The 54068-nt window shown below is 32.5% G+C and carries 82 protein-coding genes, 1 tRNA gene and 8 pseudogenes (1 of these 91 running past the window's edge); 77 read left to right on the top strand and 14 right to left on the bottom strand.

Annotation, left to right across the window (positions count from 1 at the left end):
• The 3 genes and pseudogenes from JCM13188_RS10710 to JCM13188_RS10705 all read left to right on the top strand — a co-directional run.
• Positions 1 to 180 (top strand): annotated as a pseudogene (locus tag JCM13188_RS10710) (FMN-binding negative transcriptional regulator) (it extends 459 nt beyond the left edge of the window).
• Positions 181 to 225: 45 nt separating this feature from the next.
• Positions 226 to 402, top strand: coding sequence for a hypothetical protein (locus JCM13188_RS19070; protein ID WP_279401721.1), 177 nt, complete (start codon positions 226 to 228; stop codon positions 400 to 402).
• Positions 403 to 493: 91 nt separating this feature from the next.
• Positions 494 to 781: a lysozyme inhibitor LprI family protein gene (locus tag JCM13188_RS10705; RefSeq protein ID WP_369404960.1), complete on the top strand. Its 288-nt coding sequence runs from the start codon at positions 494 to 496 to the stop codon at positions 779 to 781.
• 210 nt (positions 782 to 991) lie between these two features.
• On the opposite strand, the gene JCM13188_RS10700 is transcribed toward JCM13188_RS10705, so the two are convergent.
• On the bottom strand, positions 992 to 1375 hold the full coding sequence (locus JCM13188_RS10700) for a hypothetical protein (protein WP_054754018.1): 384 nt from the start codon (positions 1373 to 1375) through the stop codon (positions 992 to 994).
• An 11-nt stretch (positions 1376 to 1386) separates the two neighbouring features.
• Positions 1387 to 1593, bottom strand: coding sequence for a helix-turn-helix transcriptional regulator (locus JCM13188_RS10695; protein ID WP_054754016.1), 207 nt, complete (start codon positions 1591 to 1593; stop codon positions 1387 to 1389).
• Between the two features lie 361 nt (positions 1594 to 1954).
• On the opposite strand from JCM13188_RS10695, the gene JCM13188_RS19065 reads away from it, so the two are divergent.
• Positions 1955 to 2263: a hypothetical protein gene (locus JCM13188_RS19065; RefSeq protein WP_279401720.1), complete on the top strand. Its 309-nt coding sequence runs from the start codon at positions 1955 to 1957 to the stop codon at positions 2261 to 2263.
• Positions 2264 to 2490: 227 nt separating this feature from the next.
• Here JCM13188_RS19065 and JCM13188_RS10685 read toward each other — a convergent pair whose 3' ends face one another.
• Positions 2491 to 2946 carry a DinB family protein gene (locus JCM13188_RS10685; protein WP_054754013.1) on the bottom strand — a complete coding sequence of 152 codons (456 nt, stop codon included), beginning with the start codon at positions 2944 to 2946 and terminating at the stop codon, positions 2491 to 2493.
• 134 nt (positions 2947 to 3080) lie between these two features.
• Between JCM13188_RS10685 and JCM13188_RS10680 the strand changes: the two genes are divergently transcribed.
• The 4 genes from JCM13188_RS10680 to JCM13188_RS21940 all read left to right on the top strand — a co-directional run bounded on the left by JCM13188_RS10680 (position 3081) and on the right by JCM13188_RS21940 (position 5190).
• Positions 3081 to 3464 carry a DoxX family protein gene (locus JCM13188_RS10680; protein ID WP_054754011.1) on the top strand — a complete coding sequence of 128 codons (384 nt, stop codon included), beginning with the start codon at positions 3081 to 3083 and terminating at the stop codon, positions 3462 to 3464.
• A 47-nt stretch (positions 3465 to 3511) separates the two neighbouring features.
• Positions 3512 to 4381, top strand: a complete 870-nt coding sequence (gene sigJ / locus JCM13188_RS10675; RefSeq protein WP_054754009.1) for an RNA polymerase sigma factor SigJ — start codon at positions 3512 to 3514, stop codon at positions 4379 to 4381.
• A 198-nt stretch (positions 4382 to 4579) separates the two neighbouring features.
• Entirely contained in the window at positions 4580 to 4906 is a 327-nt protein-coding gene (locus tag JCM13188_RS10670; protein ID WP_279401719.1) for a hypothetical protein, read from the top strand.
• A gap of 122 nt (positions 4907 to 5028) precedes the next feature.
• The gene (locus tag JCM13188_RS21940; protein WP_500796496.1) at positions 5029 to 5190 is read left to right on the top strand and encodes an SHOCT domain-containing protein; all 162 of its coding nucleotides are present in this window, start codon (positions 5029 to 5031) and stop codon (positions 5188 to 5190) included.
• Positions 5191 to 5223: 33 nt separating this feature from the next.
• Here the strand turns inward: JCM13188_RS21940 and JCM13188_RS10665 are convergent, their stop codons facing one another.
• Positions 5224 to 5643, bottom strand: coding sequence for a hypothetical protein (locus JCM13188_RS10665; protein WP_054754005.1), 420 nt, complete (start codon positions 5641 to 5643; stop codon positions 5224 to 5226).
• A gap of 309 nt (positions 5644 to 5952) precedes the next feature.
• On the opposite strand from JCM13188_RS10665, the gene JCM13188_RS10660 reads away from it, so the two are divergent.
• From JCM13188_RS10660 to JCM13188_RS10595, 22 genes and pseudogenes are all read left to right on the top strand, one after another.
• Positions 5953 to 6594 (top strand): nitrite reductase, encoded by a 642-nt coding sequence (locus tag JCM13188_RS10660; protein ID WP_279401718.1) that lies wholly within the window; start codon positions 5953 to 5955, stop codon positions 6592 to 6594.
• Positions 6595 to 6755: 161 nt separating this feature from the next.
• The gene (locus JCM13188_RS10655; protein ID WP_279401717.1) at positions 6756 to 7445 is read left to right on the top strand and encodes a PIG-L deacetylase family protein; all 690 of its coding nucleotides are present in this window, start codon (positions 6756 to 6758) and stop codon (positions 7443 to 7445) included.
• A 38-nt stretch (positions 7446 to 7483) separates the two neighbouring features.
• Positions 7484 to 7717 carry a hypothetical protein gene (locus JCM13188_RS10650; protein ID WP_054754001.1) on the top strand — a complete coding sequence of 78 codons (234 nt, stop codon included), beginning with the start codon at positions 7484 to 7486 and terminating at the stop codon, positions 7715 to 7717.
• Complete coding sequence (locus JCM13188_RS10645) at positions 7699 to 9174, top strand: ABC transporter substrate-binding protein (protein WP_054753999.1); 1476 nt, start codon at positions 7699 to 7701, stop codon at positions 9172 to 9174. The genes JCM13188_RS10650 and JCM13188_RS10645 overlap by 19 nt, the downstream gene beginning before the upstream one ends.
• Positions 9129 to 9302 (top strand): LPXTG cell wall anchor domain-containing protein, encoded by a 174-nt coding sequence (locus tag JCM13188_RS19060; protein WP_279401716.1) that lies wholly within the window; start codon positions 9129 to 9131, stop codon positions 9300 to 9302. Before JCM13188_RS10645 ends, JCM13188_RS19060 begins: the two co-directional genes overlap by 46 nt.
• Before the next feature lie 151 nt (positions 9303 to 9453).
• Entirely contained in the window at positions 9454 to 9804 is a 351-nt protein-coding gene (locus JCM13188_RS19055) for an ABC transporter permease family protein (RefSeq protein WP_279401715.1), read from the top strand.
• 26 nt (positions 9805 to 9830) lie between these two features.
• The gene (locus tag JCM13188_RS19050; protein ID WP_279401714.1) at positions 9831 to 10355 is read left to right on the top strand and encodes an ABC transporter permease; all 525 of its coding nucleotides are present in this window, start codon (positions 9831 to 9833) and stop codon (positions 10353 to 10355) included.
• Positions 10356 to 10444: 89 nt separating this feature from the next.
• Positions 10445 to 10744 carry an ABC transporter permease gene (locus JCM13188_RS19045; RefSeq protein ID WP_279401734.1) on the top strand — a complete coding sequence of 100 codons (300 nt, stop codon included), beginning with the start codon at positions 10445 to 10447 and terminating at the stop codon, positions 10742 to 10744.
• Positions 10633 to 11076 (top strand): ABC transporter permease, encoded by a 444-nt coding sequence (locus JCM13188_RS19040; protein WP_279401713.1) that lies wholly within the window; start codon positions 10633 to 10635, stop codon positions 11074 to 11076. The genes JCM13188_RS19045 and JCM13188_RS19040 overlap by 112 nt, the downstream gene beginning before the upstream one ends.
• A gap of 130 nt (positions 11077 to 11206) precedes the next feature.
• Positions 11207 to 12124, top strand: a complete 918-nt coding sequence (locus tag JCM13188_RS10630; RefSeq protein ID WP_279401712.1) for an ABC transporter ATP-binding protein — start codon at positions 11207 to 11209, stop codon at positions 12122 to 12124.
• A gap of 45 nt (positions 12125 to 12169) precedes the next feature.
• The gene (locus tag JCM13188_RS19035) at positions 12170 to 12613 is read left to right on the top strand and encodes an ATP-binding cassette domain-containing protein (protein ID WP_279401711.1); all 444 of its coding nucleotides are present in this window, start codon (positions 12170 to 12172) and stop codon (positions 12611 to 12613) included.
• On the top strand, positions 12580 to 12807 hold the full coding sequence (locus JCM13188_RS19030) for an ATP-binding cassette domain-containing protein (protein WP_279401710.1): 228 nt from the start codon (positions 12580 to 12582) through the stop codon (positions 12805 to 12807). The genes JCM13188_RS19035 and JCM13188_RS19030 overlap by 34 nt, the downstream gene beginning before the upstream one ends.
• Before the next feature lie 2 nt (positions 12808 to 12809).
• Positions 12810 to 13208, top strand: a complete 399-nt coding sequence (locus tag JCM13188_RS19025) for an oligopeptide/dipeptide ABC transporter ATP-binding protein (protein WP_279401709.1) — start codon at positions 12810 to 12812, stop codon at positions 13206 to 13208.
• A 13-nt stretch (positions 13209 to 13221) separates the two neighbouring features.
• A complete protein-coding gene (locus JCM13188_RS19020; protein WP_279401708.1) occupies positions 13222 to 13422 on the top strand; it encodes a hypothetical protein in 201 nt (66 codons plus the stop codon).
• Positions 13335 to 14312: an MATE family efflux transporter gene (locus JCM13188_RS10620; protein WP_369404959.1), complete on the top strand. Its 978-nt coding sequence runs from the start codon at positions 13335 to 13337 to the stop codon at positions 14310 to 14312. Before JCM13188_RS19020 ends, JCM13188_RS10620 begins: the two co-directional genes overlap by 88 nt.
• A gap of 333 nt (positions 14313 to 14645) precedes the next feature.
• Positions 14646 to 14855, top strand: coding sequence for a copper chaperone CopZ (copZ, locus tag JCM13188_RS10615; protein ID WP_054753997.1), 210 nt, complete (start codon positions 14646 to 14648; stop codon positions 14853 to 14855).
• A gap of 197 nt (positions 14856 to 15052) precedes the next feature.
• Positions 15053 to 15356 (top strand): annotated as a pseudogene (locus JCM13188_RS10610) (metal-sensitive transcriptional regulator).
• Between the two features lie 14 nt (positions 15357 to 15370).
• Positions 15371 to 17824, top strand: a pseudogene (locus JCM13188_RS10605) (heavy metal translocating P-type ATPase).
• Positions 17825 to 18137: 313 nt separating this feature from the next.
• Entirely contained in the window at positions 18138 to 18371 is a 234-nt protein-coding gene (locus JCM13188_RS10600; protein ID WP_054753995.1) for a hypothetical protein, read from the top strand.
• Positions 18372 to 19003: 632 nt separating this feature from the next.
• Positions 19004 to 19129, top strand: coding sequence for a hypothetical protein (locus JCM13188_RS19015; RefSeq protein ID WP_279401707.1), 126 nt, complete (start codon positions 19004 to 19006; stop codon positions 19127 to 19129).
• Positions 19130 to 19174: 45 nt separating this feature from the next.
• Positions 19175 to 19333 carry a hypothetical protein gene (locus tag JCM13188_RS19010; protein WP_279401706.1) on the top strand — a complete coding sequence of 53 codons (159 nt, stop codon included), beginning with the start codon at positions 19175 to 19177 and terminating at the stop codon, positions 19331 to 19333.
• Between the two features lie 208 nt (positions 19334 to 19541).
• Positions 19542 to 20117 (top strand): DUF2441 domain-containing protein, encoded by a 576-nt coding sequence (locus JCM13188_RS10595; RefSeq protein ID WP_054753993.1) that lies wholly within the window; start codon positions 19542 to 19544, stop codon positions 20115 to 20117.
• 416 nt (positions 20118 to 20533) lie between these two features.
• Here JCM13188_RS10595 and JCM13188_RS10590 read toward each other — a convergent pair whose 3' ends face one another.
• Positions 20534 to 20761: an HTH-like domain-containing protein gene (locus tag JCM13188_RS10590; protein ID WP_054753991.1), complete on the bottom strand. Its 228-nt coding sequence runs from the start codon at positions 20759 to 20761 to the stop codon at positions 20534 to 20536.
• 407 nt (positions 20762 to 21168) lie between these two features.
• On the opposite strand from JCM13188_RS10590, the gene JCM13188_RS10585 reads away from it, so the two are divergent.
• The 6 genes from JCM13188_RS10585 (at position 21169) to JCM13188_RS10565 (ending at position 25486) form a co-directional block, all read left to right on the top strand.
• Positions 21169 to 21495, top strand: coding sequence for a hypothetical protein (locus JCM13188_RS10585; RefSeq protein ID WP_054753989.1), 327 nt, complete (start codon positions 21169 to 21171; stop codon positions 21493 to 21495).
• A 271-nt stretch (positions 21496 to 21766) separates the two neighbouring features.
• Entirely contained in the window at positions 21767 to 21892 is a 126-nt protein-coding gene (locus JCM13188_RS19005) for a hypothetical protein (protein ID WP_279401705.1), read from the top strand.
• A gap of 407 nt (positions 21893 to 22299) precedes the next feature.
• Positions 22300 to 22983, top strand: a complete 684-nt coding sequence (locus JCM13188_RS10580; RefSeq protein WP_054753987.1) for a hypothetical protein — start codon at positions 22300 to 22302, stop codon at positions 22981 to 22983.
• A gap of 192 nt (positions 22984 to 23175) precedes the next feature.
• The gene (locus JCM13188_RS10575) at positions 23176 to 23532 is read left to right on the top strand and encodes a hypothetical protein (RefSeq protein ID WP_054753986.1); all 357 of its coding nucleotides are present in this window, start codon (positions 23176 to 23178) and stop codon (positions 23530 to 23532) included.
• Positions 23533 to 23807: 275 nt separating this feature from the next.
• Positions 23808 to 24179: a hypothetical protein gene (locus JCM13188_RS10570; protein ID WP_279401704.1), complete on the top strand. Its 372-nt coding sequence runs from the start codon at positions 23808 to 23810 to the stop codon at positions 24177 to 24179.
• Positions 24180 to 25243: 1064 nt separating this feature from the next.
• Positions 25244 to 25486, top strand: coding sequence for a hypothetical protein (locus JCM13188_RS10565; RefSeq protein WP_054753982.1), 243 nt, complete (start codon positions 25244 to 25246; stop codon positions 25484 to 25486).
• A gap of 1406 nt (positions 25487 to 26892) precedes the next feature.
• Here the strand turns inward: JCM13188_RS10565 and JCM13188_RS10555 are convergent.
• Complete coding sequence (locus JCM13188_RS10555; protein WP_279401703.1) at positions 26893 to 27420, bottom strand: crossover junction endodeoxyribonuclease RuvC; 528 nt, start codon at positions 27418 to 27420, stop codon at positions 26893 to 26895.
• A 139-nt stretch (positions 27421 to 27559) separates the two neighbouring features.
• On the opposite strand from JCM13188_RS10555, the gene JCM13188_RS10550 reads away from it, so the two are divergent.
• From JCM13188_RS10550 to JCM13188_RS10540, 3 genes are all read left to right on the top strand, one after another.
• A complete protein-coding gene (locus JCM13188_RS10550) occupies positions 27560 to 27880 on the top strand; it encodes a type II toxin-antitoxin system PemK/MazF family toxin (RefSeq protein ID WP_054753975.1) in 321 nt (106 codons plus the stop codon).
• 237 nt (positions 27881 to 28117) lie between these two features.
• Entirely contained in the window at positions 28118 to 29485 is a 1368-nt protein-coding gene (locus JCM13188_RS10545; RefSeq protein ID WP_054753973.1) for a PIN-like domain-containing protein, read from the top strand.
• 90 nt (positions 29486 to 29575) lie between these two features.
• Positions 29576 to 30370, top strand: a complete 795-nt coding sequence (locus tag JCM13188_RS10540; protein WP_279401702.1) for an HNH endonuclease — start codon at positions 29576 to 29578, stop codon at positions 30368 to 30370.
• Positions 30371 to 30431: 61 nt separating this feature from the next.
• On the opposite strand, the gene JCM13188_RS20940 is transcribed toward JCM13188_RS10540, so the two are convergent.
• The 3 genes from JCM13188_RS20940 to JCM13188_RS10530 are packed head-to-tail and all read right to left on the bottom strand — an operon-like array spanning position 30432 to position 31306.
• Positions 30432 to 30632 carry a site-specific integrase gene (locus JCM13188_RS20940; RefSeq protein WP_439646632.1) on the bottom strand — a complete coding sequence of 67 codons (201 nt, stop codon included), beginning with the start codon at positions 30630 to 30632 and terminating at the stop codon, positions 30432 to 30434.
• A 43-nt stretch (positions 30633 to 30675) separates the two neighbouring features.
• The gene (locus JCM13188_RS20935) at positions 30676 to 31014 is read right to left on the bottom strand and encodes a tyrosine-type recombinase/integrase (RefSeq protein WP_369404957.1); all 339 of its coding nucleotides are present in this window, start codon (positions 31012 to 31014) and stop codon (positions 30676 to 30678) included.
• A 43-nt stretch (positions 31015 to 31057) separates the two neighbouring features.
• Positions 31058 to 31306, bottom strand: coding sequence for a site-specific integrase (locus tag JCM13188_RS10530; RefSeq protein ID WP_054753968.1), 249 nt, complete (start codon positions 31304 to 31306; stop codon positions 31058 to 31060).
• A 253-nt stretch (positions 31307 to 31559) separates the two neighbouring features.
• Between JCM13188_RS10530 and JCM13188_RS10525 the strand changes: the two genes are divergently transcribed.
• The 22 genes and pseudogenes from JCM13188_RS10525 (at position 31560) to JCM13188_RS10445 (ending at position 42780) form a co-directional block, all read left to right on the top strand.
• A complete protein-coding gene (locus tag JCM13188_RS10525; RefSeq protein ID WP_054753966.1) occupies positions 31560 to 31826 on the top strand; it encodes a hypothetical protein in 267 nt (88 codons plus the stop codon).
• Between the two features lie 8 nt (positions 31827 to 31834).
• Complete coding sequence (locus JCM13188_RS10520) at positions 31835 to 32239, top strand: LAGLIDADG family homing endonuclease (RefSeq protein ID WP_279401729.1); 405 nt, start codon at positions 31835 to 31837, stop codon at positions 32237 to 32239.
• A gap of 32 nt (positions 32240 to 32271) precedes the next feature.
• The gene (locus JCM13188_RS10515; RefSeq protein WP_054753962.1) at positions 32272 to 33021 is read left to right on the top strand and encodes an AAA family ATPase; all 750 of its coding nucleotides are present in this window, start codon (positions 32272 to 32274) and stop codon (positions 33019 to 33021) included.
• Positions 33022 to 33070: 49 nt separating this feature from the next.
• Entirely contained in the window at positions 33071 to 33553 is a 483-nt protein-coding gene (locus tag JCM13188_RS10510; protein WP_054753960.1) for a 5-methylcytosine-specific restriction endonuclease subunit McrB, read from the top strand.
• 41 nt (positions 33554 to 33594) lie between these two features.
• Positions 33595 to 34716, top strand: a complete 1122-nt coding sequence (locus JCM13188_RS10505; RefSeq protein ID WP_369404956.1) for an McrC family protein — start codon at positions 33595 to 33597, stop codon at positions 34714 to 34716.
• A gap of 95 nt (positions 34717 to 34811) precedes the next feature.
• Positions 34812 to 35054: a hypothetical protein gene (locus JCM13188_RS19000; protein ID WP_279401701.1), complete on the top strand. Its 243-nt coding sequence runs from the start codon at positions 34812 to 34814 to the stop codon at positions 35052 to 35054.
• Positions 35055 to 35123: 69 nt separating this feature from the next.
• The gene (locus JCM13188_RS18995; protein ID WP_279401700.1) at positions 35124 to 35570 is read left to right on the top strand and encodes a DNA-methyltransferase; all 447 of its coding nucleotides are present in this window, start codon (positions 35124 to 35126) and stop codon (positions 35568 to 35570) included.
• 42 nt (positions 35571 to 35612) lie between these two features.
• Positions 35613 to 35780: a DNA cytosine methyltransferase gene (locus JCM13188_RS18990; RefSeq protein ID WP_279401727.1), complete on the top strand. Its 168-nt coding sequence runs from the start codon at positions 35613 to 35615 to the stop codon at positions 35778 to 35780.
• Positions 35777 to 36654: pseudogene (locus JCM13188_RS10495) on the top strand (DNA cytosine methyltransferase). The gene JCM13188_RS18990 and the pseudogene JCM13188_RS10495 overlap by 4 nt, the downstream one beginning before the upstream one ends.
• A gap of 684 nt (positions 36655 to 37338) precedes the next feature.
• Positions 37339 to 37875, top strand: coding sequence for a hypothetical protein (locus tag JCM13188_RS10490; protein WP_054753956.1), 537 nt, complete (start codon positions 37339 to 37341; stop codon positions 37873 to 37875).
• Positions 37876 to 38038: 163 nt separating this feature from the next.
• On the top strand, positions 38039 to 38491 hold the full coding sequence (locus tag JCM13188_RS10485) for a hypothetical protein (protein ID WP_279401697.1): 453 nt from the start codon (positions 38039 to 38041) through the stop codon (positions 38489 to 38491).
• Between the two features lie 143 nt (positions 38492 to 38634).
• Complete coding sequence (locus tag JCM13188_RS10480; RefSeq protein ID WP_054753953.1) at positions 38635 to 39015, top strand: hypothetical protein; 381 nt, start codon at positions 38635 to 38637, stop codon at positions 39013 to 39015.
• 74 nt (positions 39016 to 39089) lie between these two features.
• Positions 39090 to 39329, top strand: a complete 240-nt coding sequence (locus tag JCM13188_RS10475; RefSeq protein ID WP_054753951.1) for a hypothetical protein — start codon at positions 39090 to 39092, stop codon at positions 39327 to 39329.
• A gap of 307 nt (positions 39330 to 39636) precedes the next feature.
• Complete coding sequence (locus tag JCM13188_RS10470; protein WP_054753949.1) at positions 39637 to 40107, top strand: hypothetical protein; 471 nt, start codon at positions 39637 to 39639, stop codon at positions 40105 to 40107.
• A gap of 58 nt (positions 40108 to 40165) precedes the next feature.
• Positions 40166 to 40516 (top strand): hypothetical protein, encoded by a 351-nt coding sequence (locus tag JCM13188_RS10465; protein WP_054753948.1) that lies wholly within the window; start codon positions 40166 to 40168, stop codon positions 40514 to 40516.
• 76 nt (positions 40517 to 40592) lie between these two features.
• Positions 40593 to 40757, top strand: a complete 165-nt coding sequence (locus tag JCM13188_RS18980) for a hypothetical protein (RefSeq protein WP_279401696.1) — start codon at positions 40593 to 40595, stop codon at positions 40755 to 40757.
• A 59-nt stretch (positions 40758 to 40816) separates the two neighbouring features.
• Positions 40817 to 40972, top strand: a complete 156-nt coding sequence (locus JCM13188_RS18975) for a hypothetical protein (protein WP_279401695.1) — start codon at positions 40817 to 40819, stop codon at positions 40970 to 40972.
• A 30-nt stretch (positions 40973 to 41002) separates the two neighbouring features.
• Entirely contained in the window at positions 41003 to 41269 is a 267-nt protein-coding gene (locus tag JCM13188_RS10460; protein WP_054753946.1) for a hypothetical protein, read from the top strand.
• Positions 41270 to 41345: 76 nt separating this feature from the next.
• Positions 41346 to 41555, top strand: coding sequence for a helix-turn-helix domain-containing protein (locus tag JCM13188_RS10455; RefSeq protein WP_054753944.1), 210 nt, complete (start codon positions 41346 to 41348; stop codon positions 41553 to 41555).
• A 145-nt stretch (positions 41556 to 41700) separates the two neighbouring features.
• Positions 41701 to 41805, top strand: a pseudogene (locus tag JCM13188_RS20930) (Arm DNA-binding domain-containing protein); the annotation flags it as partial.
• 64 nt (positions 41806 to 41869) lie between these two features.
• Positions 41870 to 42367: a tyrosine-type recombinase/integrase gene (locus JCM13188_RS10450; RefSeq protein WP_054753942.1), complete on the top strand. Its 498-nt coding sequence runs from the start codon at positions 41870 to 41872 to the stop codon at positions 42365 to 42367.
• Positions 42368 to 42393: 26 nt separating this feature from the next.
• The gene (locus tag JCM13188_RS10445; RefSeq protein ID WP_054753939.1) at positions 42394 to 42780 is read left to right on the top strand and encodes a tyrosine-type recombinase/integrase; all 387 of its coding nucleotides are present in this window, start codon (positions 42394 to 42396) and stop codon (positions 42778 to 42780) included.
• Positions 42781 to 42910: 130 nt separating this feature from the next.
• On the opposite strand, the gene JCM13188_RS10440 is transcribed toward JCM13188_RS10445, so the two are convergent.
• A tRNA-Val gene (locus tag JCM13188_RS10440) sits at positions 42911 to 42983 on the bottom strand.
• 99 nt (positions 42984 to 43082) lie between these two features.
• Here JCM13188_RS10440 and JCM13188_RS10435 point away from each other — a divergent pair.
• A complete protein-coding gene (locus JCM13188_RS10435) occupies positions 43083 to 43274 on the top strand; it encodes a hypothetical protein (RefSeq protein WP_054753937.1) in 192 nt (63 codons plus the stop codon).
• 59 nt (positions 43275 to 43333) lie between these two features.
• Here the strand turns inward: JCM13188_RS10435 and JCM13188_RS10430 are convergent.
• Positions 43334 to 43685, bottom strand: a pseudogene (locus tag JCM13188_RS10430) (DUF2200 domain-containing protein).
• 144 nt (positions 43686 to 43829) lie between these two features.
• Between JCM13188_RS10430 and JCM13188_RS10425 the strand changes: the two are divergent.
• From JCM13188_RS10425 to JCM13188_RS18960, 4 genes and pseudogenes are all read left to right on the top strand, one after another.
• Positions 43830 to 44281 (top strand): annotated as a pseudogene (locus tag JCM13188_RS10425) (GNAT family N-acetyltransferase).
• A gap of 23 nt (positions 44282 to 44304) precedes the next feature.
• The gene (locus JCM13188_RS18970; RefSeq protein WP_279401694.1) at positions 44305 to 44847 is read left to right on the top strand and encodes a hypothetical protein; all 543 of its coding nucleotides are present in this window, start codon (positions 44305 to 44307) and stop codon (positions 44845 to 44847) included.
• Between the two features lie 51 nt (positions 44848 to 44898).
• Entirely contained in the window at positions 44899 to 45126 is a 228-nt protein-coding gene (locus JCM13188_RS18965; RefSeq protein WP_279401693.1) for a substrate-binding domain-containing protein, read from the top strand.
• Positions 45127 to 45143: 17 nt separating this feature from the next.
• On the top strand, positions 45144 to 45473 hold the full coding sequence (locus tag JCM13188_RS18960; protein WP_279401692.1) for a PstS family phosphate ABC transporter substrate-binding protein: 330 nt from the start codon (positions 45144 to 45146) through the stop codon (positions 45471 to 45473).
• Here JCM13188_RS18960 and JCM13188_RS10415 read toward each other — a convergent pair.
• On the bottom strand, positions 45466 to 45906 hold the full coding sequence (locus JCM13188_RS10415) for a hypothetical protein (protein WP_054753935.1): 441 nt from the start codon (positions 45904 to 45906) through the stop codon (positions 45466 to 45468). The two genes, JCM13188_RS18960 and JCM13188_RS10415, sit on opposite strands and share 8 nt — an antisense overlap.
• Positions 45907 to 45916: 10 nt before the next feature.
• Entirely contained in the window at positions 45917 to 46261 is a 345-nt protein-coding gene (locus tag JCM13188_RS10410; RefSeq protein ID WP_054753933.1) for a DUF6176 family protein, read from the bottom strand.
• Positions 46262 to 46756: 495 nt separating this feature from the next.
• Here JCM13188_RS10410 and JCM13188_RS10405 point away from each other — a divergent pair, with 495 nt between their 5' ends.
• From JCM13188_RS10405 to JCM13188_RS10380, 10 genes and pseudogenes are all read left to right on the top strand, one after another.
• Positions 46757 to 47926 (top strand): cytochrome ubiquinol oxidase subunit I, encoded by a 1170-nt coding sequence (locus tag JCM13188_RS10405; RefSeq protein ID WP_439646631.1) that lies wholly within the window; start codon positions 46757 to 46759, stop codon positions 47924 to 47926.
• Entirely contained in the window at positions 47923 to 48099 is a 177-nt protein-coding gene (locus tag JCM13188_RS21810) for a hypothetical protein (protein WP_439646630.1), read from the top strand. The genes JCM13188_RS10405 and JCM13188_RS21810 overlap by 4 nt, the downstream gene beginning before the upstream one ends.
• Positions 48099 to 49124, top strand: coding sequence for a cytochrome d ubiquinol oxidase subunit II (locus JCM13188_RS10400; protein WP_054753931.1), 1026 nt, complete (start codon positions 48099 to 48101; stop codon positions 49122 to 49124). Before JCM13188_RS21810 ends, JCM13188_RS10400 begins: the two co-directional genes overlap by 1 nt.
• Before the next feature lie 2 nt (positions 49125 to 49126).
• Complete coding sequence (gene cydS, locus JCM13188_RS21805; RefSeq protein WP_377330150.1) at positions 49127 to 49225, top strand: cytochrome bd oxidase small subunit CydS family protein; 99 nt, start codon at positions 49127 to 49129, stop codon at positions 49223 to 49225.
• 137 nt (positions 49226 to 49362) lie between these two features.
• On the top strand, positions 49363 to 49788 hold the full coding sequence (locus JCM13188_RS10395) for a hypothetical protein (protein ID WP_054753929.1): 426 nt from the start codon (positions 49363 to 49365) through the stop codon (positions 49786 to 49788).
• Positions 49716 to 50102 (top strand): CPBP family intramembrane glutamic endopeptidase, encoded by a 387-nt coding sequence (locus JCM13188_RS20925; protein ID WP_369404955.1) that lies wholly within the window; start codon positions 49716 to 49718, stop codon positions 50100 to 50102. The genes JCM13188_RS10395 and JCM13188_RS20925 overlap by 73 nt, the downstream gene beginning before the upstream one ends.
• The gene (locus JCM13188_RS10390; RefSeq protein WP_279401691.1) at positions 50059 to 50697 is read left to right on the top strand and encodes a gamma-glutamylcyclotransferase family protein; all 639 of its coding nucleotides are present in this window, start codon (positions 50059 to 50061) and stop codon (positions 50695 to 50697) included. The genes JCM13188_RS20925 and JCM13188_RS10390 overlap by 44 nt, the downstream gene beginning before the upstream one ends.
• A gap of 53 nt (positions 50698 to 50750) precedes the next feature.
• Positions 50751 to 50903, top strand: coding sequence for a hypothetical protein (locus tag JCM13188_RS18955; protein ID WP_279401690.1), 153 nt, complete (start codon positions 50751 to 50753; stop codon positions 50901 to 50903).
• A gap of 15 nt (positions 50904 to 50918) precedes the next feature.
• Positions 50919 to 51164, top strand: a complete 246-nt coding sequence (locus tag JCM13188_RS10385; RefSeq protein ID WP_279401726.1) for a GIY-YIG nuclease family protein — start codon at positions 50919 to 50921, stop codon at positions 51162 to 51164.
• Positions 51165 to 51310: 146 nt separating this feature from the next.
• Positions 51311 to 52638: pseudogene (locus JCM13188_RS10380) on the top strand (alanine/glycine:cation symporter family protein).
• A gap of 169 nt (positions 52639 to 52807) precedes the next feature.
• Here JCM13188_RS10380 and JCM13188_RS10375 read toward each other — a convergent pair.
• On the bottom strand, positions 52808 to 53137 hold the full coding sequence (locus JCM13188_RS10375) for a winged helix-turn-helix transcriptional regulator (RefSeq protein ID WP_054753925.1): 330 nt from the start codon (positions 53135 to 53137) through the stop codon (positions 52808 to 52810).
• Between the two features lie 138 nt (positions 53138 to 53275).
• Between JCM13188_RS10375 and JCM13188_RS10370 the strand changes: the two genes are divergently transcribed.
• Positions 53276 to 53806, top strand: coding sequence for a YceI family protein (locus JCM13188_RS10370; protein ID WP_054753923.1), 531 nt, complete (start codon positions 53276 to 53278; stop codon positions 53804 to 53806).
• Positions 53807 to 54068: the final 262 nt, after the last annotated feature.

The raw sequence follows: 54068 nt of genomic DNA, 5'->3' as shown, positions 1-54068 counted from the left end.
TTTAAAGTGAAAGTAAATGAGGTTCAAGCCTCGTATAAATTAAGTCAAAATCGAAGTCAAATAGATTACCAGAATATTATTGATGAATTATATAAAGAAGAAAGGATTAACTCAAAACAATTGGCAGATGTGATGGAGAAAAGAAAACAAAATAAGTGCATTGGCAACATCTACCTTTAGTGTATAATGTAGAGTACCTACTGACATCTAAAGGGAGAGTGCGTCATGAAGTACAAAAATTCATTATTAATTTTACTTGGGTTAACCATGCTTTTATTGCCAGCATGTAACAATGAAGCAGCAAATGCGGAGTCAGATAAACAAGATGAAACTGAAGTAAATGTTGAAGATCAGAATAAGAGTAATTCTACTAACGTCCAAACTTCAGGCGAACAAAGGTAGATTCATTTAAAGATCAAAGCATAGCCAATCAGAAAGACAAGTTTATTAAGAAGCTACAACATACAAAAGTGAAGTCGAACAGCTTGAAGTAATCGACTCGTCTACATATGCTTTAAAAGACGTTGAAAATAAAAGATACGACCTGTGGGATGATTTATTAAATGAGATTTATGGCGTACTAGAAAATCAGCTCGCAAAAGAAGAAATGGATCTGCTTAGAGAGGAACAAAGACTTTGGATTACCACTAGGGATGAAACCGCCTTAGAAGCATCATTAAAATATAAAGGTGGAACGCAGGAGCATTTAGAGTATGTTGCGGTGTTAGCAAATTTAACAGAAGAACGTTGTTATGAACTGGTTGAGGAATATTTGTCTTAAAATATAGTCTTCTTTATTAGTTAGACAATAATCCCATTAGAAATGTAACAATGAAAATCGCGAGAAAAAATCCTACTATTTTATAAAAACCTTTCTTAGTTAGCGCATTGTTTTCATCTCGGTCGTTTCTAACCAAAAGTATAGAATTATAGCTGATAATAGCCCAACACCTAAAAATATGTACTGGTCCAATTTAATGACCCCTTTCTATTAATATCTAAATGATAGGATGACGAATGATAGAAACACAGTTGAAATCGTGAGACCTGCTAATATTGTAACGGCTTGTGAAGCACTAATAGTTATAAGTCCAAGATTTAATAATGTCATCATAAGAAGCATATAGCCCGATATAAAAAAATAACTTAAGAACATTCCTCGTTCTTTAATTCGTTTCGTTCTTTCATCGTTTTGTATAAATTGCGGAGCAAGATAAGCATTACAAAACACCATAATCGTCATGGCGATTAAAATGACATCGTGCCCTGCAGGAAACGTTCCAGTTGTAATGGTTGCGATGTTAATGATGGTAGTCATCAATGCAATAACAACTCCCAAAAATATGTACATTTTACGATCATACTGCTTTGACATATTATTTCCTCCTAATTAAGATCTTTATCTTCTAATATAAAGACATCTTCAACTTGAGCATCAAAACAACGAGCGATCTGTATAGCTAAAGGTAATGATGGATTATACCTTTCGCGTTCGATAGATATAATAGTTTGCCTGGAGACACCAAGCATTTGCGCCATTTTATCTTGAGAAATTCCTCTCGTTTTTCTTAATTCCTTCATTCGATTTTTCATGGATGGAACAACACCCTTTCTCTAACATCATAATGTAAAGTTAACTTTACTGTCAAGCACACTTTACATATTAGGTAAAAAACTATAAACGAACACGAATTACCTTTCTTATGTGATGAAGTTATATTATTATGAGTTAAAGGGACAAAATGGAAATTTATGAAAGAAGAGTGGTGATCATTTGAAGGTTAAAATGATATTAATCATCAGCTTGACGTTGATTAGCGGGGGAATATTTTATCTATTTAATATCACAGCTCCTGAACCTGGAATGTCATCAGGCAATGGAAATCCTGCGATACTTTTTCTTTTTATTTTGATTCCCATTGGTATCATACTAATATTTCTTTGGAACTATTTATTGAAAATCATTTCCCCGTATAAGCGTGTATTATTTTCTATATTATTAGTCATTGTTGGTTACTGGGTTTATGGTGTTTATCATTATTTATCATTTCAGGAAAATTACCGCGAGGCTATAAAAGCTGCTTATTTAGAGAAGTCACAACCTGTCGATGAAGAATTTATAACTGATCTATCTTCATCATTTTTATCCATGAGCTCTAACGTAGTTTACTTCAATTTAAATACATTTATTTTGTTTATGTTATCAATTATATTTTTAAGTATAATCTTTTACCTTGTAAACATAAATACAGATGAGAAGTAAGTTTTCATTACTTTGATCGAACTGATTATCAGAAATCTTTAATTGAATATGAACTTACAAAGAAATGGAGAAAGTTGAAACCAGTACTAGGATTTGAGGGTAAAAAAAGAATTTAGAATGCTCTAAGAATTATCAAATAGTCTTACTAGATGCATATGTCAAAGGACTATTTCACATAAAAATAGACCAAGCTCCAACTCTCGGTCTATCTTTAAAATTGAGTTATGTTATATAACTTTTTTCATGCTTGTCATCACACCTAAATGATAGCACTCGTGACTGATTAAGAAAAAGAGCAACTCTTCTACAGTTTTTTCAAATTCAAGTGGTTTAACTAACGGTTCATTTAAACGCTCCTGCCAGTTTTTCTGGAAATCCTTAACCTGCTGATCTAACAGATTAGTAACTTCCGTTATTGTAGGCAAATCATCATGGTTCCAGTCATTTGGACTTGTCCCTGTAGAAAAATAAGAATAGAATTTATCATCTAATTGCTTGCTAGCACCATTAAAGTTATGAAAAGCCTCCTCATAAGTCACTAAAACATGACCTGCATTCCATAGGATATTGTTATTGAATCCTTGAGGTGTCTTATAACCATCATCGTTTGGAATTTCATTTAATAATCCAACAATTAACGAGCGCCAAAATGACATTTGTTTAAATAAATTAGTTGAATCCATATTTACCTCCAAAAATGTTTTGAGTTATAACTTCTATAAACTTTCTGCAATCTCCTTCTAAAATATATTCACTCTACGTCACAAATCAGTTCTCTATATTGTTATATATGTAAACCATAAATGAGGTGAGGAATATGAATCTTGCATTATGGATTGCAACTGGTTTATTAGCTTTAATAGCTTTAGTTGGTGGCATCAGTAAATCTTGTGTTCCAAAAGAGAAACTAGCAGAGCATCCTGCTGGTAGTTGGGTTGGAGATTTCAATGTGAAGTTTCTTAAGTCAATTGGATTTCTAGAACTCTTGGCAGCAGCAGGATTAATTCTACCCGCTGTACTAGATATCGCTCCAATCTTAGTACCTATAACCGCCATTTGTTGGGTGTTATTAATGTTAGGCGCAATCATTGTTCATTATCGACATGGTTATACTAAACCAATTGTGGCGAATATAATCTATCTGACACTCGCATTGTTTATAGCATGGGGGCGTTTAGGGCCAATGCCATTTACAGGTTAAGGGGTGAACCTACGCCATTTAATTTGTCTACCAAGGGAGAGGCAGATATGAAAGATTTTTATAATCAATATAGAAACTTGTTGTTTGCTTTAGCTTACCAATTAACAGGATCAGTAGAAGACGCAGAAGATGCGGTACATGATGTGTTTGTTAAGGCGAGTGACATTCAACTTAATCAATTGGAAGAACCCAAGGCATATCTATGCAAAATGGTAACAAACCGTTGCCTCAACCTTCTTAAGTCTGCACGTAAGAGAAGGGAAGTCTATATTGGACAGTGGCTTCCTGAACCAATTCGGACACAAGATAAAGACTCGACTGAGAAGAAAGTCGTTTATAAAGATTTGTTGTCATACGCTATGATGGTAATGGTTGAGAGGCTTACACCAACTGAGCGAGCAGTTTTTGTACTGCGTGAAGCATTAGACTTTGAATATTCCAAGATTGCTGAAGTTCTAGATAAGCAAGAGGCCAACTGTCGTAAACTGATGAGCCGGGCAAAAAGAAAGTTGGGAATTCTTAGTGATGGGGAAGAAATGATAGATATTGAAGACGTAGGTTCAGATAAGGTGAATGAGTTTCTCAAGGCTTTAGAGGAAGGTAATATTGATCATCTTCTGACCATGCTAGCTGATGACGTCGTTATCGAATCTGATGGTGGCGGAAAAGCTGTTGCAGCGAAGCATCCTATTAAGTTTCCTAATCAAGTAGTAAATTTTCTGCATGGCACGATGAAGGGCATTGAGTCCTATTATGATGGTAATTATAATTTCGAGGTAGCACCTATAAATGGTGGTCGTGGAGTATTGCTTCATACAACAGATGGAACAGTAGCAACTCTATTCTTGCATCAAAGACATGGAAAGATAGCTAAAATCTATGTCATGAGGAATCCAGAGAAGCTTGATTATGTTTAGAGAGTTTTCTATTTAAGGTTTTACAGTATAAAAAAGATACACCTCTCACATATAAAAAAGAGGCGTATCTTTTTTTACTTGGAGGAATTTAACAATTTATGTCGAATTTTATTACTAGGTTTATTTGTGAATTTGGAGGTATTTATATGAACAACATCTAAAGTGAAATATCTATCGTCTACTAACCTTTCTAAAGAAATGTTAGAACGTTTACTTAGAAGTAATTGTATTGATAGAGTTGATGATCAATGGGTTCTTACTGAAAAAGGTATAGAAAAGGGTGGTCAAGTAAAATCAAGAGGTGACCGCCAATGGATAACATGGCCTACTTCGGTGATGGATGATTCAGAACTTAAAGAGAACAACATTAATGAAAAGTATTTATCTACAACTAAATTGGCTGGAGAATTTGAGGTATCGAGATTTAGAATCAATCCTATACTTTCAGAACTAGGTTGGATTGAGAAAGACAGAAAAGGTTGGGTTACAACGAAATTAGGTAAAAGCCTTGTATTCTATTGCTGATTGTTCTTCCACTCCAATAATTTTTTAGATGTATTATTCATAAGAAAACGTATAGTCTCTCTTTCTAGTTTTGTACCAATGATGATTGGTGGCGGACTAATGATATTATTATTTGAGCATTTATCATTGGATTAGGGGTTTACCTATTTAAAAGTATTTCCAAAAATAACAATTCAAAGCCTTCCAATAGTGCGATTGATATACTAATGGAGCGTTTGGCAAAAGGGGAAATAAGCAAAGAAGAGTATAAAGAGCGATTAAGTGATTTGTCTGATCATAATTAATAACTATTATAGTGTTTTTATCAGTATAGGGAATCAATGTCCTTTATGATGAGTTAAAGGCTCATGTTTATTTGAATCTATTGTATCCTTTGGGAACAAATAGAATATTAGTGATACCACAATACAAGATAATATTAAAAATCTGTAGTTTAATTCATAGCTTTTAGCAACAAATAGTATAGTAATTCCACTCAAGAAAGCTAATCCAATCATGATTAAAAAGGTCCCTTCACTAACAGGAAACATAAATAAAAGCATGACTGCCATCATGGAAGCCATCAATCCAGAAAAGAAACCTTCAAGTTGAGAGTGCGGGCCAAATTTAGCCCCAATAATCAGTCCCATAATTGACCCTACTGCAATTGCTGTAAGTGTTGCTATTAATGGCTGGTTATAAAAATGAAACCATATGATAAAACCGATAACTAGTCCAAAACTGGAACATAAACTCATAGTAGAAACCATTGACTCCATTTGATTCTGTGGTTTACGAATTAAAAACTAGCTACCCAAAAATTTAACGTAAGAATAATTAAAGAAAACATAAGAATGTTCATAAGTTTTGCCTCCAAGATTTATTTTAGAACTATAATATTATTAAAATATACTTTCATAATTAATATTATGAAGGTATATTTTTATTTGAAAGTTGAACGCTGGTAATCATAAGTATCTAATTTAAAATTTTCGTTGTATACTCTACAGGGGTATGCTATAATTTTGTGCAATATACATTGATTTTAAATTAGGGGGTATTTAACGTTGAATAAAAAGTACATCCCATTAGCTGTTAACGGTGGTATTGGCTTTGGATCATGGTTAAAACCTAAGCAACTACTTGTGCTAGGAGAGTATTTAGAAGAGGACCAAGAAATAGAATTAACAACTTTACAACAATTAATTGTTAAAGTTCCAGAAGATGAATTGGAAGAAGTAAAAAGAAAATTTGAGGAAGAAGGATTACATTATTATAAAGTAGGTAATTATGTCAAAAGTTTAAGGACGTGCAACTTCTGTAAAGGGGAGGAGGAAGAAGGGATGCCTGTTGCTAAAGAGCTAAACAGGAGAATTTCCGGGAAAGAAGTTCCTTTTACATTAAGACCGGCTTATACAGGGTGTCCAATAGGTTGTGGTGAACCATTAATTAATGATATTGGTGTCATGAAAAAGAAGGAACACTACGAGATTTATATAGGTGGGCAATCAAAGGGACAAAATGCACAAGTTGGAAAATTAATTGCAGATAAACTAGAACCAGATAAATTATACGATATTGTTGACAAAATATTGGATATATACTATCAAAATGGTAGAAAAAGGGAAAAATTTTCCAGATTTATAAATCGTTACGGTTTGAGGATATTAAAAAAGAAATTTTTAATAAAAATTAAAAATACCCCTTGATTTATTGTAGAAACAAGGGTAACATTTTAACAACATACATTAGGGGGGTAACGTAATTTCCCCCTTATATTTTTATTATAAATTTTCGGTATATTTAAAATATTTAAAAAGGGGAATGTTGCAGTGAAAAGCAGAAAGTATTACTCTTAGGTGTTTATGGAATGGAAGTTGTTGAATGTGGTGGTGCACTAGCCAAAAATGCACAAAATGGAGGTGAATCATTTGCCTCAATCATGTTGTCTAAAGAAAATTCAAAACCCCAAATAAGAAAAGCTGCTGATGTTCTTGGTGTAACAGTAAACTTTACTGATTTTGAAATGGGAAATGTTGATGTTAGCTCAGAAGCGAAGGAAAAAATTATAAAGGTAGTTAGAGAAGTTAGACCCGACATTATTATTACACAAGATCCTGAACATTCTTTCCACGATTTGGACCCCGACCGTAGGCAGGCGATGATTACTATATTAGAAGGTATTGCTTTAGCTGGTAGACCGTATGCTTTAGACAAACTACCTGGACTTGACCCTCATCCAATTCCAACAATCTATTATATGACACCCCATCAACCTAACACTGTAGTAGATGTATCAGATGTATGGAATTTGAAAAATGAAGCAATGAGTGTTTTGGAAAGTCAAATGGAATTTAGTGGTCAACATTTTGAAGAGGCATTATCTGATTCAAATCTAGAAAATCTAGTACCTGGTTTTTCAAAGTTACCAAATAATTATGAAAAAGGACGTGCGGTACATAAAGCTTTAGATCATGCCGTTCACGTATACCATGGATTAGCTACACATGGCCATTATGCCTTTGCTGAGCTTTTCGCCGTGAAGGGAATTTCCATTTAGATGAATTAATTAAATAAAAATTCAAAGGAGGAGCTTGCTTGTTTAAAAAAAGTGTTTTATTTGTTTTTAACTGTTTTGTTTTATTTACTAATACTCCAGTGATTATACAAGCTCAAGAAGAAGTAGAACAATTAAGGGTAGGCATTTCTACTAGTGAAAACACTCTAAATCCTTACACTTACGTTACTGGAAATCCAGGTTTAGATCTAGTTCATTTAATGTATGATACGTTATTCCAACTTAATGAAAAAATTTGCCAATCCCATGGTTAGTTTCAAATTATAGTGTTAGTGAAGACGGATTAACGTATGAATTTGTCTTACATGAGAATGTCACTTTCCATGATGGAGAGCCTCTAACAGCAGATGATGTTAAATTTACAGTCGAGTATTTTAAGGAATATCCAAAGTCTCGATTTACTAATCCATTAGGAGTAATTGAAAGTCTAGAGGTACAAAGTGATACAGAGTTTACCATGACACTAAGTTCTGCCTCGGCAAACTTTATGATTCAGCCACTAGCTGATTTACCTGTCTTACCAGAACATATTTGGTCAGAAATAAACGATCCAGATGAGTCTGATAATAATATCGGAAGTGGACCATATAAGTTGAGTGAACACCGGTCTGGGGAATATTATCAATTAGAAGCAAATAAGGATTACTTCTTAGGTGAACCACCAATTGGCGAAATTGTTCTTCCGATTGTTGAAGATACTACAGCCTTATTTACTGCTTTAAGATCAGGTGAGTTGGATGCTGTATCTGCTAACGTTTCACCAGAATTGGTAGAACAATTCGAAAGTAGTCCAAATGTAGAAATCATACAAGGTGCAGGCTTTTCTACTACCTTATTACAACTGAATGCTGATAGATATCCAATGACAGAAACTGCTTTTAGAAATGCTATTTCCCTAGCGATTGATCGACAGTATTTAATAGATACTATATTACTAGGGTATGCACAAGAAGGTAGCCCTGGTTTTATCCACCCTTCCTCACCGTTTTATAATGATGAATTATCTATTGAACACAACTTAGATACTGCAAGACAAACTCTTACAGATGTTGGTTTTGAAGATACTAATGGAGATGGCTTTATAGAAGGCCAAAATGGTGAAGAAGTTACTTTAGAAATGCTAGTATATTCTAATAGTCCTACAAGGATACGAACAGCTGAAATTATTACAGAGTGGATGAACGAAATAGGAATAAATACCTCTGTACGAGCGATGGATATGACAACAGTTGATTCATTAGTATGGCCGGAGTTTGATGTCAGCCAAGGTAGAGATTTTGATTTATCAATATGGGGGTGGTCAAGTACCATGCAACTCTTCCCAGATCGAATGGCTGAACTATTCCATTCGGATCCTTCAATAGGATCCGTTAATATTGGGGGCTATAGTAATGAAGAATTTGATGAGTTAGCTGAAACATTAATAGAAACAGTAAGTCAAGATGAGAGAGAACAATTAATTAATGAAATACAAACTTTGGTTGCAAATGAAACACCGAATGTTCCTTTATATTACCAAAACATTATTAATGCTTACAACCCAAATGTGTTTGATGGGTACACTTTCCAGATAGGTAAGGGGATTATTAATAAACTGTCCTTTGTTACTTCTGAAAACACAAATTCTGAAGAAGAGGCTAAAACTGATGAAGAAGAACAAGGAAGGTGGACTCAGAAACCACTGGAGAAGATAATGAGGGAAATAATGTAGAAACATCGAGTGTTGAAAGTGAATCAACTGGTGGAGGTAGTAATTCAACCTTATGGATCTTGTTAATAGCAGTATTACTTATTGGTGGAGGATTACTTTTCTTAAAGAAAAAAGGAGCTAACTCTTAGAAAATTGGTGGTGCCGCAAGCTTTCTTGCGGTCCACTTTATTTTAATTATGAATTTTGTAAGTTGGAGGTGGCAGGTATGAGTAAATATATGGTTCAAAAAGTGTCACAATATGTCATTGTTATTTTTATTATTTTAACATTGAATTTTTATTGCCACGCCTAATGCCAGGTGATCCACTCATTTACTTAGCTGGTGAAGATGTAGGCTTTATGACAACTGAAGAAAAACAACAAGTTTTAGAAGATGCAGGTTTAAATGATCCTATGATCGTCCAATTTGGTCGTTATATACAAAGTATGTTCACAGGTGATTTCGGATACTCTTACCAACAAAAAAAGACCTATATTAGAGTTATTAGGGGAACGAATACCTTGGACTTTATTACTAGCAGGTACAAATTTAATAATTGCTACTATTTTAGGTGGTATGTTTGGTGCGATTTCAGCGTGGAAAAGGGGAACGCGTACCGATGTGAATATGTTAACCTTTTTATGTTTTAAGTGCTATGCCATCTTTTTGGATAGGGATGATATTAGTATCTATTTTTTCAGCCACTTTAGGGTGGTTTCCTGTATATGGAGCTGAGTCAGGTTGGGCAAATTATACTGGTTGGGACCGTATAATCGATATCCTAAAGCATTTAGCTTTGCCATTGACATCACTTGTTTTGATTTCAGTAACAAATGTTTTTATGACTATGCGTTATTCGATGTTAAACGTGTTAGGTGAAGATTATATTAAGATGGCAAAGGCTAAAGGGGTAAAAGGAAAAACAATAAAATACCGTCATGCCATGCGTAATGCGTTACTACCTGTTGCTACAGTTTTTATGCTGAGTCTTGGATTCATGCTTTCTGGTGCAACTGTTATTGAAACAGTCTTTGCTTATCCAGGAGTAGGACGCCTTATGTTTGAATCGGTTTTAGCTAGGGATTATCCATTAATTCAAGCAACATTTATGATTATTACGCTGAGTGTTATAGTAGCTAACCTCTTAGCTGACTTAATTTACCCATTCTTAGATCCGAAAGTGGGGAAAGGCAATGGATAAACAAAATGGAGACATTATCTAAAAGTATTTACAAATAATAATCTTGGAATGTTAGGTGTTGCGATATTACTTTTTATATATTTATAGCGTTGTGTGCACCATTAATTTCTCCCTATGATCCAGCAGCTAGAGTGGGTACGCCTTTTTTAGCACCTAGTAGTGATTTTTTATTAGGAACTAATGATGTTGGTCAGGATATATTGAGTGAATTAATATATGGTACAAGAATCTCAATTTTGATAGGTATAATTGCAGCATTTCTATCTGTTGCTATTGGTTGTTTAATAGGTATTATTGCTGGTTACTATGGAGGAAAAGTGGATGCTTTTTTAATGAGAGTAGTAGATTTAGTACTAGTTATTCCATTTTTACCATTAATGATTTATTAGCAGCTTTCATTGGACCAAGTTTTTGGAATATCATTTTTGTAATTAGTGTATTAACTTGGGCTGGGCCCGCTCGTGTTATACGTTCACAAGTGTTAACTGTAAAAACAAGAGGTTATGTTGAAGCTGCTAGATCAATTGGAACTAAAATTTCAACAATACTATCTAAACACATTCTGCCTGGAGTAGTACCTATAGCATTATCACAATTTGTACTTGCGGCTAGTCAAGCTATATTGATAGAAGCGTCATTAAGTTTTTTAGGGTTAGGAGACCCTTTCAATAAAGTTGGGGAACGGTTTTATATTATGCACAAGCACGTGGGGCGTTCTTAACTGATGCATGGTTATGGTGGATATTGCCACCAGGATTATTAATCACTTTACTTGTTATTGGTTTTGCCTTTACAGGTTATTCAATGGAAGAAATTTTAGATCCACGATTACGTAAAGGAGGGAAGGCATAATGGGTGATATTTTAACTGTAAAGAACTTAACAACACATTATACTACTCCAGACGGTCCTGCTGAAGCTGCTGGAGATGTTTCTTTCACTGTTAAGAAGGGTGAAATGCTAGGATTAATAGGAGAATCTGGCTGTGGGAAATCCACAATTGCCTCATCCATCCTTCGCTTAATTGAATACCCGGGTAAAATTGTTTCTGGAGAGGTTATATTAGATGGAATAGATTTAATTCGAGCAAAAGATAAAGAGTTGGAAAAGATTCGATGGAAAGATATTGCTGTTATACCACAAAGTGCAATGAATTCATTAAACCCTGTTTACACAGTTGGAGATCAGATTATTGAATCAATCTTATTACATGAGGATGTAACAAAGAAAGAAGCATTAGAGAGGACTAAGAATTTATTAGAATTGGTTGGAATTGATAAAGGTCGGTGGAAAAGTTATCCTCATGAGTTTAGTGGTGGTATGAAACAGCGTGTCGCTATTGCTATGGCCTTATCATGTAATCCAAAGTTAATCATATCAGATGAATCAACAACCGGTTTAGATGTTTTAACACAAGCCCAAGTCATTGCGTTAATGAAAGACTTACAAGAACGTCTAGATTTATCAATCATTATGATTTCTCATGATCTACCTTTAGTCACTTCTATTTGTGATCGAATTGCAATAATGTATGCTGGAAAAATTATAGAATGGGCCAGTACCAAAGAAATACTTGAAGATGCAAGACATCCATATTCACAAGGTTTATTAAATGCAACACCAGATTTATTAAATCCAGATAAGGAAGTTACATCAATACCTGGAAGTGTTCCCAATTTGGTTCACCCTCCATCAGGCTGTCGATTTAGAGATCGGTGTCAGTTTGTAATGGAAAGTTGTGCAGAAAAATACCACCATTATTGGAAATAAAAGAAGGTCATCACGTAGCTTGTATTTTGGAAGAAGGTGACGACAATGAATGATAAAAACTTAATTGAAGTTAAATTATTAAACAAAACATTTACAAAGAAAGTAGGTAGGCATCTTTTCAATAGAAAAGTCATTCCAGTTCATGCGGTAAATAATGTATCTTTTGAAGTTAAAAAAGGAGAGACGCTAGGAATTATTGGAGAAAGTGGTTGTGGAAAAACAACTACGGCTCGAATGTTATTACGGCTACAAAAAGAAACCAGTGGAGAAATATATTTTAAAGGTACTGATTTATGCAAATTAAATGAAAAACAGACAGCAAAGTTTCGTTCAAATATGCAAATGATTTTCCAAGATCCTTATGATACCTTAAACCCTGGTATGAGAATTATTGATATTTTAATGGAGCCAATTAATGCTCATTTAAAAGGGCTTTCGCATAAAGAAAAAAAGCTATGGTTAAAGAATCGATTGAAGCCATTGATTTAAAGCCAGCTGAACGATTTATATATCGATACCCACATGAGTTAAGTGGTGGTCAACGGCAGAGGATTGCTATTGCTAGATCAATAATATTGGAGCCTGACTTTATAGCAGCAGATGAACCAACTTCAATGTTGGATGTGTCTGTTCGCGCCGGTATTCTTAATTTATTATTAAAACTAAAAGAAAAATGGGTTTAACTATGATGTTCATTACACATGATTTAACAACTGCAAGCTATATGTGCGATAGAATTGCAGTTATGTATCAAGGTGAAATTGTAGAAATTGGAACAACTCAAGAAGTTATAAATTATCCAAGTCACCCGTATACACGGGCTCTCGTTTCCGTCGTAACAGATTTGAATCATTTTATTGATAATAGAGAGCGCATTATTTTGGATGGTGAAGTGGATGCAACGATGGAGAAAAAAGGATGTATATTTGTTAACCGTTGTCCATTCAAAGAAGAACATTGTGAACATCACTCGCCAGATTTCATTCAAAAAGAAGAAAATCATTTTGTTGCATGTAGTTGTTTAGATAAGGTTCCAGCTGGCTTACCAAAAGAACAAATTTTCGATAAAAAACCTGTCTCTTAGTAGGAGGTATATAATGTTCAATGAACAGAGGAAGCTGACAGGTAAGAAGTGGATTTTATTTTTAGCTGTACCAGCTGTAATCGAAAATTTCTTTCAAACAGTAATAGGTTTTGTTGACACTTTTTTATTGCAAAAATTGGAATTATTGAGGTTTCTGCTGTCGGTATTAGCAATGCTATTTTACAAGTTTATTTTGCCGTTTTTATGGCAATAGGAATAGCAGCCAACATATATATTGCAAGGTTTACAGGCTCAAATAATGAACGACTTTTAAAAATTACGACGTGGCAATCAATTTATTTAGCTTTAATATCGGGAGTTATTTTAGGATTTGTAACATTATTATTTGCAGAACCAATCCTGCGTCTAATGGGTGCTAATGAAAAAGTTATTCAAGCGGGTACAATTTATTTTCAAATCATCGCTGTTCCATCTGTTGTATTAGCACTATCGTTTGTACTAGCAAGTATTATCCGAGGTACTGGTGATACGAAAACTCCTATGAAAGTAAGTATATGGATAAATATAATTCATATTTTTTTAGATTATATTTTCATATTTGGATTCTGGATCATACCCGGATTAGGTATTGCTGGTGCAGCAATTGCAACCGTAATTGTTCGTTTCATTGGGATTGTTTGGTTATTTCGATTTATATTAAAGAACATATTAACTGAAAGCGTTAAAAAGAAATTGAGTTTTGGTTCATTTGATTGGTCTTTCATGAAGAAACTACTTAGTGTAGGTACACCGGCAGCAGGTGAAAGACTAGTTATGCGAGTCGGTCAGGTACTTTACTTTGGATTGATTGTATCACTTGGTACTGCAACATTTGCAGCCCATCAAATTGCAGGAAGTATAGAGATTTTTTCTTATATGATAGGTTATGGGTTTGCGACAGCAGCAACAACAATTGTTGGGCAGTTGATGGGGGCAGAAGAGTATAAGCAAGCAAAAAAATATGCCCATGATTGTGTTTGGATTGCCGTAGGGTTTATGAGTATTGTTGGTATAGGTCTATATTTCAGTTCAGAATTTCTAGCAACTCTATTTACAGAGGATTTCAGTGTGATTAATCAAATTGTTATTGCATTAAAAAATTGATGCTTTTATACAACCTATTTTAGCTATTGTACTAGTATTAACAGGTGCCTATCAAGGTGGAGCTAACACCAAGATACCTATGTATATAACAACAGTAGGAATATGGTTAATTCGTACATTAGGGGTATATATACTAGGAGTAGTGTTAGGCTTGGGAATTGCTGGTGTATGGATAGCAATTTTAATTGATAACTTATTCAGAGCAGTCTGGTTAATGTATCTCTTTTATAATGATCGTTGGGTAAAATTAGAAAAATTAAAACAAGTAAGTTGAATACCGTATTGGGGTATGTTAATTTTAAATTAGAGTCAATAAAAGAGGGGTGATAACAAATGAAACAATTATCATTAAATGTAGAGGGAATGTCCTGTGGTCACTGTGTTTCTTCCGTCAAGGGAGGAGTAGGATCACTTGATGGAGTTTCTAATGTAGAAGTTGATTTAGCTAATGGAAAAGTTGATGTTATTTTTGATGATTCTAAAACATCTGAAGACCAAATTAAACAAGCCATTGATGAAGAAGGATACGACGTGGTTGCATAATTATATTCTCCCCATATGTAAACAAATACATATGGGGAATTTTACATAATATAAATAACTCTTATAAACCTTGATTACTTAAGTAAATTTATTTTGTGAAAATTGATTTACCCCTTATATAATTCTGTTAAAAAAATACGTAAGGGGGGGTATAGTATATAGTGAGAGGGTGGATGACCATGAATGAAGAAAAAGATATGAAAATTGTGAACCAGGAAGAACCTGTTGTTCCACGAACAAATTCTGAGAAAGAGGCTGTTACTAACAGGCTAAAAACGTATAGAAGGTCAGGTTAGAGGACTGCAAAAAATGGTAGATGAAGGTCGATATTGTGTTGATGTGCTGGTCCAAATCTCTGCTGTTAAAGCAGCACTAGATAAAGTTGGCTATCAAATGTTAGAGCGACATGCAAAGATGTGTGTGACAAATGCAGTTAAACAAGGTAATGGTGAAGAGTATATGGAAGAGTTAATGAAAGTGATTAACCAATACTCAAAATAATAGGAGTGAAAAACATGGGGATTGAAGAAAAAGAAAGAAAACAAACCCAGTTGGACATAACAGGAATGACTTGTTCAGCATGTTCAACAAGAATAGAAAAAGTTTTAAATAAAATGGATGGTGTTGATGCGAATGTCAATCTGTCTATGGAGAAAGCTTCCGTGACGTATGATGAAGAGCAAACGACTGTTAATAATATAGTAGAACGGATTCAAAAGTTAGGATATGGAGTACAAGAAGAGAAGGTTGAATTGGATATCAGAGGGATGACTTGTGCGGCATGCTCAACCCGTATAGAAAAAGGTCTTTCACGTATGGAAGGAATTTCTCAAGCGAATATTAACTTAGTTTCAGAATCAGGTACAATAGAATATACACCTGGTGTCGTAACTATTGACGATTTATTAGCAAAAGTTAAGAAATTAGGGTATGAAGCATTTGTAAAACAAGAAGATAATGATGAAAATCAATCACATAAAGAAAAAGAAATTCGCAATAAGAGGAATAAATTTGTTCTTTCAGCAATTTTGTCCTTTCCATTATTGTTAACTATGCTAGGGCATATGCCTTTTGATATCGGCCTATCAGCACCAGCATTTATAGAATATCCTTGGACTCAATTCGCCCTTGCGGCTGTTGTTCAATTTTATATCGGTTGGCCGTTTTATACAGGTGCGTATCGTGCGTTGGTCAATAAAAGTGCTAACATGGATGTACTTGTCGCACTTGGTACGTCAGCTGCCTTTTTTATAGCGTTGTTCAAACATTATTATGGCAATCTGAAGCAATTATGCACGCCAAGCTATATTTTGAAACGAGTGCAGTCTTGATCACATTAATTATTCTAGGTAAATATTTTGAAGCATTAGCCAAAGGACGAACAACTGCAGCTATTTCTAATTTATTAAAACTTCAAGCAAATGAAGCAACGATCTTGCGCGATGGTAAAGAAGAGCGTGTACCAATGAGCAAGTGCAAGTCGGGGATTACATTATTGTTAAACCAGGTGAGAAGATTCCTGTTGATGGAGAGGTTACTAAAGGTACGACGTCTATCGATGAATCCATGATTACAGGAGAATCGATACCTGTAGATAAAAATGAAAAAGATCCAGTCATAGGTTCTACAATTAATAAAAATGGAACAATCACGATGACTGCTAAAAAGGTCGGAAAAGACACCGCATTAGCAGGTATTATTAAAATTGTTGAAGACGCACAAGGGTCGAAAGCACCTATTCAACGAATGGCCGACAAAATCTCAGGTATTTTCGTACCTATAGTTGTAGTCATTGCTATCGTAACATTTGCAGTATGGTTCTTCACCGTAGACCCGGGAGTATGGTCATCAGCGCTTGAAGCATCAATTGCAGTATTAGTCATAGCATGCCCATGCGCTTTAGGTCTTGCTACACCAACGTCAATCATGGTTGGTTCAGGTCGAGGAGCAGAGCAAGGTATCCTATTTAAAGGTGGAGAGTATTTAGAAGGCACTCAAGCAATTGAAGCAGTTTTACTCGATAAAACAGGAACCATTACTGAAGGTAAACCACGTGTGACAGATGTTTTGACTTTATCAGGCAAAGAGGAAGACTTTTCATTAGTTGCATCAGCTGAAAAACGTTCAGAACACCCTTTGGCTGAAGCGGTTATCGCTTATGCAACTGAAAGAGAAATTACAGTAATAGATCCTGCTTCGTTTGAAGCAGTCTCTGGACACGGTGTTTTTGCAAAAGTTGATGGCTATGATGTTTACGTTGGTACTCGTAAGCTTATGAATGAAAGAGGAATTAACATAAGTGATGCTGAAGACCAGATGAAGAACTTTGAGCAAGAAGGAAAAACAGCTGTTCTTGCTGCCATTGACGGAGAAGTTCGTTTTTTAATTGCAATTGCAGATACTGTCAAACAAACCTCAAAACAGGCTATAAAAGATCTGCAAGGCATTGGAATAGAAGTCTATATGATGACTGGTGACAATACGTTAACAGCAAAGGCTGTAGCTAAAGAATTAGACATTCCTAATAATCACGTTTTGCCGAAGTTTTACCAGAGCATAAAGCAGGTAAAGTAAAGGAGCTACAAAATATCGGTAAAAAAGTAGCGATGGTCGGTGACGGAATTAACGATGCACCTGCATTAGCAACAGCTGATATTGGAATGGCTATTGGGACTGGAACAGATGTTGCGATTGAAGCAGCAGATGTAACTTTAGTAGGCGGTGATTTATCTAATATTTCTCATGCCATTAGATTGAGTAAGAAAACGATGCGTAATATAAGACAAAATTTATTTTGGGCTCTTTTCTATAACAGTTGTGGGATTCCGATTGCAGCTGTAGGTCTTCTGGCACCATGGGTCGCAGGTGCAGCGATGGCATTTAGCTCTGTATCGGTTGTAACTAACTCACTTAGATTGAAAAAGCTAAAAGTTTTAATAATTTTTAGAATTTTTTATGAAGCTTGTTGACAAAAGCCTTCTGAAAACAGTCAACAGGTTTTCTTTTTTTTTCTATACTTATTTTTTTAAAAAGGATGCATTGCAGTTTTAAATAACTTCTAGATATGATGTAGCCCCGTGACGTCCATGAAGGGACTACAATTCTATTTAATAAATTTTAATAGACGGGTACATTATTTTATCCCTCATAATAGCCTTCTAATTTTTTCGCTATATAATTTACTACATACTTAATGAAAAGGCCATAATAGATATAAAAATTATATTTGGATTAATAAATGGCTTTCAAGAACAGATTGAAAGTGAATTGGATGATCTAAATATGATAAGTCAAAGTCATGTATCATTAGTAATGGATGAATTAGACCCTTATTACAAACAAGAGAAACCATTAGAAGAGATGCCTGACTTTACAGAATTCAGATTATCAATGGAGAGAAAAGGTATTAACTACATGATGTTAGTCAATATTCTAAAATACCTTAAATCAAAAGGAGCTTATGAATTAGAGATTGATAAGTTAGGCAATTTTAAAATTAATGAATTTGATATTTAAAGCACTCATTTTATTGAGTGCTTTTTTTAAACTCTCACACTTTTTTAGAACTACCCACCTACCTAACATAAACATCTTTTTTAGATACTAGATTCAATCAAGTGATTAACCTGCTATTTGTCCGCATTAATTAAATAATATTTCACCCTGACATACGGAAGAGGGGAGGAGAAAAAAGACTGAAGCCTACCACTCATTTAATTTAACTCATGTATATGAGTTTTACGATCTATTCCCATAACTTAGGACAAGAAAAAAGATAGATCATATCTATTGTCCATCTATTACAACGCTTATAACACCCTCCTATATGGATTACTATATCGTTTTGAATAGCACATGTAACATTAAATCTCATGTTCACTTGAATGTACTATGTAATATGAAACGATCTATGCAACGCTATGCTACATTCCTATATGCATGACTACATATATTGGGATATTAACCTTCAGAACACTTGTAATAAGTTTTTACAGAGATATTCCTGTATGCCTTTTATTAATGGAATACCATATTAAAAATTAAAATCTAGTTTTACGTTAATTTTCATGTTAAAAATAACATCGCACTTGAAAGATGACGATACATCGTAATGCAGATTCCATAACATCATTTAGGGAGGGTTTTTAATGACCATCAAAGAATTACACGAAGTATATTTTGAAACGAAAATAGATGCAGAAGTTTTAGACGTTGTTTTAAATTTAGCTGATGATGTGAACTACACGAAAGAAGATGGGGCAAAGAACTTTTGAACATTTTGAACCATCATAATTTATTAAATGAGAGGATATTAGATAATGACAACATTTACAAATGAAATTAAAAAAGGTGTCGCTATTGTAGATCGTGGAGGAGAAGATGAGCACATCGTAGCCAATGAAAAAACAATGAAAATGAGCGAGAAAGATGTAGTATTCATCATGTTAAGAGGGGAGAGCTTCAGGGAATCAAAATAAATGGAGCTCCAATATTATCCGCATTAATTAGAGGATAGCTTATACGCTATCCTTATTATTTTTGAGATTAATCTATGCAGTTAATAATCGTGTTTTACCCTTCTTATCCTGAGTTATTTTAACTTTTCTATATCATCCACTAACCCCTTATCCTTATATAGAGGAAAAAAGTTACTATTTGTCGAAAAAATGATTAGGGGGGGGTATTATGAGCGAATTTGGTAATATACAATCAACTGATGAAGAGATTAAAAATTCTAGACAATTTTACCATCTAGATAGAATTGGAAGTTTAGAAATTGGTAAAGAAATATCACTAAATCCTATATATGTTAATTCGAATTCTAAAGAGATCTCAAATCACATTAAAGAATTATTTAAAGAGGGTATTAGTAAACATGGACTACAATATATTAATGCTCTTCAAGGTAATAATGCACAGACTGAATGGTTCTTTGAATATGTACGCAGAAGTAATTTTCAAGACAAGCCATCCAGGTTTCAGTCGTTTTTTGGATTTTCAACACTTGATGATATAGAAAGGATGAAATCTAAGCTTAATATTAGTGGAGGAACAATATACCTTGTGCAAAGTAGCCAATACTTTAGAGCAGATATGAACTTGTTAGGTATTCAGCAATCATATTTAATGTTTTCCCTACTTGCTAATATTTACTGGTCAGGTGAAACATATAAAGAATTAAATTCAAAATTTGGTTTTAAACCGTTATGGGAATATCTGTTAACAGGGGAAATAAAAATAATTGATAAGATTCATAACTGATGAAATGGAAACATAGAGTATTATAATTGGTTCTTTTTTAAATGGTCATCAATTGCATACTTATTTTAATCATTATTATATAGTATATAAAATGAAAAGACCCCTCAGGCCTTGCGACGAAAGGGGTCTTTGGGGTTGGCACCCTATGACTCCGAGTGGGCTCGAACCACCGACCTCCACCCTGTCAATTAAGAGGTATTGTTCAACCTCTTTTCACCCGATGTAATTTATAGTGACCAAAAACCTCTTTAAATCAGCGTTCTTAAGTGTTTGTAAATGTACTATTTCCCTCTTAATCACTTTTAGTTTTTCTGCTTGTTCCCTTTTTGCCGACAAAATGCCGACAACTTATTCTAATGTTGAGCAACTTACTTTATTTGTTTCACAGAAATAAAGATTTAGAGAGTTAGTTTATATTATTTCATTATATTAACGTATTTTGATAGATTAACACCTTTTCTCACTTCTGTCTTGTAAGATTCACTAATTCCTGAAATGCTAACAATTTCAGCGATATTATAATCATTTCGTAAGATTTCGGTTCCATATTTAATTCCAAATAGATGAATAAATGTCACTTGTTCTTTTGGAGGAGCAGAGTTATACATATCTTTTAATAATTTTCCAAGCTCAGCTTTTCTCAATGAATTTCACCTCATTCTTTAATTGTAACTTTAATAATATATTTTTTTAATATTCATAGAAGTATTAGAAAAGTAATGATTATTCTAAGAGGGAGTTATGACATTTAAGTGGGAGTAAATAATTTCGATGAATCATACCACTAGTAATTGTCAAACGGATGAATCTCCTATATTAAAATGGGATGAATGTGATTTTATAGTTATGATACTATTGGATTATTTATTATAAATATAAAATGCACAAATGATTAAACTGCTATTATTATAACAAGAAATTTAAGTAACGGAACTCAAATTTGCACTTAACCTTTATGATTTTTCTTTTGTTTCCATAGATGGATTAATATGAGAATATGGTACTATAATGATAAGTGACTTTAGCAATGACCTAGCGAGGAGATGTTTTCATGTCATTAACGAGCAAACTTAATGCGAAGAATCAAAAAGATAAACACTTTAAAAACATTTTATTATCGGTTGCACCTTCTAAGCAGGATTTCTTTACACAGAGCGGTTTGGAACCGTTCTCAAGAAATTATAATTATTTTGTAGTAAATGAATTGAATAATACATATGACTCAGGTTTGGTGGGTACTGCATTCGATTACCTTGCTCGCTTTAGAATTAGTAAATTTATAAATAAAAATGATGCAGTTTATGACCTCGTTGCTCTAAAAGGATTTGACAAGTTGAAAAGATATAGAGAATTAGATGACGATGAATATTTAAAATAGTTAATCCTGTATTAGAGTATTTGAAAAGCGAATCAGTTTCTATAAATACCATTTATGACTCAGCGGTTCATTTAGCTAAGTTAGAACAATTCTCAAGAAGTAGAGTAAGAGAAGAAAAATCGATGTAAATTACATCATGTTTCAACCAGCAACTAAAATGTGTTGAATGAACTAGACGGTCTATTAAATGTTTTTGAGAAGAATTTCATCGTGCCTGAAATAATAAAAAAGAAGTAAAGTTGTATTTAACCCGAAATTTGGTGCTGCTTCATTGTTGGTGAATGGTGCAGATGCTGATGTATTTATTGACGATACCTTATATGATTTCAAAACAACCAAATATAATGAATTTAATCAATTAGATAACTTACAGTTATTGGGTTATTTTCTTGAATGAACTTGCAATAGAAACTATGTCCGATATCGATTATAACTATCAACATATGAACATAAAAAATTGCATATTATAAAGCTAGATTTGGAGAGATTGAATATATTAAAGTTGCTAATCTATTAAATGAGCAGACAATACAGAAGATAATGATGCAATTAGCAGATTATTTTAAAGGTAATTATGGAAGCCTCCATTCATCAATTTGGGCAGATAATGAACATACAAAGGAATTGATTGAAAAAATAAGAACAGGAGAATTATATAATAGAGATTAAGTGAGTTAAAGAAAGGATTGTCTAATATGTCTTCAATAGAGTTAATGTTCGAAAATATCTATCACAAAAACAAAAGAATACTTTGAAGAGGTCCTCGACTCATATACAACTGGTAATTATCGTTCAGCAGTTGTAATGTTATATTCTGTTGTTGTATGTGATTTAGTTTATAAACTTAAAGAACTTTATGAGAAGTACGAAGACGATACTGCTGAAGAAATACTTGAAATCATTAGGGAGGAACAACGAAAGTCTTCAACTTCCCCTGATTGGGAACAAAAGTTGATTAACTTAGTATTTGAGAAAACAAATTTATTAGATAATGTAGTTAATGAAAATATCAGACATCTGAAACAACATCGTCATTTATCTGCTCACCCTGTACTTAATGAACTTGATATTTTATTTATGCCAACTAAGGAAAATGCAAGGAGTCACATTCGTAATATGCTTGAAGGTTTGTTAGTTAAATCACCAATCTTTTCAAAAGATGTATTTGACTTCTTTATGGAAGATATTGCGGAAAATCAAGAATATTTTCCCAAAAAAGAAGATGATAATCTTGAAAAATATCTTGATACAAAATATTTTAAATACTTTAATAAAAATTTAGAGGAGAAAGTATTCAAAGCATTATGGAAGTTTGTATTTAGAAAAGAAGATGATGATGGAGAACAATTTAAGAACAATAGAGTTATCAATTACAGAGTTTTGACAATTATGTTTAAGCGGAATAGAGTGAATTTATTTCAGATAATTAAAGAAAATACTTCTTACTTCAGCCAAATTTCAAGAAATAATATCAATATAGAAAAATGATAGATTTTCTTGCAACATATGATGGAGTTTTTAATTTGCTGGAAGACCATTCAAAGCAACTTATAAAGGAAAAGTAAAAACTAAATACTCATTCCAAATTAAGAGTCATTTTTATATGATAATCCAGTAGAACATTTTAAAGAATTATCAATTGCACTACACAAAGAACGATATGATTACTCGCCATATAGGTTGGAATATTTAATAACTCCTCCTCAAATAAAGTTTTTAGAAGAACTTTCTAATAGTCACAACTGTTCCGAGGAATTTTTTGACTTTATTATAGAACATCATTGTTATAGTGGTTCATTTGATGAAGCAGATATTACATTTATGAGATGTATAGAACCTTATTTGGACAAATTTTCAAGAGGAAATATTATTGAACTATTAAGTGGAATAAATTATAATAACCAACTTTTTAATAGAAGTGCTGCAGAAAGTGACAATACTAAAATTAAGAGGTACGCAGATAAAAAATTAGGTAAAAAATTCAATTACAGTAAATATGAAAATTTGAAATTTAGCGATATAAATTCTAATAAATAACAACTTAACAATAAATAAAAAGGTGTTTTATAAAATGGAGAATAATAAAGTAGATAGAACAACTAGGTTAATTGTAACATTAACAATGTTTGGTGGAACCTGGTTTTTACTAAAAAAATGTTTTTAAATCATGGGTTAATATTTTTTCTTCAAGTGCATATACCCAATCTTTTATTAGTATAGAGAATATAATATCTGTGATATCATTTACAGTAATATTAACAATAATAATAAAGGTAATCCTTTACATTTATGCAGAGCTTAAAACTTTTCAAATGTTTGAAAGTGAGGAAGAAAAACAAACAATTTATAAGAGCGCAGATATTAAATTTAATGATATCTTTAAAACTATTAAAAAGTGTGCTTATGCAATACTTGGAGTAGCACTACTGTTTGGTATTTTTGAATTGTTTAATGACCCCAATTTATTAGGGTATTTTATACTTGGCGCTTTATTAGCCTTAATATTTTTTATTATTTTATTCTTTGTCAAAAAAGAGAAATTAAAAAAAAAAGTTGTATCAAAAGCTGAAAAAATTGAAGAAACTATAGCACCCTATGGTTCTCTAATATATATAAGTTTTCTGGCACTATTTGTAGGTATCTGTATAACATTAGTTTCATTCAATCAAAATCAGTTTTGTTGAGGTTAATTTTAAAGATAACAATGAAAATATAGCTTTGGAATTAATTGTGCAAAACATGGAGAATATAGAAGCTACAATTAATATTGTTAATGATAAAGAAAATATATCGCCAAATGTTATTAGATAGATAATAATGACTTTAATAGAAATGTAATTGAGGTATATGATGATACAAAAACAGATAATTATAAGTTCTACATAAAAAAATCTAGAAATCAATACACCCATTCATTGGATTTATCAGAATATATTATAGACGGTCGAAATGTTGTAGAAATTAAAATTATTAGTAATCAGATGTCGAGAAATAAGGTTGTTAAAATAGAGAATGAAATTGAAAAAACGAGTCAGAAATTACATTTTCAGAGGATAGTTTTATTGTTAATCCTTAAAAACATTGAATGTCACTACAAAAAAACTTTTAATATTTGACTAGCTACATCAAGCTACAACGATAATATTATGAAAGTGCCCAAATAGGGATTTGATTATAATTTTTTTAAAAACCCTTGAATAATAGGAAAGTTATTATTCAGGGGTCTAATATAAACAATATAAAGGTATTTTAGAGAATATTAAAAAACACCTAATTATTTGTCAGACCTTTATGATATATCACTTAAAGTAATTAATTGAACATTATTCTGATGTAATTCATTTTTAGGGAGCAGAACTGGTTGTAATCCAAATCAATAAAGTGACTGCTATGCACGACAATTACTTCTATTTCACCTAACTTAGCTATTTTGATGAGTTGAGAGAAGTTTTTACGTTCAGTATATTCGTCATTCATATATCTTCGAAATATGCGGAATACCCTAGTAGAATCCCGTATTCGTGACAAAATTCCATTAGGCTTAGTAGTTGATTAGTTTTCATTTTATCATTGTAATACCTTACATAGAATGCACAACGTTTGTATTGAAGTTCATTGAATTCCATTTTTATCACCTCATCATTTTGATTGAATGGACCTATTCTAGCTGGTAGCATTATATTTGTAAAATCAAATAATATATTTAATAGGTAGAATAAAAAACAAATTATATTAGCTAAAATGACAGATGAAATCACAAACAAGAGGTGTAACAAATGGAAAAAAACTTATTGTAGAAGTTTGGGGAGATTTTACCGAATATTCAACTGAGGTATTTTATACTCGCCAAGAGGCAGAAGAATACTTTAAAAAAATCAGAGCATCATTGAATTCTACTCGTTTTATTAAAGGAAGTACTACAATAACTGATAATGAAGATGAGAACAATTGTGTGATATTAACTGATGCGCTCAAAGATTTAGGTGAATAAACTTCTACATTAAATTGAAAATACAAGGAATAGGTATATGCATTAGATGGTATATATTATTTATAATGGATTTATTGTATATAACAAATTTATTGTATATAACAAATCTATTATAGGAGATATATCTTATATGTAAAATTTATATGTTAAATAGGATTAATAGTTTTTGAATGTTGTAACGTACTTAAGTGCTGGTACTAAAATATATAATATTGAACTGATTATAAAGAATACACGTAAAGCTTTATAAATGATAAGTATTAATATAATATTGTAAAAAAATGAGCATCTTTCAAATAAAAGTGGTGTTTGATATAAAAATTGTTATAAATAAAAAATCGTTTAAAACGTTAAAGTTTAAACGATTTTCGCTTATTAGTGACTACTCTATATGTTCTTGTAAATTAAAGCGATTCTCTTTAATCCATTTTTTAATTAATCGGTCATTTAATAATCCTTTTTCTTTAGCAAATTGATGAGATTGCTTAATTAGATTTACAGCGAGGAAATAATATATCGATATTAAGGATAAAATTAAACATATACATAATATTTGCAACTTTAGTAGCAACATAATATCTATTTCGTTAAACATTATTATTACTCTCCCTTCAAAAGAGTTACTATAGATTATAAGTTATTTCCAGCTGGATGCCAATAATGCTAACATTTATATTCATTAGTCTGTATATCGTTTATATATATATTTAGATGATTGTAAATCTTTTAGGTTTTAAAATAATGACAAACGGTGAGTTAGGAAGAGAAGTGCAACGGCTAGTATATCCCCCCCTCCGCACATAAAAATAGACTTTATGTACGAAAGGGAGATAGTTCTATACTTTATAATGACCGACGGAGCCGTCAGTGTGTCGAATGTATCCGTATAGCAGCGTTATAAACGCATACTAGCATATTGTGCCCTGGTCCAGCTTTACCACACATAGTAGGAAAGAAAATCCCTCTAACTGCTAGTACTATCCCTGCCTAATGGCACTGGGACGGTTTGACCTCCAAATTTGGAGCTTCAGGGAAGTCGCCAACTCTATGACCTATATGGTGTATCTAAATTGTTGCTCACCATATAAGCAGATGCACCTCTAACGTGCGACATCTCCGTTATGGCGAGTAACGGGAAGAGGCTTACTACCAACCTCTTATTTTTGTACGGTAGTTTTATATAAAAAAGCCCTTCCCTGATGTTAAAATGGAAAGGACTCATCGATACGTAAAATTTGTATTTTATTATTTATATGGTATAGTTACGTATCTAAATATGAAATTTTAGTCCTTTTAACTACCTCCGTACAGCCATACGTTGAGGTAGTTTTTTATATGTATTTAATAATGTAATTGAATTATATATTAGGATTATATAAAGTCAAATTTTGAAACAACGACTTTATTTAATCGACAAATATATCTTTATTTATCGATAAACTGAGGTTAGTTAAATTTATATATTTCCATATACCAATTCCAATTGCATCTGCAGTATTGTTATCGATGTCAGTAACTATCATTTCATTACAAATAAATTTGTACCATGTACTTTTTTTAGCATTTTCTAATCCATAAAATTTACAAACAAGATGTCTCCACGAATTAACCTGAACTAAACTTGTGCAAATCTGTAAATTAAAAAAGTAATACAATAAGTAAAACTGCATTTGTGCCAACTTTTTATAAACTTTTATCCCACTTCTTGCTTGGTAATGAATGTCTTCTATAACAACATCGGTTATTTTATATTTAGAGAGTAGTTTATCAAGTTGCACTTTAACTGTTATTATGCGGTCAAAATAGTTTAAATTATTGTCTAATTTAAACCGACCGTATTCTAATTGTATATAAGTTTTATTTTTAATTTGAAATATTGAATATCCTGTTGTTGTTAAAGCTGGGTCAATCGCTAAAATAATTGTTTTAATCACCACTCACTTTAAAAATATTTAAGTCATTATATATTGATAAAGATAAATGTCAAATTAAGATATAAGAATGAGCCTAATTTCGATATAAAAAGGTTTCATTATATAATTTTGCATCTTATTTAAAAAGAGGTGCATTATTTTGAAATCTAAGAGTGAGTTTGATGTAAAAAGAGGAATGATATTATTAGCAAATTTAAAAGGTTTATTAACATCCAAATATGGTACTTTAAAGCCAGTACTAGTTATACAAAACGACAAGGGAAATAAACATAGTCCTTGCACAATTGTCGTAGTATCTAATGGGGAAAAGATAAGAGAGGATTTTGTGTGGGATTTTGATTTAGTATTTACGATAGACAAAAAGAGATTACAATCATTTATTGGATATATTCTTTCTGATGAGTTATGGAAAATACAGGATACTTTAAATCAAAGCTTGATAAGTGTAAAACAGTCGTAATAACATGGCTGTTTTTTTGTTTGTTTATTTGTACTGTTACTAACTTAGCGAATGTATAGGGTAACATTAGTACAAAAGAGTAGGAGACCATAAAGCAGGACAGACAGAGGAGTAGTAAGGAAAGGAGACAGAAAATGTCTCCTTTTTTTAAATTGAATGTATAATATTGTATACTTGTAGTTAATATTCCTTAATTAGGAAGGAGAAAGAAAAACTCGCATAATAGGAGGATTATAAGTGTTAGAAAATTTCAAAGGGTTTATTGGCTACTCTGATGAAGAGTTTAAAAATTTGTGGGAAAATGCCTTAGTTGTAGTAGATACCAATATCCTAATTTATTTCTATAAGTTTTCATCTAAACAATCTGAGACCTTGTTTAATATACTAATGAGATTAAAAATTGAAGAGAGGTTGTGGATTCCTCATCAGGTAGCATTAGAATACTTTCACAATTATGAAAGCAATATGTCCAAGCAAACAGAAGGATATAACTCTTTAAAGGAAAAACTCCTTAAACTAAACAAGGATGCTGAGAAAGCATTTTCGACAATTGAAAGCTCACATCCTTACATAGAAATATCCAAATTCAAGTATTTTATAGATGAGTTGAAAAAATCAATTGATGAGGTACAAGAAAAGATAACTGAGGAAATTAATGAGTTACCAAAAGCTGAATATACAGAGAAAAAGGTTTTGGAGTTGATGGATGGAATTGTGGGACATCCATATACCCAAGATAAGATAAATTCCATAGAAAATGAAGGTGGAGAAAGATACCATAATGAGGTTCCACCAGGATGGGAAGATGCGAAAGACAATAACAAAGAAAATATAAGAACTTATGGTACATTGAAATATACTCAAAAATATGGTGACTTAATTTTATGGAATCAAATGATTGACAAAGCTAAAGGTGACCAACATTCAACTCCAATAATTTTTATTACTGAAGATAAAAAAGAAGATTGGTGGGAAAAAGATAAAAGAGGTATCAAAAGACCTCAACCTAATTTGATTCATGAATTTTTAGAAAAAACATCACAAAAATTTTATATGTATAGAATAGATGAATTTGTTAAGTATGCAAGAGAATATTGGGGCGATGGTGTACCAGAGCAAGAAGTAGAGAACTTTAACAAAGAGCTGGAACATATAAGAAAATCAGATGATAAGGTAGAAGAAATGAAGAGAAAAAATGCTAAATTAATGGCATACAGAATAGGTGTAGTGTCTTCTCTTAGTAAGCAGTTCAAAGATGTACAGATAAATAAGTTAATGGAATATTTAGTTGAGGAGGAGAAAGCTCACTTTAAAAATGAATTAAAAATTGCTTTTAGTGAGAATGATAAGGCTTTTTCTACTCATATTTATGATGATGCAATTTCATGGGCATTAAATATAGCATCTCCAAGAATAGTGAATAAAGCCATAGACTTAATCTCTACTCTTGGAACTTTAGATTATACTAAAGCAAATGAATATAGAGATAGAATGTATAGTGAGATGCCTGATGAAACAGTACCAAAAGGTATTATGCTCTTAGAGTTTGTTGAAAAGCTTAAAAATGAAATTTATGAATTAGAGGATGATGGTTTACCATTTTAGATGTTTTTAAGATGTGAGGGTGGAGCTTTATTGCTCTTTCCTTTTTATTGTAAGAATTAGGTGTGGCAAGTGAGGGGAGAGGTTCAAATAATGATGAACAAAGAAGATTTTGCTAGGTACTTAGAGACTCAGGCTAAATTAAAGCCTTATTCCATAGGTAGATATGCAGGAGCAATAGACACTATATCCTCTGAGCTAGAAGGTTATGGACTGGAGGATAAGAATCTATATAATCTGAATGACTCTACATTTATAGATGTAATTCTTTCTAATCCTGAATTTATAAAGAAAAACAATAAAGGAAATAGAATGTATAGTACAGCTTTCAAGCATTTCAAAAGATACATAGAACATAGTAATGCTAGGGGATTTCAAGCAGAACTATTAAAGGAAGAATTGGACTTTGAGCAATATTTACATAAGAAACCTGATAAGGACAATATAAGAAACATTGTAGACAAGCCTATTGAGAAGCCAACTCATAAATCAGTAAGCAATAGGAAAGTGTGGTATAGAGACCCTAGATATGCAAGTGAGGCTGTTGCTTATGCTAATTATCTATGCGAGGTCAATAACCAACATCAACACTTTATCTCTAAGTTTAATCAAAGAAATTATGTAGAGGCTCATCATTTAATCCCTATAGCATTTCAAGAGCATTTTGATTTTAGCCTAGATATACATGCTAATATAGTTTCTTTGTGTTTAATCTGCCATAAAAAACTACATTATGGGCTGCTTGAGGAAAAGAAAGAAGTCTTAAAAAGTTTATTCAGTAGCAGAAGTGACAGACTGAAAGCCAGTGGGATTAATATTAGCTTAGAAGAACTTTTCAGCTATTATAAAGATAATTACTGGAGGTGGATGTCTTGCCTCATTACTTAAAATTCTATTAATAATTTTATGTTGAGTACATAAAAGACACGCTGGTTTGTATGCGTGTCTTTTATATTTCACTTAGTTTTTCGAGATATTTCCTTTTATCTAACATTGACGGGCTAGCGTATCTCTGGGTGGTATTCACATTACTATGACCCATTAAGTTAGCCAAAATATTTATTGGAATAGTGGTATTTTGTAATAAGTTATTAGCAAAACTTGCTCTAAATCTAATAGGATATAGCTTAATGTTTGCCTTTTCCCCAATTCGATTGAGAATTAGTTGAATTCCACGTACGCTTAACTTTTCACTACGTTGTGAGATAAAACGTAATTACTTCTCCTGTGGTAAATTTTTGTGATTTTCCCCTTTCCTTTAGCCATTCATTTAATGATTCAACTACGTCTGAACTAATTGGAATATATCTACTTTTTTTCCCTTTGCTGTTTCGAATTAATATTGTCGGGTTTTCTTCCAATGACATATCACATATTAGGAGGTTTGATATTTCTGAAACTCTTGCCCCAGTTTTTAGCAAGATAAGTACAAGGGTGTATGCTAGTGTATTAGTTTCTCTTGCAACAGCTAAAACCCTAAGTTCTTCTGTCCTCGTGAGATATTGGTTTTCAAAGTGTTCTTCTACTTTTATTAACTTAATTTTAGAGGAAGGATTATTCTGTATTACTTTTGAATTAGTAGAAAGGAATAAAACGTTTTATTGAAGATAATTTCTGATTAACAGAGGTGGGAGCATAATTTTCATTTAAATACTCCCTATATTCTTTTATTTCTCTAAATGAAACTATTGCTAAATCAATTATTCCATAATTTACATTCAACCAACCTTCGAACTTACTCAGTGAATCTATATAGCTATTTATGGTTCTGGTACTTCTATCCTCGTTTTCTAAGAAGTTTTCAAATTCCTTCTGATATTGCATAAGAACCCTCTCCTTTAAAATATTATACGCTCAGTTTATTTTGTCATTATAACGATGAGTTATAATTAAAAGACATGGAATCTTATCATAATCCCCTGCTTTTTCCAAGAACTTATCGTATAATGGTAATTAAATGATAAGTATGTAGAAGAACAAGGAGGAGTAATGATGAGTATTCAAACAGTAGAAACAGGACTTGACTTAGGAACGAAATTTTTTAACCAATCAGTCAGCTTATTTTTTAGGGCTGCTAATGGCAAATGAACAAACTCAATCAAACAATAATGTATATTGGCAAGCACCTGTACGGCATAACCCAACACATTATAACTATCAAGATTTGGAAGAACATTATAATTACATAAAGGAAATAGCAAGGTTTTTAGGCAAAGATGACCTAACGCAATTAACTGATTTCTATATAGAACAAGGTTTTCCAATTGTTAAATTTAATGCAGGAAAAAAGGGAGTTGTTACTCTCTTTGAACAAACTAGTGAGAGTTATGATATTGAACACTAGTTAATGACATTACTGACCCATTACTAAGTTCAGATGTCAGTGTGAAAAGAGCGTTCTTAGTTGGAGTTTTTGATGGTAGAGGTTCTTACGATAAAACAGCTAAATTTATTGCACTAGATTATAATAATGATGCAATTAGAGACATAGTAGCAAATGTATTAAATGATTTAGGAATTGAGGCAAATATTAATTCTAAGGCAACTGCTAGAGTCAGAAGAGATAGTACTTCAGCTCCAAGAAAGAAACAAATAAGAATTAAACATATAGAATTCCTGTTAAATATTGGATTCATTTCTCCGACTCGTTTTAATAGTGCAACAAGTAATTTACCAAGTCATTATGACTTAATGAATTCAAGCGATATACTACCAAGTCTAAAATATATTTCTAGTAATCAAGATACATTATTTTAGTTAATGAGACGTAACAAAATTGGAGGATAAGTATGGGTAAAAATATCATTTACTACGGACCACCTGGAACTGGAAAAACATACATGATGCAACAACTAAAATCTAATTATACAGTTTTCAATATCAGTGATGAAGAAATAGTTAATGCTTATATTGATACATCTGAGGAATGGTTATTAATTACTTTAATTCTACTTCAGGGAAATAATTTAATGTCTAGCGATAAAATACAAGAAAAAGTTGATACATTGTCAATTCCTTCAACACATGAATTAAATAAAGGAGTCTCATCAATATTAAATAAACATTCAACAATTATTTCAAGTATGTTTACACCAGAAGAACCTCAAGTATTTACTCAGAAGGATGACAAATGGTTTGTAGCGTTAGACAATCTATTATCTTACGATTATCAGTTTTACAAGAATTATCTTTTGGAAGAAAGTGTAAAAGAAAGATATAAGTTTGTTACATTTCACCAATCATTTGTTTATGAGGATTTTGTAGAAGGAATAAGACCCGTGATTGACGATGAGGATATGGCTGAAAGTGGAGAAATTAAATATACTGTTCAACCAGGCGTTTTCAAACAATTATGTAATGAAGCATTAGCTGATTCACATAATCGCTATGCGATATTCATTGATGAAATAAACCGTGGTAATATCTCAGAGATATTTGGTGAATTAATTACTTTAATTGAAGAAGATAAACGTTTGGAAGAAGTTAATCAGCTCATGGTAAACCTTCCATATTCGAAAGAAAAAATTTGGCGTACCTGAAAATATTGACATAATCGGTACTATGAATTCAGCAGATAGAAGTATTGCTTTGATTGATGTTGCATTAAGAAGAAGGTTTGAATTCATTAATACAACTTTTAACCTTAACTTACTTTCAGACAAAATAAAAAGTTTTGAGTTGGAGCCAACCAATATTGACGGAATAGACTTAGTTAAGCTTTTAGAAGTGATTAATAAGAGAATTGAAGTGTTGTTGGATTCAAACTTTGTAGTTGGTCATGCATATTTTATGAATGTCAGGTCTTTCATAGATATAAGGGAAGTCATAGTCAGTCAAATAATACCTTTACTGGAAGAGTATTTTTACGATGATTTGCAAAAAATCCAACTGATATTGAACGATTTAGATGAAGATGGAGAAATAAAAGATGATGCTATTTATCGACATGAGGAATTGGAAGTAGCAGAATTATTTGATTTTCTGGGTGATTATGAGTTTGAGGATAAGAGAAGTTATTATACAAGTAATAGTATTAAAAAAAGTTCAATTATTAAAGTCTATTCTAATTAAAGAGGTATATTTATGAATTTAGAAGTAATTGAGCACCAAAAATTTTCATCTCCAATGTTAATAATGAGAGTAGATGCCAAATCTCTAGACAAGACGCAGAGTACCTAAAAAGAATTGAAATTAACCAAGGCAAACAAATATTTAAGTGGGGTAGTAATTATATAACTCCGCAGCATTGGGTTGGAATTATAAGTACACCTAATATCACAATTGAAATACTTCCTAAAATAGCTGATAGTGATAATAAAGCTATTGTTAAAGATAGCCTTATAAAAATGCTGAAAGTGGCAAATGATATTCCGTTAAGAAAAAATATTGATGCCAATGTTTCTTATGGAGGTCAAGGTTTTATTGATGTCTTGGCATCAATATTTTTGAAAGAATTGGAAAAACAAATTCAATCAGGTCTTGTTGGCTCATATAGTAAAGTAAAGAAAAACTTACCTACTGTTAAGGGTAGTATTGATTTCTCAAATCATATTAAAAAGAATACTGTTTTGAAAAACAAGTTTTATTGTAGATATTCGAAATTCACTAACAATAACATCATTAATCAAACAATCAAATATACATTGCATTTTTTTAAAAAGGTTAGTAAGTCAACAAAAAATATTTCGTTAATAAGTAAGCTTTACCCTCATTTTGATGGTGTTGAACTCAAAACTATTAATATATCAGATATTGATACAATAAACTGGGACAGACAATCAATTCGCTATAAAATTATTTTAGATTACTGTAAATTATTTATTTTGGGAGAATCTATTCAAATGTCGGCTGGTAAAGTTAAAGTCGATTTAATGCTATTTGATATGAATAAATTATTCGAAAGGTTTATATTTAAGATGTATAAGAGAATTTACAAAAAGGTTTCATATCAATACGGAAGTCAATATCTACTAACAAAAACTGAAACAGGTCATAAAAAAATAAATTTAAGACCTGACATAATATTAAACATCTCATCAGCTAGGTTAATTATAGACACTAAGTGGAAGCAAGTGCATAGATTTGCTGATGAGTCAGATATATACCAGATGAACTCATACTTAAATTCTTTTCCTAATATTACAAACGCAATTTTGTTATATCCGAAAACCTATAACAATGATAAATGGTTGGGGAATATAAGTTTAATAATCAACAAAGTACTCTACGATTGAAAATAGAAACGGTTGATTTAACAGAGCTTGGAAATAGACAAGCTTTTTTAAATTCATTAAAATATATTGTTGAAAAATAATAAGCAGGTGATTTAGTGACTAGTAAAATTAAAATACAATTATACAATAATGACTGCTTATCTGTTCTTAAAGAATTGAAGGATGAGAGTATCGACCTTATTTTAACCGACCCACCCTATAATTTAGGTAAATTTATGAAAGATAGACAAACAAATTTAAAAAAATGCGTGAAAATTTTTTGGAGAAGCTGGGTGGGACGATTTAGAATATTTAGAATGGAAGAACCATATGGATTCTTTTTTGAAGAAGCCAATTAGGGTTTTGAAAAAAAAGAGGTTCAATGATAATTTTTATGTCTCTAATGAAAATAGAAAACAATAGTTGAATTGGCTTCAAAGCATAAGTTTTATTATAAAACAACTGGAGTTTGGCATAAAACAAATCCTATGCCAAGAAATATGAACTTACACTTTATTAATTCTACAGAGGGTTGGATTTACTTTGTTAATAAAGGGAAGACGGGAACTTTTAATAATAAAGGAAAAGCTATACATGATTTTATAGAAACATCTGTTATTCGTGGAAACGAAAAAAAGTATGGAATTCACCCGACTCAGAAACCCGAAGTTCTGTTTGAACATTTCGTTAATCTTCTAAGTAATGAAAATGATGTAATATTAGACCCCTTTATGGGTAGCGGTACTGCAGGAATTGTTTCGAAAAGGTTAAATAGAAATTTTGTTGGTTGTGAAATTGATAAAGAGTATTTTAAAATAGCTACAAATAGAATTGAAGAAACTTTAGAACAACAGATTGCTATTGATTTAGATTAAAAGAAGGTGTGTTGATGTTAAAGGCTGTTGATTTATTTTCTGGTGTTGGGGGGATTATCATTAGGACTGCAAGAAGCAGGGATTAATGTAGTTTTATCAAATGAAATAGATAAAGATATTGCAAACTCATATATTAAGAATCACCCAAAAGTACAGATGATTAATGATGATATTACAAAGCTTGAAATAAATTCAATTTTGGAGATTTGAAAGGGAATATAGATATAGTAGTCGGTGGACCTCCTTGCCAAGGTTTTTCTCAAAAAGGTTCTAGAAAAATCATGGATGACGAAAGAAATTATCTTTTTAAGTATTTCTTTAAGGTTGTTAAGTATTTACGACCAAAGTATTTATTATGGAAAATGTACCAAATCTTTTAACTTCTGGAAAAGGTATTTTCAAAAAACAAATATTTGAAATGTTTGAGACCATTGGCTATAAATTGGATTCAGATATTCTGAATTCGTATGATTATGGTGTTCCTCAATTAAGAAGAAGAGCATTCATAATAGGCAAATACAACTCAAATATAGCTTTACCTCTAAACATATCTGAAAAAGTAAATGTTAAAGATGCAATATCTGATTTAAGTTTTCTGAACTCTGGCGAAGGAGTTGAAGAACAAGAATACAAATTTGAACCAAAGTCAAACTATCAGAAGTTGATGAGGAGAAACTCTAAGACACTTTATAACCATAAAGCAACTAACCATTCAACATTGGCGATAGAACGAATGAACTTGATAGCACCTGGTCAGGGACGAGAAGTACTGCCAAAGGAGCATTTAACTAAATCTATTTATAGTGGAACATGGTCAAGAATGATAGAAGACCAGCCTTCTGTAACTATTACTACTAGATTTGACACTCCATCATCGGGTAGATTTACTCACCCATATCTTAATAGGGCTATAACTGTCAGAGAAGCAGCACGAATTCAGTCTTTTCCAGATGACTTTATATTTTACGGTTCAAAGACTTCACAGATGAAACAGGTAGGAAATGCTGTACCGCCTTTACTCGCAAAGGCTATAGCTACAGAAATTCTGTTAGACTTTAAAAAAAATGAAAAAATAATTATTTAAACGAGACAATCTTGTCTTCGTTTTTTAGAGTTTTTAATGTGATAATTAAATTATTTATTGACAACTTATCGTGTAATATAGTATTATGTAATCAATCTAAAATTTTTGGAGGTGTTTAATAGAGGAAATCCATAAGTAATATTCAGTGTTTTGTAAAATTTAACATTTGGAAAAACAAACCAGTTTTCCTAATGATAAGTATGTTTTTGAACTCGTAATAGGGGTGCATTGCGCCTTTAAACGAAGTTTAAAAAACAATTTTAAATCATAATAAAGCTATTTTTAGACGTGGTCTCACTACACGTATGCCCAAATTAGCTTATTGATTGAATTGTTAAATACTTACATTAGGAAAGCTGGTTTTTTGTATGCAAAAATTATTTAAGGGGGTGATTACAATGTGAATCTAAACCGCAACTCTTAGAACCTTGAAAACTAAATAGACACCTTAAGAGAATTGATAGTCGCCCTATTAAAGGGATAAATGGTTCAATTGGTTCCCGTGAGTGGTTTAAAGAAGCATAAGGCATTTAGCCGACTATCATAATACTGCTGCTACTTAATTATTTTAAAGTAATAAATTCTACATACTGTAAAGTTGGTCCTAGTAAAAAGACCAGAAACTAAATTTAACTATATTCGATAATAAAATAATTAATGAATTAATTAATGGAGGAGATAATCATGTTTAATAATTTAGAAATTATGAAGCAATTTGGTGAAGGTAGCACGTTAGAAACAATAAAAAGTGGAAACATAGCTACGACAAATTATATTTGTTTAGAAATCAGCAAATCAAAAATTACTAATAGAAATGTTAAACAGCATTTAAAAGCTTTTTCGGAAATTGAAAAACACCAAACTAAATTCAAAAATAAAGTAGTTTTAATGTTCCAAGGTTATGACTATGATTCAAGAGAAATATATGAAATTAGAGAGATAAGACGGTGGGTTAGAAAGTTAGTCGAACAGAAACCACACATATTTTATTACTTATCGGTCGAGTTCGAAACAATGGCAATTATATTACCATGTATATTTGAATACGAAGTAATGAGTAAAGGACCATTAGGCATCCTAACAAAATTAAAACCGAATGAAAAGAAGCTTAAGGAAATATGTGACGCTGTGTATGAACACGCAATACAAAATGGAGAGACACATGAAAGTGCTCAAAGAATGATACATAGAATTCAGTTTTCAGTTGGATTTGGAATTTGATTATAAATAGAAGGGGTAACTATCTCCTTCTCCCCCCTTTTAAATTATAAGTTAAACGTATTAAATACAAACAATGGAGTGATAGAAATGAGTAAAAACTTAGTGAAGGTAATATATTTGAAACTGCTGGAATATCTCTTATTATTTGGCTATTAGGAGCATGATGTTTAGAAAGATTTTTGAAACAGACATTAGTGAACATAACTTTGAGGTTCAAATTATTGCTGGGTACAGAATGTTTAATTTATTAGAGGAACAAAACCTAGTTCAGAATTTAATATGTGAATTGAAATGTGAAGGCTATCAAGATAGTACCTTATCTTTGAAATATAGTTCTTCTCTTGATAATTCAGATGTTAGCCTAGCTATGAGAATAAAGAATGATGTATTTATACCTTTTAGCCAAGAGGAAATTGATAGTTTGCTTAATGTAGAAGAGGAAACTGTCAGTGTCAATAATGAGAAAGAGAAGTGTTTTATGGAATTTCCTGAAGATGATATAGATATTGATTCTCATTTCATCAATTTAAATGAAACATTGTATCAGTTACTAATAGGTGAGGGCTATGAGTTTTTATCTTATAAAGATTTAATATGGAAGACATGTCAGTTGTAGAGGTACTAAAATTGTGCTCCCTCATTCAAGATAAAGCTTCTTACAATAGAAGAATTATAATCTGTTATATATAATTTGGAAATGGATAATGCCAAGAAAAGAAATTGTTTAGAAGAATATATTATTAATAGGAGTGATTTACAATGGGACAATATTTTATTGCAGTTAATCTCGATAGACAAGAGTTTTTATACCCAATTAGAGGAAGTGGTGCAAAGCTAATGCAACACAGTTATATAGGGAATGAGTTTGTAGAAACAATAGCAAGGCTATTTTCAAAAGGAAATCCATGGTATAAGTCTCGACTCGTCTGGGCTGGTGATTACATGGATGAAAGAATTTATCTAGATGAATTTGAGTCTGAAAGTTTTATGGATGAAAAAGGAGATTATAACCTTTATCACTATTCAACTGACCACTTTAATTGTTTAACACCTTTTTTCGAATTTAATAGTTTTAAATTTACTCAAAGTTATTCCTATATAGTTAATCATTGTAAAAAAACAATATGTAGACATAAATAAAGTGCCTAATAGTGAAGATGGTTTAAAAAAATCACCCACTTCCACTATTAACTTGTAGTGGCAATGGTCGTGGTATGGGTGATTATACAAATGCAGAATATGAAGAAATAAATAACAAAATTACCATTTGTGAAAATAGACTAAATGAAATGAACTCAAAAATTAAAGAAGAAGAAATTATTGCAGAGTTAAAACTATTGTATGAACAATTTAACCAAGCAACTTCATTCGTTGGAGATTGGGCTGGCAATATCATTAGTGTGGAAAGGAACATTATAGAAGGATATACAGAAATTAAACCTGATTTTAAATAGCATTCTTATAACCCATATGTGAGTTATGAAATTTTTAAATTTGAGTCTTTTTGAAGAAGCTCAAATACATATTAAAGTGAATGATTTCTGATTTCCTTAGCAAGGAGAATTACCTATTAATTAATGAAGAATAGATAGCTATAACATCGGAGGAGATATAATCTTTCTATCTTCTCCCCACTTTTAATCCACAAACACATTTCAAAATTAAATGAGGAGGAACAACAATGATTACTTGGAAAACATTAATCAGTATACATGAACATAATAGTAAGGATAAGTTTTTTATATAGATGTTGGACATAGTTTGTCAGGAATTAATTATAACAACGGAGTAATAATTACGTTTGAAACAAATGACTATAGTTGTATCACTATGCTTTTTCAACTTATCAGATGTGACATTATATGGGAAGTGCTTATCATTGATTGGCAAAATTACAGAAGTTATGTCTATGAAAAGTTAAATACCGAAGATAGGAATATGAATTTTGTGGAAGTCAATTTTGATAAGTACGCAAGTAGGGTTCTTGAAAATTTAGGAAAAGAAAAGATATCAATCCAATTACAGATGTTACAGATAAGTGAGAGGAATATTAAAGAAATACTTCATTCATTTAGCCTATATGATTTATTAGAAAGGGTTGTACGGCTTCCTATTGAAAGTCAAATTGAATATGAAACACAATCTCCTCATGAATATGAAAATGAAATACGTGAGAATATGGAGACTAATGATAATTATCAGAAAGAAAATGAACTTGACTTATTATTTTAATAGTAATAATAAAGTTGCTTAAATAGGTAATCAAGACCATTTGAAAGGATGATAAAAAATGAAAGATATTAATGTTTTAGACACTGTGAGTATAAATGAAATAATAGCAAAAACTTTGAAAACCTTCTTTGATTATGATTGTGAAGTGGAAGTCGATTGTATGTATAATTTTATTGATAATTCTATTAAATATTATCCATATACCACTTACGAATATCATAAAGGAGATACTATTTTATATACTATCAATCCAATTTCTCTAGAAGAATCAATTGACGCTTTGGAAGGCTTATTTAATCTCGTTACACCTATTATATTTGATAGTAAATTGCTTTCGGATGAAGATGAGTGGAGAGAATATTCTCAAGAAGAAAAAAATATTATTTGCAGAATACTTCAACGTCCTTAGCATTTATGAAAATAATGATAATGATATATTACGTAATTTGAAATTATGGAAATCATCATAAGAAAAACATCTACATTTGATTGTTCAAACATTAATGGTTATAGAAATGAGCAAATTTGTATTAGATGATAAATATATTAAAGTTATATTATATGCGCTTAAAGATAAAATTGAATCCTTAGCTGATATTAAAGTGCTTGATGCAGCTAGCAATGGTGAAAGTAAGTTGGAAAATATTTAATACAATACAAAGATTCATTACTAGGAATTAAAAAATTTCAGAAGAAGGAGTGACTGTAAATGTCTAATAACAACCGATTAGAACAATTAGATAGTATGGAAGTAATACGAGAAACTTTGAACTTATGGATTGAGCATGATGGAAATGTCTCAATTGTATATACATATAATAATATCGATAAAAAAGACCTCGGTCTATCCAAGAATATCGAATGAACATCACGAGGGAGATATAGATATATTCAAATGGTAGAAGGAATAACTCAATTTGAATTGGAACAATTGTATGAAGATGATGAACTCGAATTAATAAGTAGGTTAGAACAATCTGAAGAAGGTTTAATTCTGGATGAAAATTATTATGCCAGTGAGAATGAACTTTTAGATTATTTTCACTCAAATTACTCACTACATAATAGAATTATAGATATATTTATATATAATGAAGTACTTGAATGTATTGATGCAAGAATTAAAAGTATTTATCAAGAAGAAAGAGACTTTAAACATTAAGAGGTTTATAAAGTTACGATAATAATTAAATTAAAAAGGGTGATACACAAGGATGTGTTAAAAAGGAGTAATAAAGATGAATAACGTAATAATTCGTTCAAAAGATGAACTACCGTTAGTTTTAGACGTCAAAGATATTAAAAATATATTAGGAATAGGCATTAATCAAACTTATGAATTGATAAATTCTAATCAATTCCATTATGTAAAGGTCGGTAAAAGAATAAAAGTATCGAAAAATGAATTTTTTAAGTGGCTTGAAAACGAAACAAAAACAACATATTAATTAGCAAGATAATACATAAAGGGGTTGCACTTTGCAACCCCTATTCATTTTCAACATATATTATTTACTTAAGTTAAAATAGATTCACTAATGGTAAGGAGTGAAATATAATGCCAGTTTATAAAGATAAGAATATAAAAAAGAAAGAAAATGGTATTTTGAAGTAGAATTAGGCTTGGATGAAAATGGGAAAAGAAAAAGATATAGAGAAAGAGGATTTAGAACCAAAAAGAAGCTGAAGAAGCAATGATAAAAGCAAAAAGAAATTTTATGGAAGGAACATATACTGATACAAAAACTTAACTTATCAAGAATTGTTTAATCAATGGATAAACACAAAAAAAGATATTTCAGAAGCTACAAAAGAGTTATATTTAACCTATTTTAGGATTCATTTAAACCCAGGTATAGGCTCGTATAAATTAAATAAGTTATCCCCTTTCATTATTCAACGTTTTATTAACACACTTTATGATAAGAACCTATCCTCTTCTTCAGTAAAAAGAATATATTCAGTTGTCCGCTCTAGCTTACAATACGCTGTTAGAATGCAATTATTGAGTACTAATTTTGCAGATTCAATAGAAAAGCCAAAGGAAAACACGATGAAGGAAGTCAAAGTATGGAGTACCAGCGAAGTTAAACAATTTATATCGAGTATAGAAGGTGCTTCAAGATATGCTATTGCTTATAAATTAGCAGTATATACGGGTATGAGACAAGGAGAAATATTAGGTCTACGCTGGAAAGATATAAATTTTGAAAAAAGTTATCTAACAGTCCAACAAAACTTACACACAAAGGAAAAATAGAAAGTGGTGCAAAGAATAAAGGAAGTATGAGAAACATTTCTTTAAATAAATACATTATTGAAGAGTTACTTAAACACAAAGAAATTATTGAATTAGAAAAAGTAGATAACCAAAATCATTATCAAGATAATAATCTTGTTGTTTGTACTGAAATTGGAACCCCATGCCACCCCAGGAACTTGTTAAGATTATTATATAGTCATATAGAACAGTCAGGTGTGTCTAGAATTAAATTTCACGATTTAAGACACACTCACGCTAGTCTCCTTCTATTAGCAGATGTAAATATAAAAATCATATCAGAGAGACTTGGGCACGCAAGTATTAGAATAACCCTCGATACGTACGCACACCTATTACCAAATATGCAAAAAGAAGCAATAAAAAAGTTAGATACTTTATTTGGTGAATAATTCTAATGCCGACAAAATGCCGACAAAACTGTTTTTTAAAAACATATTGTTTTTATAACATTCTTTAATAAATATGAAAAGACCCCTCAGGCTATATAGCGAAAGGGGTCTAGTTAGGTTTGGCACCCTATGACTCCGAGTGGGCTCGAACCACCGACCTCCACCCTGTCAAGGTGGCGCTCTCCCAGCTGAGCTACGGAGTCGTATTGTTGAAAAATATTCAATTAAAATCAATCGACAAATATTAATATAATCGTTTATACTTAACTTGTCAATACTTTTTTAAGACGGAGGATTCTCAAATGATCGCAAGAATTCTAACGTATTTATTAATTGGTGGCCTGTTAATTGCAACTGTTGCCTTATCAGCACCGAAATATTTATTGCATTTATTCATTGCTTTTGGCGTGATTTTTGTCATTGGTACAGGATATTTAGCAATTGTGTACGCCAAACGAGTTTTTAGTTTATTGAAACAAATAAAAGAAGAATGACTTTTTAGAAGAGCATTAAATTATGTCTATAATTTGATGCTCTTTTTTATACCGACAAATTATCTACGTAAAATCTTCTCCATGGCTTTTCCTCTCGCTAATTCATCGATTAACTTATCCATATAACGAATTTCTTGCATAAGTGGTTCTTCAATTTCTTCCACTCGCACCCCACAAATAACACCTTTAATCATCGTGCGTGAAGGATTCATTTTAGGTGCTTCTTCAAAGAATGTTTCAAAATCTACCTGCAGATCAAGTTGTTTTTCTAATTCATCCTGACTATAACCAGTAAGCCAGTGAATGATTTCATCTACTTCTTCTTTAGTGCGTCCTTTTCTTTCAGCTTTCTTAATGTAATGGGGGATAGACACTTGAGAAGCTCATCGTATATATTTTATGTTTTGCCATATCAATCACTCCTAAAGTTCTTTCTAACTATCATAACATAAGCCTATTATTGCAAAAATAATCCCACTGCGAGATTAACAAGTTATGGTAAAATGATGTTATGTTTAGAAAAATCAAACAAATTCTTCTTACAGGTGAACGATTATGAAAATTAGAAAACTAACTCAAGAAGAACCTGCACCAATGGATTTATTACTATTAGCTGATCCTTCTCCTGAATTGGTTAACGATTATCTAGTTCAAGGTGAGTGTTTTATAGCAGAAGATGAAGGTGACGTAATAGGTGTTTATGTATTAATTCCAATTGAGACTGGTACGATCGAGCTCATAAATATAGCCGTTTCAGAATCACATCAGGGGAGAGGGTTTGGTAAACGTTTGATAATGGATGCTATTGAGCAGGCCAAACGTGAGGGTTATCAAAAATAGAAATCGGAACTGGGAACTCTAGTATTCATCAATTAGCTCTCTACCAAAAGTGCGGTTTTAGAATAACGGGCATTGATCAAGACTTTTTCATAAGAAATTATGAAGAAGAAATTTATGAGAACGGTATTCAGTGCCGAGATATGATTCGTTTAACACTATATTTATAAAGGTTAATTAGAAGGGGAATACGATGGATAAACATATTTGGACTGGTGTCAAAGTTCTAGCAACAATAATTTTTATAATTGGAGTAGTCATGGTAAGTTTTGCGGGCATCTACACACTGATGACCGTCTCAACTGGTCGTAATTTGATGGCTGCGCTCATTATACTTGTCGCATTAGGGATTATCGTCTTTTGGATTTTAGGTGTGTTTAATTTAGTTAAATTGAAGAAATTAGTGATATCCATGGCGGTTTACTTCGGCATTTGTCTACTTATATTTGTCGGTCAGCTAGGGTATGCGTATTATCTAGATTCATTAGAGGTCGTAAGTACTCAAGATGTGGATTTAAGTGAGTATAAACCTTTCGCTAATGACACTAAAGCAGTTAGCTCGATGAAAAATCAACGCTACAAATTGAAGATGATTTGCCAATTTTGGACGGGGCAACAGCGCTTTACCCGGTATATTCTAGTTTTGCTAGAATGGTTTATCCCGAAAAAGATTATGCACTACATAACAGTGAAGTCATGGCTAATCAAACGACTGGGGCCTATCAAAATCTTTTAAAAGGCGAGGCCGATCTAATTTTTGCAGCTGGACCTTCTGAGGAGCAACAAAATGTTTGAACGTGAGGATAAAGCGTTAAATATGACACCAATTGGCAGGGAGGCGTTTGTCTTTTTTGTACATGCGGACAATCCAGTTGATTCACTGAAGGTTGAAGAGATTCAAGGGATTTACTCAGGTAACATTACAAACTGGAAAGAAGTTGGAGGGGAGGACGTCGAAATCCGAGCTTTTCAAAGGCCAGAAGGTAGCGGGTCCCAGACAATGTTAAAAAGGTGATGGATAGCTCCCACTTAATGGAACCTCCAACAGACGATGTGGTTTCAGGAATGGGCGGAATAGTTAAGGAGACATCGAATTATCGCAACCGTAAAAATGCAATTGGATTTTCATTTAGATTCTTCGCAAACGAAATGGTTGATAACGGAAAAATTAAGCTAATCCAAGTGAATGACGTTGAGCCGACAAAAGAATTTATTCAAGACGATTCGTATCCATTTGCTGCTGAATTTTATGCCATTACAGCTGGCACGGAAAACCCAAATGTCGATTCGTTAATTGATTGGATTCTGTCCGATCAAGGCCAGGCAATAATTGAGAAGGTCGGTTATGTTCCAGTCAATTAGGTAGGTCAATCATAACATCAACTTTTTCTGCTTTTGTTTGTCTTATAAGTGATTCTATTAATCTTATGTGATTAATGCTATCTTCAAGGTATTGACGTTCTTCACTTCCATAGTTAACGGTACCGACAAGACCTTGAAAGATCATACGAACATGTTTAACATCCGCAAATAGTTGATCATAATCAGGCTCTTGTTTTTGAACCCAATTTTCTTCAAGCTCTTGAGCAATATGTTCTATATAATAGTTTGTAAGTTCAAGAGAATGTTTACTAGCATGCCTGTTTAAAGCTCTTAAACCTTCTATGTGGTCTTGAATGGTTGGTCCATGATTGATGTATGATTCGGTGTTTAAATTAGATAATGGACTATACCAACCAATGATGAACATCAAAGTTAGCGAAATGACTATTAAAGCTATAATAGTTTTGGGCATAGAATCATCCTTACCTTAAATGTTTGCGTATTCTCTCAGGAATCATCAATACCTCTAATTTTAAGTCAATCGGCTCATATGTATCATCAATACATTCATTCCAGTATTCTAAGTGTTTAAGATCAATCCAATGTTCGGATTCTTCTACGTTTTGACCACCTTCTCCTTCAATCGAGTACCAATAAAGATATTCAGTTCTATCAGTTGTTTCACGAAAAATATTTTCTACATACATTTTTTCATCTTCTAAGGTCAGAAGCACTTCATCCATGTGCTTATTTAAAAATGCCATCCATTCGTCGACTTGTTGTGATTTACCTGATTTAACTCGAAAACGAGTCAGTTCTATATTCATGTAAATCCTCCCTTAATTGAGTTAAAAGAGTAGGTGTGCCTACTCTTTTTGTTCGGATAATAAATTGTCTTTCTTCATGTTTGGGCTTTTTATTGATATAAAAATTTAAAAGTTATTAAAGGGTATTTGATGTAATAAATATAATATATGAAATAAGAGAACTAGTTTAATAGAGATATACAACCTTAAATGTAAAGTAAAAGTTAATAATTGTAAAGTTTAGAATTTTAGTAACATTAGTATAATATGAAGTGTCAGCTTGTTTGTATAAACAAGTTGTGAAATAGTTCACAAAATCCTCAACTCTTCGTAACAAAGCGTTAACTGACTAATGAGTTGTTAAAGAACTAAATGAGGTATGATAGAGCGTGAAGGGGAGATGTACATGTATAAGAAACATGAAAAATGGTTGATCATCCTCAGTTTTGTTGTAGCAATTATTATGTTGATTTCGATTTTAGGTCGTCTTTTTCTAATATAGGGGGTGCTAGTCTGATGATGGAATACGATCCGGTCTTTTTTAGCCGAACGCTAACAGGATTAACGTTAGCATTTCACATATTGTATGCGACGATTGGTGTAGGGATCCCGCTCATGATTGCGATTGCTCAGTGGATTGGCATTAAAAAGAATGATGAGCACTATATTTTATTAGCTAGAAGGTGGACAAGAGGGTTCGTGATTACTGTTGCTGTTGGTGTCGTAACGGGTACAGCTATTGGACTGCAGTTATCACTACTTTGGCCGAACTTTATGGAATTAGCAGGTCATGTGATCAGTTTACCTTTATTTTTGGAAACGTTCGCGTTCTTTTTTGAGGCGATTTTCTTAGGGATTTATTTATATACGTGGGACCGCTTTGAGAATCAGAAAAAGCATATGCTTCTTCTTATTCCAGTTGCTATTGGGGCATCATTTTCAGCGTTCTTCATTACGATGGTTAACGCATTCATGAATACACCACAAGGATTTGATTTAGTTAATGGGGCACTCGTTAATGTAGACCCGATTGCTGCGATGTTTAACCCAGCAACGCCAACAAAGGTTGCTCACGTATTAACGACTGCTTATATGACGTCTGCATTTGTATTAGCATCCATTGCGGCGTTTCATTTATTTAAAGGACGAGACCATATTTATCATAAAAAATCATTGTATCTAATGATGAAAGTGGGTTTGATCTTTTCTATTGCAACTGTCATTGTTGGTGACTTCTCCGGAAAATTTTTAGCCGAATACCAACCTGAAAAGTTAGCTGCAGCAGAGTGGCATTTTGAAACGGAAGAGGGTGCACCTCTTATGATGTTCGGTTGGCTCGATGAAAATGGCGAGGTGCAGGGAGCTATCAAGATACCATATGCGTTAAGTATTTTAGCCCATAGTGATCCATTTGCAGAAGTGAAAGGGTTAAATGAATTTCCAGAAGACGAACTCCCACCTTTAATTGTGCATTATTTCTTTGATTTAATGGTCACCATTGGAATGTGGTTAACGTTTATTTCAGCATTTTACTGGCTTGCGGTTAAACGAAAATGGAAAGTCATTAAAAATAAATTATTTAATTTCATTCTGGTGTTATCAGGGCCGCTCGCTTTCATAGCGATAGAAATGGGATGGTTCTACGCAGAGTTTGGCCGTCAGCATGGATTCTCCGTGGGTTTATGAAGACACCAGAGGGAGCGACGTCAGCGGCATATGTTGATACGATGCTATGGTTATTTGTTGGTCTGTATATCGTGTTAGGTACTGGTAGCATTATCGTGCTCATTCGGATGTTTAAGAAAAATCCGGTTGAACGAGAACTTGAAGATCACGCAATTGAAAGGGGTGAGAGGTAATGGATTTAGCGATTATTGGAGTATCCGTCCTGTGGCTATTTCTGTTCGGCTATATCATCATTGCCTCCATCGACTTTGGAGCGGGTTTTTTCAGTGCCTATAGTGAGATTGCAAACACAAAACACGTGCTGCACCATATCATACAGCGGTATTTATCACCCGTGTGGGAAGTGACTAATGTTTTCTTAGTGTTTTTCTTTGTTGGTATGGTTGGCTTCTTCCCAAGCGCGGCATTTTATTACGGAACCGTTTTGTTAGTTCCAGTTAGTATATCGATTGTACTTCTTGCGATTCGCGGGTCTTATTACGCGTTTCAAACTTATGGAGCTAAAGATAGTAAGTTTTACGTTCTTTTATATGGTGTAGCAGGTTTGCTTATTCCGGCATCACTTTCCATTGTTTTAACCATTTCTGAAGGTGGTTTTGTAGAAATGGTAGGTGAAAATCCAGTGTTATTATATAAAGAATTATTCTTCAGTCCGCTTACCTGGAGTATCGTGATTTTAAGTGTGGTCAGTGTACTCTATATATCCGCGACCTTTCTAACGGCGTATGCCGATGTGGCTGAAGACTTTAAAGCGCGAGAGATCTTAAGAAAATACTCACTGGCATGGAGCGGACCAACGATCCTATCAGCTGGACTCATCATTTGGCAATTAAGACAACACAATGAACTACACTTTGCGAATATCATGGATATTTGGTGGGTGTTCGCTTTATCGGGAGTGTTTTTTGCGATTACCGTCTTGTTCTTGTGGAGGAGAAAATATTATAGTCTAGCGTTTTGGAGTTTAATTATTCAATTTGGATTAGCATTCTTCGGTTATGGCGTGTCGCATTATCCGTACTTGCTGTATCCGTATTTGACAATCTACGACGGCTTTACGAACGATGCCATGGCACAAGCATTAATTATCGCATTTATTGCAGGTTTTGCCTTACTCGTTCCGTCAATCTTATTACTCGCAAGATTATTTTTATTTAATAGAACTTACGTCAAAGGTGAAGAACAGAGGAGGTATTAATGATGGATCATTTCTTAATTACGTACGCACCGTTTATTGTGGTGATCATCTCAATTGTATTAGCATTTTGGTCAGGTTTAAAAGACGATGCGGTGAAATAAATAGTATATTGTAAAAGCTGAACTTTAGATTTAATCTTGAGTTCAGCTTTTTTATATGACTTCGTCAAAATACATAAAAGTTGTTTTATTTATGAGTTAGAATTAGTAGAATAGTTTTTATAAAGGGGGAGGGGTCGTTGAAGCAACGTCATATCACTCAAGTAATTGTCTTAACCATTCTTAGCTGCTTAGCGTTATTTTATGTTGAGCAAATTTTAGAATTATCATACATTATGAAGACGCTTGCTAAAATTCTTCTGTTTTTAATCGTTCCTATTGTATTTATCAAAGTAGTGCTTAAAGAACGACTTTTTGAATCATTAAGGCTTAACCAAGTAGATGTCAAAGGACTACAATATGGAGTGGGCCTTGGTTTACTTTCGGTGATTGTTATATTAGCGGCTTATGTTTTACTGCAAGATCAAATTAATGGTGAAACAATCATACTTGATTTGCAAAACAGGCTTAATATTACACTTGAAACGTACATATTCGTTGCACTCTATATTACATTTGGAAATTCACTCTTGAGGAATTTTATTTTAGAGGTTTTATTTTTCTAAAGTTTTATCAATCCGGCTATCATGTATTGGGTTATATTTTTTCTTCAGCATTATTTGCGATTTATCATGTGGCTATTTTTGCGACATGGTTTAACTTCGAACTGATCCTATTAGCACTAGCCGGGTTATTTGTAGTTGGACTTATTTTCAACTGGTTAAATACTAAATCCAATAACTTCTTAAATTCATGGATTTTACATATTGTGCAGATATTGCCGTTGTGTCGATCGGGTTTTATTTATTTTGGTCAATGTAAAAGGGAGGAATTAGATGGGGCAGTTAGTTTTTGTTTACGGAACGCTAAGACGATATGAACGAAATCATCATCTATTAGAAGATGCTAAATTAGTTTCACAGCAGGCATGGACGAAGGGGAGACTTATTGATACAGGATACGATTATCCAGCTATGTTATTAGACAATGATGACCATGTATATGGTGAACTATATGAAGTTGATCATGATGTGTTAAAACAAATAGATAAGCTTGAAGGGTACCAAGGTATATCTGAGACCGATCATTATCAAAGAACCGAACAGCTTGTACTAAGTGACTTAGGTGAGTTTAAAGCATTATTATATTATTATCCAAAAGAGGTTCAGAATACTGAAGAAATTCCTTTTGGAGATTGGCGTTTAAAGAAACTGCTTGATCAAGGAACGCCTCATTATTTTGCTTACGGATCTTGTATGGATCACGAGCGAATTGAAAAAGCGGGCATGTTAACGCAGTTTAAAACACTTGGACTTGGGCTACTACCTGAACATGAGTTAAGATTCACAGTGCGTGCAGATGATGGGGGAAGAGCTGATATTGTGGAGATGTCTGGCCATCAAGTTGAAGGTATTGTCTATGAAATTACTGAACAAGCTTTAAAGTATTTATATAATCGTGAAGGTGTTATATAGGACTATACAGACCAGCTGTTGTGGATGTGACCTTCAATGGAGAAATACTAAACATGTTAACGTTTATTGTGATTGATAAACTTGAAGAAATAGCGCCGCCTGATCATTACCTAAATGAAATTGTACGTGGCGGCAAACGACATTTGTCTGAAACTTATTTAAAACAAATCAATTCACGTGTTGAACGATTAAGGGCGGGGGATTAAGTGCACTATACATACATGTTAAGATGCTGTGATCAATCTTTATATACGGGATATACAAACAATTTGGATAATAGACTCGCCAAGCATTTAGCAGGCAAGGCGTCAAAATATACACGTGCACGTCTTCCTGTCAAAATCGTTTATTATGAAGTATTTGAGACGAAATCAGAAGCCATGAGCCGCGAAGCGAATATTAAAAAATTACCGAAGAAAACCAAAGAAGAAATGATTCAATCGTTCAATTTGGACATAGTTAAATAGTCATTTTTTAATGAAATTATTTATTTTTGTGATAGTGATTGATAAAATTTGGGTATATGATATTTGAATTGGAAGGGAGTTGTAATGATATGGATTTTTGAGTACCGTTATTAAATACGGTAACACGTTTTTTTTTTTGGGATTATATTTTAATTTATTTATTAATTGGTGCAGGTCTTTACTTTACGTTCTTTAGTAAGTTTGCGCAGTTTCGTTTATTCCCTGAAATGTTTAAGGTCATTGGTGAAGAAGCGGTTGAACAGAGTGGTAAACGCGGGACCAATGCCTTTCAAGCATTCAGTATTAGTATTGCATCTCGAGTTGGGACTGGTAACTTAGCGGGCGTTGCGTTAGCCGTTGCAATTGGTGGGCCAGGTGCCGTGTTCTGGATGTGGATGATTGCTTTAATTGGTATGGCAACCGCATTTATTGAAAGTACACTGGCGCAAGTATATAAAGTACCTGATAAAGGTGGGTTTCGCGGAGGACCTGCTTATTATATTGAGAAGGCTCTAGGCCAACGCTGGATGGCTGTATTATTCTCGGTACTTATTACAATGACATTTGGATTGGTTTTTAATGCGGTTCAAGCTAACACAATTTCTGAAGCTGTTGAAAAGGCATTTAATATTGAACATTATGTTTCAGGAATTGTTTTAGTTATTCTTGCTGCATTAATTATTTTGGCGGAATTAAACGTATCGCGGTCGTTTCAGGGACGATTGTCCCCATTATGGCAGTGATTTATATTGCTGTTGCACTAGTCGTCGTCATTATGAATATTACTGAAGTTCCACGTATATTTGGAATGATCTTCTCTCATGCTTTCGGACTTGAACAATTTGTTGGCGGTGGAGTTGGTGCTGCCTTAATGCAAGGGATTAAACGTGGACTCTTCTCAAACGAAGCTGGTATGGGTAGTGCACCGAACGCTGCTGCAACAGCTGGGGTTAGCCACCCTGCCAAACAAGGGTTAGTACAATCACTAGCCGTTTTCTTTGACACGATTGTTGTGTGTAGCTTTACAGCTTTCATTATCCTATTATACAGTGATTTTGCAAGCCCAACTGAAGATGGCATACAGTTAACGCAAACGGCTTTAAGTGCTCAGATTGGTGACTGGGCTACCATTTTCTTAGCTGTTACGATTTTCTTATTTGCCTTTAGCTCTGTAATTGGTAACTATTATTATGGTGAATCAAACATTGACTTCTTGAAAAATAATAAAATTTGGAGAAATGTTTACCGCTTTTTAGTATTAGGTATGGTGATGTTTGGTGCTTTAGCTAAAGTAGACATTGTATGGAGTATGGCAGATTTATTCATGGCAATGATGGCAGTGGTTAACTTAATTGCGATCCTGTTATTAAGTAAAATTGCTTTTGCGATTCTTAAGGATTATACCAAGCAGAGAAAAGAAGGAAAGGATCCATCATTCCATGTAGATAACGTCCCTGGGCTTAAAAAATGTTGAATGGTGGGGCGCACAAGATAGAGATAAATAATGATTTGTTGGCCGGGCGCTATTTGCGTCCGGTTTTTTAGTGTAGCTTAAATCAATTCGGTTAAATCAAGCAAATCTGAAAGTTTTAAAAATTTATCAGATGGGAATTGAAATAAAAAAGAGCCCTTAAATAGGACTCTTAATTAACCAATTCACGATCTGATTGAACCCAGTTATCTGACCAATTTTGAATTTGACTTAAAACTGGCTCGAGTGCTAGCCCTTTATCAGTAAGAGAGTACTCAATTCTAACTGGTGTTTCATCATAAACAGTACGTTTGACTATACCTTCTTTTTCTAGATCTTTTAACCTTTCAGATAAAACGCGACCACTAATACCAATTTCAGATTCAATATTGCAAAAACGTTGTGAACCATTCAGTAGCTGAAACACGATTAAACCGGTCCACCGTTTGTTTAAGATTGATAATGCTTTTTCAAATTTTGGGCAAATATTTGTATCGGCCATATGATTCACCTCTTTCTACCTATTATAACTTAAAAAGAAACTTTTTAAAATAGTTAAATGTTACTTGACGTAATTAAATTTTAATTATATACTTACTTACATAAAGTAAGTTAATTATTTCAGAGGAGGAATTTAATAATGGCAACAGTTCAATTAGACAAAGTACACAGTGCAGTTTATTTCACTGTCAAACACATGATGGTTTCAAAGGCAAAAGGGGAATTTCAAAACGTAGACATCGAGTTCAATGGTGATGTTAATCATTTGGAGGATGCTAGTGTTAAAGCGATCGTAGATGTTTCATCAATCGAGACAAATAATGAAGATCGAAATGGTCACTTAAAATCAGCAGATTTCTTCGATGCAGAAAATCATCCTAACATTGTATTTGAAAGTAAATCAGTTAAGAAAGTAAGTGACTCTGAATACGAAGTAACAGGCGACCTTACAATTAGAGGAACGACTAATGAAGAGACTTTCAAGGTTGTTCACAATGGTATTGCAAAAGATCCAATGGGTGGTAACATGGTTGCTGGTTTTGATGTTGAAGGTAAAATCAATCGTGAAGATTACGGACTTACTTGGAATGCAGCATTAGAAACTGGCGGCGTATTAATTGGTAAAGAAGTTAATATTAATGCAGCATTCGAATTTGTGATTGAAGAATAATTAGTAAACGCCAGGCGGTGAGCCTGGCTGTTTTTGTTTTGTTTGTATTTGATTAGAAATTGTTTATATTTCACCTGAAACTGTTCATATCTAATAAGAATTTGTTCGTATTCCAAGGATAACTGTTCGTATCTAATAAGAATTTGTCCGTATTTCAAGAATAATTGTTCGCATATAGTAATGAATTGTCCATGTACTGAGAGTAATTGTTATAAATAAATATACATAGTGTCGGAATATATAAATAAACCCCTGCTTAAAT

The sequence above is a fragment of the Piscibacillus salipiscarius JCM 13188 genome, from assembly GCF_001311865.1.
GTDB lineage: Bacteria > Bacillota > Bacilli > Bacillales > Alkalibacillaceae > Piscibacillus > Piscibacillus salipiscarius.
The sequence above is the reverse complement of the archived record's forward strand: the minus strand, read 5'-3'. Positions and strand labels throughout refer to the sequence as shown.

Excerpts from the sequence above, each read along its gene's own strand:
- JCM13188_RS19070 (WP_279401721.1), top strand. The coding sequence starts at position 226 with ATGAAGTACAAAAATTCATTATTAATTTTACTTGGGTTAACCATGCTT.
- JCM13188_RS10700 (WP_054754018.1), bottom strand. The coding sequence starts at position 1,375 with ATGTCAAAGCAGTATGATCGTAAAATGTACATATTTTTGGGAGTTGTT.
- JCM13188_RS10695 (WP_054754016.1), bottom strand. The coding sequence starts at position 1,593 with ATGAAAAATCGAATGAAGGAATTAAGAAAAACGAGAGGAATTTCTCAA.
- JCM13188_RS10685 (WP_054754013.1), bottom strand. The coding sequence starts at position 2,946 with ATGGATTCAACTAATTTATTTAAACAAATGTCATTTTGGCGCTCGTTA.
- JCM13188_RS10680 (WP_054754011.1), top strand. The coding sequence starts at position 3,081 with ATGAATCTTGCATTATGGATTGCAACTGGTTTATTAGCTTTAATAGCT.
- sigJ (WP_054754009.1), top strand. The coding sequence starts at position 3,512 with ATGAAAGATTTTTATAATCAATATAGAAACTTGTTGTTTGCTTTAGCT.
- JCM13188_RS10670 (WP_279401719.1), top strand. The coding sequence starts at position 4,580 with ATGTTAGAACGTTTACTTAGAAGTAATTGTATTGATAGAGTTGATGAT.
- JCM13188_RS10665 (WP_054754005.1), bottom strand. The coding sequence starts at position 5,643 with ATGAGTTTATGTTCCAGTTTTGGACTAGTTATCGGTTTTATCATATGG.
- JCM13188_RS10655 (WP_279401717.1), top strand. The coding sequence starts at position 6,756 with ATGGAAGTTGTTGAATGTGGTGGTGCACTAGCCAAAAATGCACAAAAT.
- JCM13188_RS19050 (WP_279401714.1), top strand. The coding sequence starts at position 9,831 with ATGATATTAGTATCTATTTTTTCAGCCACTTTAGGGTGGTTTCCTGTA.
- JCM13188_RS10630 (WP_279401712.1), top strand. The coding sequence starts at position 11,207 with ATGGGTGATATTTTAACTGTAAAGAACTTAACAACACATTATACTACT.
- JCM13188_RS19035 (WP_279401711.1), top strand. The coding sequence starts at position 12,170 with ATGAATGATAAAAACTTAATTGAAGTTAAATTATTAAACAAAACATTT.
- JCM13188_RS19030 (WP_279401710.1), top strand. The coding sequence starts at position 12,580 with ATGGTTAAAGAATCGATTGAAGCCATTGATTTAAAGCCAGCTGAACGA.
- JCM13188_RS19025 (WP_279401709.1), top strand. The coding sequence starts at position 12,810 with ATGATGTTCATTACACATGATTTAACAACTGCAAGCTATATGTGCGAT.
- JCM13188_RS19020 (WP_279401708.1), top strand. The coding sequence starts at position 13,222 with ATGTTCAATGAACAGAGGAAGCTGACAGGTAAGAAGTGGATTTTATTT.
- copZ (WP_054753997.1), top strand. The coding sequence starts at position 14,646 with ATGAAACAATTATCATTAAATGTAGAGGGAATGTCCTGTGGTCACTGT.
- JCM13188_RS10600 (WP_054753995.1), top strand. The coding sequence starts at position 18,138 with ATGATAAGTCAAAGTCATGTATCATTAGTAATGGATGAATTAGACCCT.
- JCM13188_RS19015 (WP_279401707.1), top strand. The coding sequence starts at position 19,004 with ATGACCATCAAAGAATTACACGAAGTATATTTTGAAACGAAAATAGAT.
- JCM13188_RS19010 (WP_279401706.1), top strand. The coding sequence starts at position 19,175 with ATGACAACATTTACAAATGAAATTAAAAAAGGTGTCGCTATTGTAGAT.
- JCM13188_RS10595 (WP_054753993.1), top strand. The coding sequence starts at position 19,542 with ATGAGCGAATTTGGTAATATACAATCAACTGATGAAGAGATTAAAAAT.
- JCM13188_RS10585 (WP_054753989.1), top strand. The coding sequence starts at position 21,169 with ATGTCATTAACGAGCAAACTTAATGCGAAGAATCAAAAAGATAAACAC.
- JCM13188_RS10580 (WP_054753987.1), top strand. The coding sequence starts at position 22,300 with ATGTTATATTCTGTTGTTGTATGTGATTTAGTTTATAAACTTAAAGAA.
- JCM13188_RS10570 (WP_279401704.1), top strand. The coding sequence starts at position 23,808 with ATGTTTGAAAGTGAGGAAGAAAAACAAACAATTTATAAGAGCGCAGAT.
- JCM13188_RS10565 (WP_054753982.1), top strand. The coding sequence starts at position 25,244 with ATGAAATCACAAACAAGAGGTGTAACAAATGGAAAAAAACTTATTGTA.
- JCM13188_RS10540 (WP_279401702.1), top strand. The coding sequence starts at position 29,576 with ATGATGAACAAAGAAGATTTTGCTAGGTACTTAGAGACTCAGGCTAAA.
- JCM13188_RS10530 (WP_054753968.1), bottom strand. The coding sequence starts at position 31,306 with ATGCAATATCAGAAGGAATTTGAAAACTTCTTAGAAAACGAGGATAGA.
- JCM13188_RS10525 (WP_054753966.1), top strand. The coding sequence starts at position 31,560 with ATGGCAAATGAACAAACTCAATCAAACAATAATGTATATTGGCAAGCA.
- JCM13188_RS10515 (WP_054753962.1), top strand. The coding sequence starts at position 32,272 with ATGGGTAAAAATATCATTTACTACGGACCACCTGGAACTGGAAAAACA.
- JCM13188_RS10490 (WP_054753956.1), top strand. The coding sequence starts at position 37,339 with ATGTTTAATAATTTAGAAATTATGAAGCAATTTGGTGAAGGTAGCACG.
- JCM13188_RS10485 (WP_279401697.1), top strand. The coding sequence starts at position 38,039 with ATGTTTAGAAAGATTTTTGAAACAGACATTAGTGAACATAACTTTGAG.
- JCM13188_RS10480 (WP_054753953.1), top strand. The coding sequence starts at position 38,635 with ATGGGACAATATTTTATTGCAGTTAATCTCGATAGACAAGAGTTTTTA.
- JCM13188_RS10475 (WP_054753951.1), top strand. The coding sequence starts at position 39,090 with ATGGGTGATTATACAAATGCAGAATATGAAGAAATAAATAACAAAATT.
- JCM13188_RS10465 (WP_054753948.1), top strand. The coding sequence starts at position 40,166 with ATGAAAGATATTAATGTTTTAGACACTGTGAGTATAAATGAAATAATA.
- JCM13188_RS18975 (WP_279401695.1), top strand. The coding sequence starts at position 40,817 with ATGTCTAATAACAACCGATTAGAACAATTAGATAGTATGGAAGTAATA.
- JCM13188_RS10460 (WP_054753946.1), top strand. The coding sequence starts at position 41,003 with ATGGTAGAAGGAATAACTCAATTTGAATTGGAACAATTGTATGAAGAT.
- JCM13188_RS10455 (WP_054753944.1), top strand. The coding sequence starts at position 41,346 with ATGAATAACGTAATAATTCGTTCAAAAGATGAACTACCGTTAGTTTTA.
- JCM13188_RS10445 (WP_054753939.1), top strand. The coding sequence starts at position 42,394 with ATGAGAAACATTTCTTTAAATAAATACATTATTGAAGAGTTACTTAAA.
- JCM13188_RS10435 (WP_054753937.1), top strand. The coding sequence starts at position 43,083 with ATGATCGCAAGAATTCTAACGTATTTATTAATTGGTGGCCTGTTAATT.
- JCM13188_RS18970 (WP_279401694.1), top strand. The coding sequence starts at position 44,305 with ATGGATAAACATATTTGGACTGGTGTCAAAGTTCTAGCAACAATAATT.
- JCM13188_RS18965 (WP_279401693.1), top strand. The coding sequence starts at position 44,899 with ATGTTTGAACGTGAGGATAAAGCGTTAAATATGACACCAATTGGCAGG.
- JCM13188_RS18960 (WP_279401692.1), top strand. The coding sequence starts at position 45,144 with ATGGAACCTCCAACAGACGATGTGGTTTCAGGAATGGGCGGAATAGTT.
- JCM13188_RS10415 (WP_054753935.1), bottom strand. The coding sequence starts at position 45,906 with ATGCCCAAAACTATTATAGCTTTAATAGTCATTTCGCTAACTTTGATG.
- JCM13188_RS10410 (WP_054753933.1), bottom strand. The coding sequence starts at position 46,261 with ATGAATATAGAACTGACTCGTTTTCGAGTTAAATCAGGTAAATCACAA.
- JCM13188_RS10405 (WP_439646631.1), top strand. The coding sequence starts at position 46,757 with ATGATGGAATACGATCCGGTCTTTTTTAGCCGAACGCTAACAGGATTA.
- JCM13188_RS21810 (WP_439646630.1), top strand. The coding sequence starts at position 47,923 with ATGAAGACACCAGAGGGAGCGACGTCAGCGGCATATGTTGATACGATG.
- JCM13188_RS10400 (WP_054753931.1), top strand. The coding sequence starts at position 48,099 with ATGGATTTAGCGATTATTGGAGTATCCGTCCTGTGGCTATTTCTGTTC.
- cydS (WP_377330150.1), top strand. The coding sequence starts at position 49,127 with ATGGATCATTTCTTAATTACGTACGCACCGTTTATTGTGGTGATCATC.
- JCM13188_RS10390 (WP_279401691.1), top strand. The coding sequence starts at position 50,059 with ATGGGGCAGTTAGTTTTTGTTTACGGAACGCTAAGACGATATGAACGA.
- JCM13188_RS18955 (WP_279401690.1), top strand. The coding sequence starts at position 50,751 with ATGTTAACGTTTATTGTGATTGATAAACTTGAAGAAATAGCGCCGCCT.
- JCM13188_RS10385 (WP_279401726.1), top strand. The coding sequence starts at position 50,919 with ATGTTAAGATGCTGTGATCAATCTTTATATACGGGATATACAAACAAT.
- JCM13188_RS10375 (WP_054753925.1), bottom strand. The coding sequence starts at position 53,137 with ATGGCCGATACAAATATTTGCCCAAAATTTGAAAAAGCATTATCAATC.
- JCM13188_RS10370 (WP_054753923.1), top strand. The coding sequence starts at position 53,276 with ATGGCAACAGTTCAATTAGACAAAGTACACAGTGCAGTTTATTTCACT.